The sequence below is a fragment of the Brevibacillus laterosporus genome (assembly GCF_030489605.1).
GTDB classification, from domain to species: Bacteria; Bacillota; Bacilli; order Brevibacillales; family Brevibacillaceae; genus Brevibacillus_B; species Brevibacillus_B laterosporus_E.
This window is the reverse complement of sequence record NZ_JAUKFY010000028.1, coordinates 1-49,243: the sequence shown is the minus strand read 5'-3', so window position 1 is coordinate 49,243 and position 49,243 is coordinate 1. Positions and strand designations below refer to the sequence as shown.

The window sequence follows — 49,243 nt, the reverse complement described above, 5'->3', positions numbered from 1 at the left end:
TTTGATATACTTGGTGTCGTATACAATTATACCATGTCTCAAGATCGAGCTTCATAGTATAAAAATTTAGACCCGCTAGGGTCTATTTGTCATGCACACTTTTATCATGTATGGGTTAGCCCGATAAAAAATAACTACTATCCATCTATAGTGGACCATAGTGGATTCTTAAGTTGATGGCGATGGGGTACCGCCAGCAAAACGCGGATTTACAACGCTAAGGATCTGTGACCATAAAAATAGCCGGTTTTCACCACGTTAAGCGGTGAACCGGCTTTTCTTATAGTTCAAAATCGTCGTCGTCCTTCTGATCGATCAAACCTTCTTCCTCGTACTGCTCAAGTCTTCCGGAAGCCAATGAATGTTTTATAAACGTCCCCACCTTCTCTATGTTGCGTTTCTCGCCATCATGAAATGGATAGTTCCAGCTCAATGACATTCCAATTCCATCCAAGATGGTCAGGTAATATTTCTCCGAAATATTCCAGTCCTCTTCAACCATCTGTTTAAAGTCTAACGTACTTAGCAAGTGCTTTATTGCTGCAAGCATCAAATCTACAATTTCCAGGAAATGTCGTTTCTGGATTATTTTGTGGAATTGTAAATAGAATTGCCGATTTAAGAAGATTTCTCTCATTAGCCCATTTTTTTACCTGCTCCATTATTTCAATATTGGCAGGACCATATTGACCAACTCGTCGCATATAGCAATACGATAGTTTGGGAGTGTTTCGACTTTAAATTTCATAGATTCTTTCTTCCTTTCTTCATTTGTATTTATTTGGTACATTTCGAATGCTATCATAATATAAAATTAGAATCATTCTAATTTTTAAAATTTATTGTTCAGAAAATCACAAGTAACAGGTTAAGTTTCGAAAATAATTTAGGAATTAGAACTGTAAGAGATTTGATGCTTTCTTTGAGCGACATTGTACTGAGTCCTTCAGGAGCCATTTGATCGTTTTTCTCATGGATATTTTAAGTAGCAAGGATTTTGTATTCTCTTTTTAGAGTGGGTCGTAAAGAAATAATTATTAAATCAAATGTTACTTGAAACATGGTTACAATGCGATAATGATCTTACAAAATAATGTATGCGGAACAGACAGAAGATGGATAGAAAAGCATAGTAATCTATAAATCTAATGAAATAATTCCTCTAGCGATGTCTATTTTAAAGGATTTATGAATTAATGGCATCACATTCCTATTTTCTATTTCCAAGAGACGTTCATTGGAACTCCTATTTGTGTGAAGAACGCTTGTCTGCACTTCATCCGTTCTTTGTTGGTCAGAATACATGGTATATACGGCTTTTGATGCGTTCTCCATACTCATTTTATTTCTCAAAAAATCCTGCATCGTTCGTAACGCTATCAGATCACGCTCACGGTAGGCACGCCTGTCATGTTCATCGCGAAGGATGCTGTAACCCTCCGCCTCTAAACGTAATGACCATTTTCGTAAAGCACTTACTGATATATCTAATAATTCAGCTACGTCATTTGCCCAATAAGTCCGTTCAAAGCCATTATCCATATCGTTCTCACCTTGCTGTACTAGCCTCTAGCGAGAATGAATAAATCCTTTTTATAATCTTACCAGCAGATTAATTAAACCTACTGGTAAGTGCCTATTGGCAGAAGTAAGAAGGCTCACGCTTTATATACTATGTCACATTTTTTTGTTCGTTTTTTTCTAAGAAAACAGTACCTTGCAGCTGACGGATTTCTGATTTTTTTCTTTAAAAAACCGAATAATTTTTTGACCTGGTTTATTAGCCAACATCTTAAAACCGAACATAGTAGAAAAACAGAGCTAGAGCGAGATCCGGACTCAACTTTTACAAGTTCTTTAGACTTAAAAACATTATCAAACAAAAATTAGGGATATTTGGTATTATTTTTAATATTCAATCTAAAAGGAGAGATAATTATATGTCTAATATTGCATTGATAACATTAAGAATTATACTTTACGGAACTATGATTTATTTAATATGTTCATTTCAAGTAATATGATAGCAAATGGACTCGGTTTATTAGTTGCTGGATTTATTTTAGAACCTATATTCAAAAAAATAATTTTTAAAAAAAATAAGTAGATGAATTTACGCTAGTAACCTCCTTACCTAACCTATAATTAGAAGTTAGAAGTAAATCTATTACGGATGTAAAAGTGCCACAGACAATACGGGAACCCAAAGTTTTCTGTAAATTGTTTAATTATTGATTTTGTTACATAATTAGGGGAAATAACACGATTATTGGAGGTTAGTATATATGGGAGGAATTGGTCCAACTTATTTCCTTTTAGGCCTTGTAGTTCTAGTATTAGTGTTTCTAATAACAAGACTGATCTTAAAAAACAGAAATAAAAAATAGGTATCCTAAGGAGTGATTCAATAAGAATTGCCTTATTATCGCTACTGGAGGTACCGCCAACAAAAAGCGCAAAACATACGCTATTACATATTTCGGAAATTAAAAACCGATTTTTCCTACGCTAAGGAAGAATCGGTTTTACTATTTATTCAATAAGAGGTCGTAATGAATGTAAACTAGTTACCTTTTTCAAATCAAAATTGTACTCCCCAAGAAAATTAATGTGTTCCCATCCCAGTGGTGAAATGTGATGTAATAACTCTTCTTTGAAATCCTTGCTAGTTCTTACACGTTTAACTGCTTCGGTAAGATAAACGGTATTCCATACGCTGATCGCATTAATGATGATGCTCAGTGCGCTTGCACGTTGAAGTTGGTCCTGTAAACCTCTTTCACGGAGCTCGCCTCTTTTTCCAAAGAATAAGGCTCGTGCAAGGCCGTTCATCGCTTCACCTTTATTTAATCCTCTTTGAATGCGACGACGTAAAGCTTCATTCGAAATATAATCCAAAATAAAGATAGTCTTTTCAATTTTCCCTATTTCACTTAGAGCTGCAGCAAGTTTATTTTGCCTTGCATAGGAACCTAATTTTCCCATAATCAAGGAACCCGACACTTTTCCTTCTCGGATGGAATGGGTCAATCGTAAAACATCATCAAAGTTCTCTGAAATTATTTTAGCGTTAATTCTACCACGTAGGAGACCTTCAATTCTTGGAAAATCACAAGATCTCTCAATGGTATATAATTTTGAATCTGCTAAATCTCGTAGTCTTGGCGCAAAACGGAACCCTAACAAATGACTAAGCCCAAATACTTGATCCGTATAGCCAGCAGTATCCGTATAATGTTCTTCTATATGGAGATCCGATTCATGATGAAGAAGCCCATCGATGACATGAACAGCATCTCTAGCATTTGTATTGATGACTTTTGTATAAAAGGAGGAAAATTGGTCACTAGTAAATCGATAAATAGTAGCTCCTTTACCTGTACCATAATGCGGATTTGAACACGCATGCCATCAGAGGAAGAGGTACTTCCATCTCCCCAGTGAGAAACTAAAGAAAGCTTATGATGAAAATTGACCAAAGTAGCCTGAGCTCGGTTCATAGCGTCTTCGTATAAACGCCATTGGGCTGCGTGCGCCATTTGGTGATACGTAATTCCAGGTGTTGCTTCTGACATTTTCGTTAGACCAATATTCGTTCCCATCGCCATAAGCGTAGCCATAAGAATGGCTTTTTCTTCTCCTTTAGGGCGGACGATTCGTGGAAGTGTGAAGTAGCATATCATCAAATCCATGTCCAGCTTGCTACTTCCATTAATAGCTCCGAAAGTTTAATTCTCGGTATCATATTGTATAGGGATAAACTAAAAGCACGTGCTTCTTCAGGAGTATCTTTTTCAAGGCGATCAACTCTGAGTTTTGCTTTATCGATATTTACACCTTCCAGATCCTCCAGGCTATCTTTAACCCATGCTAATCGTTTGGATAAGGCTTGACGTCTTTCCTCAACATATTCTTCCGCAGTTCCCTTCACAGCCAATCTAGTCCAAGATGATTGCGCTGCTATCCATTCTTCTTTAGAAAATAGGTACTCTTCAAAATCTTTATGGAGTCTACTACCGACTACTGATACATCTCCGGATCGAATTAGATTTTTTAATTCCGTTAGTGCTGCCATCTCATAATAACGCTTATTAATGGTACCTTCCTCATCATAAACATGTTTTTTCCATCGTTTAGGAACAAAATCTAGGGGAGCACCATCTGGGATTTTTCTTTTGCCCGTTTCATTCATCTCTTGTATCAATTTCAAGGCTTGTAACAGTGGCTCTGATGCTTGCGTAGAGCGAAATTCTAACGACTTTAGAAGGGCAGGAGTATATTTCCGTAAATACGTGTATCGGTTTTCTAATAAATCAAGATAATCATAATCCATAGGACGAGCTAATTTCTTTGCTTCTTCTACCGATGCCACGATTTGATCCCAAGGCATTACTTTTTCTATCATTGTAAAGGGATCGAGCCCTTCTTCCCGTGCTCGAATAAGTGCAGCTCCAATGTCTGCAAAATGAATCACTTTTTCATTGACCGACTTCCCATTTTCTTTCTGCATTTCTTCTTGCGTTTTACGTCCTTTTGACTGTAGGATCATCATTTGTCGGTCATGAATCTCAATGGTTTGGTCAATTAAATCTTGGCTTAGCGTAAGTAAATAAGCAACCAGAATGGCGTATTTCTTATTGTCTTTGAATCGACGGAACGAATGGGGTTCATAACGTGCTCCGATTCGTGATAATTGAAGTAGACGATTGGGATGGACATTTTGTGTCAGTGTAGGAAGATCAAGGGTGCGAATAAATTCCAAACGTTCGATCACTTTTAAAAAAGCTTCAGGTGATGATTGGCCAGGAAGTTCTCTTAACCAAGCTAAAGGTGTTTTTTATTCTCTACTAATGGATCAATGAGTTTATCTAATTTTTGCTTCTGCCATAACAAGAGCGTACCGGTCAAAGATTTAAAGATTTTTTCTTCAGCACGTTTACGGGTTTCCCAGACAATCGCTCAAGAGTAGTGACTCCTGGAAGAATGATTTTGCGACTGCGTAGTTCCTCTTGAACGGTTCGGAGTAGATACATGGCATTTCCATTTTGAAGAGCATGCATCATCAAAATTGAGATGCCTTACGGTACTCATTCGCTGAAAAATTGCGGTAACCATACACTTGCCGGATCTCTTCTAAATGTTCATGCTTGGTCGGATCTCGTTGAGCATACAAAGAAAATGAGCTTGGATTAATCTGTAACTGTTTTGAAATGTAGGTAATGACGAACCGTGGAATAGGTTCAACATCAGTAAGAGACCATCCTGGGTAACGTAACACGCATAGTTGAACCGCAAATCCTAATCGATTATGATCTCTACGATGTCGCTTAATAATTTTAAGATCATCATCCGAAAACGTATAATACATCTCCAATTCTAGTTCGCTTAAGTCCAATGGAATCCGAACAAACTCTTCTCGCTGATCAACAGTGAGAAGTTCCTTTCCTCGTGATGGCATATGCTATCTATCCCTTCGTAAATTGTTATGACGGGGCAGTGCATAGTGGGTCCATGATAGTATCCGTACCAAGTGTTGGTTTAGAATAAAGTTTGATTAAAAATCACTCTAAATCCTTGATTTCACTGCATATAAAAAGCCATTGTTTTGAACAAAGATTGATCAAAACAATGGCTCTTTTCTACTTTTCAGAACTGTTTTTTATAAAAAAGTTTGATTAATTTAATACTCCTTATTCCACTAACGCACCTGTTTGTTCAATAAGGATTACTCATTTGAATTTTTATTGTTAACTTTCCAATCATCGTATTCTCCCCAAGCTATATATGCTATACCTATTAATAAAGCTAAAAGACTAAACGTGCTTAAAGTATTCCCAACATTACTTAACATTGCATCATATATCGAGTTATAAATGATCAGACTTTGTTTTAAATTATCAAACTTTGTTTTAAATTATCAAACTTTATTTTAAAATCATACCAAGGCTATTTTTCTAGATAACGATAAATAGTAGTTCGAGAAAGTCCCCACATGTCAGCAATATTCTTAATTGCAGTTCCCCCTGCCACTAAGGTTTTAAGCATTTCAATCTCCTTCTTTTCAAGTTTCTCTGGCCTACCGCCTAAACGACCTCTTGCTCTGGCTGCCGCACGACCAGCTGCAGAACGCTCCTGGATAAGATTTCGTTCAAATTCTGCAAATGCAGCGAATAGATGGAACATGAGCTGCCCAGTTGCACTAGCCTTGTCCATCGTAATGTTTTCTTGAAGACTGTGAAAGCTTATACCTCGCTCATTTAGATCATTTACGATTGTGATAAGATGTTGCATGTTTCTTCCTAATCGATCTAATCGCCACACGACAAGGGTATCAGAAGGGCGTACAAATCGAAGTGCATCTTCTAAACCTTGTCTTTTATCTTTTGCTCCACTTGCTTTATCCGTAAATATCTCTTCGCAACCGTATTCCTTGAGGGAATCAAGTTGCAAATCCAAATTTTGGACAGCTGTTGAAACTCTTGCATATCCTACTCTCATTTATCTCATCCTCGTATTTCGAATTGTCATTGATATACTGTAACATAACTTGATTAAATACATAATAACTGAACATAGATTTTGTAACAGAGTTATTGGACATTTTTGTGATGAAAAATCGAGAATCGGGAAGTTTTATTTCTCCTGTTCATAAAGGAGTGATTTTCTGAACAATAAATTTTAATAATTAGAATGATTCTAATTTTATATTATGATAGCATTCGAAATGTACCAAATAAATACAAATGAAGAAAGGAAGAAAGAATCTATGAAATTTAAAGTCGAAACACTCCCAAACTATCGTATTGCTTATATGCGACGAGTCGGTCAATATGGTCCGGCCAATATTGAAGTAATGGAGCAGGTAAAGAAATGGGCTAATGAGAGAAATCTTCTTAAATCGGCAATTCTATTTGCAATTCCACAAGATAATCCAGAAACGACACTTCCTGAAAATTGTAGATTTGATGCTTGCATTGTAATTCCAGATGATTATCAAATTGATGATTCAGTTTACGAAGGTGAAATTTCCGGCGGAAAGTACCTTATTTACGAAGTTAAACACACAGCAGAAGATATTCAAAAAGCATTTGCTGATATTTTTCCATCTCTACAAAGTAATGGATATCAAATAGATAATAAACCTATTTTGGAAAAATACACTGGTGATATGATTAACAATCCTTATTGTGAAATCTGCGTGCCCATAAAATCATGACTTATCAGCTGTTGCTGTAGAATAACATTAAAAAATTATTAACAGCGAACAAACTTAAAGAGCATGTTTTAAAAAATCTTTTATTAAAAACATGCTCTTATTCTATTAATGGTTAATTTTTCTCCATTTCTTATTCAAAGCAATCGCTCCATTAAGAAGAAAACAAGCCATATCCATTAATTATCTCACCACTAGAAATTAACGTTGTTTCATATATCGTTTTATTTTGCTTTTTCATGAAAGATTGAACAACCTCATAACCAACTGCATATCCAGCACAAAAGGAAAGACCTACAGATTGATATCCTTATTGTTTGGCAATCTCATCACCAAACATATAACTACGTACCTCGGCAAATCCTTTTATGTCTAAAGCTTCTCCAATAACATGGATTGAATACTCTAAATCGTCCTTGTCCATAGTAGTCACCCACGGTCCCAGCTGGTCTGTTCCATACAGCTCTTTCGCAAATATCTAGTATTGTAAGTTTGAAGTAACTTTATATTTTTCATAAGATTTTCTTCGGAGTCAGTTAAGTCCAAACGAAATAATAAATTTTGCATCTCTGCAATCATTTGAGTCATGTCATTTTTAATAAAGGTTAATTTAAGTTTGTAACCTGTTATTTTTGCAGCGAGGATTTGCACAATTTTATTCAAGTCTGACTTGAATAAAACCAACTGACCGCTGTCATTCTTCTTTGTATTTAATAAATCTAAATTAGAATAGTATCGTATAGAACGTTCAGTAAGTCCGGTTATTTTGTAAACTTCCCCCGTTGTAAACAGTGTAATTCACCCCCATATTCCAAGGTTTAAGTATTACACTACGTTAATGTCAAATAAAAAATAGTCTTAGCCTTCAACATACAATTAAAAAAACCGAAATTCCCTTAAAGTAGGAAAAATCGGCTTTATTCATGTCGAAATTTGCTTAGCGTATGTTTTGCGCTTTTTTTTGGTAGGACCGTTTATCTCTATGATATGGGATACCTATCAGAAGCTGGCGAAGTAAACGACCGATTATTAGGTTACGCTTATACAGATGCTTCCCTAGGACATAGTAAATATAGTGAATTTACTCAACTAATGCTCGAAGGTGATTCTGTTATTCTATCTTTCGCTGAGCCATCTTTGCCCTTAGGGTATTTTGGAACCTTGATGAAAAAAATGGTAGCAAGATTATTAAGAATACTGGGGAATTAGTAAGTAAAACCGGTAAAATAAGCAATAAATTTCTTAAACATATAACTACACGACATGTCTTTAATAAAGCGAAAGATGAAATCCCTTTTCTACTAGAGAAATTGCCTCGTGAAAAAGTTGAAATAAATATTTCCGGGACAATCGATAACCCACGAAGTTATTTTAACAAAGAATGGTCAAACAAACAGATTGAAGATGCCGTTCAGTTTGCTTTTGAGATGCTGTTAAAAAAGGCAAAACGTACGAAGGTAAACATGTCGTCGAATATTTTGGTGAAAAAATTACTATTTCTTTCCGTGAAGGTGTTTCTAAAACTAGTTATGGTCCACATAGATACACTCTGGAAGATTTTGGTTATTAGAAAGGAGTCATTATGTTCATCATTAATTATCAACTTGCTTTATCTGAATCAGAATTAGCTGGCCTTACGTATGAAGAGTTTTTAGAAGATTACGGTGATGATTTCTTAGGGTTGATACTCTTTTCTTTTAATGAGCAGGAATATGGATATTATTGTGAAGATGCTACGGTCCATGAATTCAACTTATTCCGAGAATGGATTATCCTTTGGTTTCGACTGTTAAATGATGCTGTGTTATTATTAAAAAAGGAGGGTTATGCTGCTATTAAAACCATAGAGGAACCTGATAACTGGATCGTGTTCAAAAATAGGAATGAAAATGTATTGATTGATTTCGTACTGGCAACAGATAGGATTCCCAATGTAGTCGTGTCTGCTGTTCCTCTTTGTGGCATCTATGATGCTGGATGGGAAAATGAGATTATAAATAAAGCTCAATTTCTTTCTGAACTTAAAACGAAAACAGGCGATTTCATTCAAAAGATAGAAAGATTGAATAACAATCTTGCAGAATCAAGTGAAAACTTTCAAAGACTGAAAGAAACATACTTCTTGGCACACTTTTAGGTTTAAAAAACGAAATTTACTTTATAGTCGCTTCTGAATTTATTGTACATGATTATTTTTTTGTAAAAATCTATTAAAAAAAGATCGTTCTCTACCTTAACTAACTGCTCTTAGTAAGGAGAAGAGCGATCTTTTTTGCTGGTATGTACTCGTCAATTAGCTGTATAGCATATACAAAAGGTACAATATTTTTCTGGATTTGGACAAATAAATAATAGGTTCTTCTATTATGCAGGAATAAAAGCCGGTTACACCTTAGCGTAGTGAAAACCGGCTTTATTGCTGTTCTAAATTCCTTAACGTAGGAAAAAATCCGCTTTTTGCATATGAAAACGTCCTATCAGTACGATTTCTTTTTGCATAGCCTCCTGTATCGGTCATGCTTTTTCCATACTTTCTATAATCAAAATCACTGCATTTTTTTCTATTCCTTTTGAAAAAGACAAGGAATAGGAACAACCATCCTTTATCCACGTGGCGAGGTTGATAAGCGAGTTACTTCCTTTGAGTGTTACCTCAATATCGCTGATTTTTACAACATCGGTTTCTTCATAGGATGTATAGTCACCACTGATATCCTCTGCTCCCTTTGCTACTCTATATGTGATTTTTTTATTTCCGTCAGAATAAATAATTTTTGCTAGTTTTCCTGAAATAACTGCAGAGTTATCCATTTTATATCCGGTTGGAAGTTTTCCTGGTACAAACAGTTCAAAGGGAACAGCTTTTTTAACCGCGTCAATCCCTTTCATAATCTCAATCGGGCTAGTAACGAAAACCCGATTCGTTCCCGTATGGGCGTTCATTCCTTTCTCATTGTCTGCATGTGGAGATGTTTGAATCTGTTTATTGCCACCGTTGTTATTTATCAATGTTGGATAAATGACCATAACACCAAGTACAACGGCACAACAGGCGGCAATAGTGCTCGCTGGCCTGATCCATTTGAGGTACTGTTGTTTTTTTATCTCGGTACTCGCTTCTCTTTTCCTTGACACATTACTTAGAATTCTTTCCTCCATTTGAGGAGTAACTTCGATTTTTTCCATTGCGGAACGATATTTATTCTTCAAAATCATATGCTCCTTTCAGGTTTTTTTTGAGCATATCTCTTGCCCTATACAGAAGGGAACGTACCGTAGACTCTTTCTTTTGGATAAGAGAAGAAATTTCAAATGTAGAATAACCCTCATAATAATATAGGTGGACGACTTCGCGGTACTTTACCGGCAGGCAATGAACTGCTTCCAACACCTCTGATTCTTTATCCGTAATCCTTTCTATTTGAAGATTTTCGGGAATTGCAACGGTTTTAAACCATGAAGATTTTAGTTTATTTTTACATAAGTTGATAGCGACGCGCATCAGCCAAGCTTTTTCATGTTCAGGACTGGAAAAAGCAGGCTTATTCCTCATCAAACTGAGCAAAGTATCCTGCAGAACATCCTCTGCATCAGAAAGATTATGTAAATACGAATAAGACAATCTTAATATCGTATTGCCATAGAATTTCAATGCGTGTACCACTGTCTCATCCGTACACAATGAAACATCGGTCACCTTGCTTACACTCCTTTCGCCTGCAAGAATTAAATCTATGGAATCTAAGAAAGGAGCAAAGAGAAACTCCCTAAGCTCCTTTCCCATTAGATAAACCTATTAATTGATCCCCTCAATGATTGTTGATAGTGTGTTCTCATTAATAGGTACGTCAAAGGATAGAGAGAAGCTGGTTCCGTCCTTTGTCCATGTAGCAAGATTGATACTGTCACCTTTACCTTTTACAGTAATTTGGGTATTTCCAACAGTAATCGTTTTAACTTTATCATAAACATTATAATCACCGCTGATATCAGCATTTCCCTTGGCAGTGCGGTATGTAATTTGATTTTCACCTTTCAAGTAGGAAATTTTCGCCAGGTTGTTGCTTATCACGGTAATGTTTTTCATTTGATAACCATCCGGCAGGGTTGCAGGTACCGCAAACGTAAATCCTACTGCTTTTCGCGCTTCATCCAACGTGCTGTAGTTTACCAAAGGGTTGGGTAGTCCGATAGAAGCTGGTTTTTTCGGTTTCATCGAGTCGGTTGATATGTTGATAACATGATCTTTTATACTAACACAATTCGGATCGGTCAATAATACCTTGTAGAGATTAACAGGCACATAGATTGATCCTTCAATGATTGCCGGAGCCACACCCAAGTTTAAAGGTGCTGTCATTCCGATCGCTTTGCTGCTATATGCAAAATAGGTAGCTTCACCCACGGTTAAATCGGTTTGCATGCTACCGTTATCCATGTGGAAGGTTTGCTTCTGTTCATCCAACTTCAAGGTGAATCCAAGTGCTTCTGACGTAATTTTGAGCGGAACCATAATTTGGTCTTCCATAAGAACAATTTTTTCCGTTCCAAGCTCAACCGCCTTGTCATTGATTTTAAGAGTATATTGCACTTCAGGAGATTTCTGCGTCACAACAGCAGTTTGTTTGGGAGATAAAACATTGGTGGTCTCAGCGGCAAAAGCAGGAACTGACATCATTGTTGCTGCACATAAACCGACTAGTATTTTTTTCATTTTTAAAACAGTCCTTTCTTTGTATGAATTGTTTTGAATGTGAACTTCTATCCTAAATACAAATGAACAGTGAAAAATGTTGCAAGCTGTAAAAACAAAAATAATTTAGAATTTTAAGTATGGACTCAACTTTCTCACCATAAAATTTGATGCAATCCTTTGAAACTCATGAGATTAACGCAAAAATTCCGCAGATTGCCAAAGAAACACCTTTCTTGTTTGATATCATGGAAGTGACGAGCAGCCATGCAAACAAAAAAGGGTGTGTACTGCAATATAGCCGGTTACACCTCTTAACGTAGTAAAAACTGGCTGTATTTGTGTACATGGAATGCTTGGCGTTGTTAATCCGCGTTTTGCTAGCGATATCCCAATACAAAAAAATACCGGTATCCTGTCAGGTAAGGACTACCGGTTTATGTTTTTCTAATTTATTCAATTCTTTCATATAGAGCTTGAATTTTAGCTATGGATTCTTCATTTGTTTTTTGGAGTTTGTCCTGAAAGTCAGTTCGGAGGTGTAATAGTTCACGCTCCTTTTCAACATCTTTCTTTTCGATATTACGTTCGCATTCGGCTTGATGACACTCCTCAATCATTAGATTCTTTGATCCTTTCCATTCTTCAGCTTTACGATGCATCTCTTCTTTTTCAAAAAAGGATCGTTGTATCATATTGATTACCACTTCATCCATTCTATTGGTATATAGTTCTATCTCTGAAATATCTTTTTTGAAGTCCAGCATTCCTGCTTCTTGCATAACCCAGAGGTTGGTTACAGCTTCAATCCACTCTTTATCTGTCATTCCAGATGCTTCAATAGTGCTATTAATTATGCTTTTTCCCTAACAAAACCGGTATTGCTTTCATGGATGAAGATCTTCTTCTATGAGAAAGATCTTCATCCGGTTTAAGCTTGACGGATGAACAAAAATTTCAAATAGTCAAAATGAATGTAACGGACTACGCTAGAAACAACGGAATTGTTGAGCCTGTTTACATCTATTTTAAGAAAACTTGATTTTTCCAGAGTTCAATTTGAAAAGGATATTTCCGCTTTTAGCGGCGGCCAAAAGAAGATAATCACCTCTAAGCCTTTAAAGTAAAGTTTGATTTTTCTCGAACATTTTTTCCTTTATAAAAAAGAACCCCGACAGTTGTCGGGGTCCGCCTCAACCCTTTTGATCGACTACAACCAAGGCACTACAGTGAATATTGATTCTCCTGTTTTCGGGAACGGATTTTTTGCAAAATCTTAATAATATATACGATATTTTTTGAAATATACGGTTCGTCCATCATATCCATGTGTGATCCGTATCCCTCATATTCTGTAAGACTGCTAGTTGTAGCGCCCTTCCACAAGGCCTTTTCAAACAATAATTCGATCGTGTCGGGTTGTTGAGCCCACATGCAATGAATCTCTGCATGTATACATTCCGTATTCGTTAGTAGGTTCATATACTGCTTATAGGATTTATATCTGCTCGCAGCTTTGTCCTTTAACAACGTAACGTCTAACTTCTGTTTAACAGCAAATTCATTTACGATTTGTTCAACCTCTCGATCAATCTCATCCTCTTTTTGAATTACGATCTCTTTTTTGCGCATCGAATCTAGTAAAATGATATCCGAGACTTCATGATGTAAATTCTCCAAGGCCTTCGCCACTTCAAAGGCAACATTTCCTCCCGCAGAATACCCCACAAGAACAAATGGACCTTCCGGCTGAATCTCCAATATGTGATTGACATAATGCTCAATCAGATTTTCCTCATGAACAAAATTAAAGGCATACACCGTGGCTTGGTCCTGTAATAGCTCCGCTAGTCTCTTATAAATATAGCCTAATCCAATAATCGGAGGGAAACAGAAGAGATTGAGATGTCCTGTTTGATTCAGTAAGGTTACGGTTTTTTCAAAGTTGGTATTCGTCTCCCATACCAGCATTTGTTTAGCCATATCTTTAATGGTTTGGATTTCGAAAACATATGGAATTTCGATTGATAATTCTGCGTAAATTTTGCTAATAACTTGAATCATCCGCAGTGAATGTCCGCCAATTTCATAGAAATTATCATGAACCCCGATATTCTGAAGGCCCAGAACCTCTTGCCAAATACGGACAAGCTCCGCTTCCATTCTTGTCATCGGGGTAACCTGCTCCCCGCCTGTGTCTAAGAGGGGGGCCATCTCCTGTAGCTTTTTGTAATTGATTTTACCATTGGAGGTAAGCGGCATTTCATCCAAGCGAACAAAATAGGAAGGCATCATATACCCTGGCAAATGTTTCGCTAACGTACTTCTTACATCCGCCACAGTCAGCCCGTCTTCGAGGATCAAATAGGCGGAAAGCTCCTTTTGTCCCTTCTGAATTTCCTGAACTATCACCGCCGCTTGCTTTACTCCTGGATTTCTTAGTAACTGTGACACAATTTCTCCCGTTTCGATCCGGTGTCCCCTGATTTTCACCTGATTATCGATACGACCTAGATATTCAATCGTTCCATCAGGAAGCCATCTTGCAAAATCACCTGTTTTGTACATCCGTGTTCCTAGAATAAATGGGTTAGCTACAAATTTTTCTGCGGTCAATTCCGCTCGGTTCAAATATCCTCTAGCCAAACCCTCGCCCGAAATAAACAGCTCTCCGGCCACACCCACAGGCTGAAGCTGTCTATGTTTGTTCAGGATATAAACTGCGGTATTAGAGATCGGCTTTCCTAAAGCTACCGGGGTTTGCTTGTCGCATTCTCCGGCGATAACCTCGATGGTCGTTTCCGTAGGTCCGTAATGATTGTGAAGCTTGTATCCTTTGCTCATTAGTTTATCTTTTAACGCATCATCGAGCTGCTCTCCCCCACAAATCAGAGTGTGTAAGCAAGCAATTTTCTCCTCATCCGCCAGTAGCTCCTGCATAAATGCTGGAGAGATATTCAAAATGGTAATTTCATTTGCCGTAATATAGTCAACTAAGTATTTTTTATTCCATAGCATGTCTTTTCGGATGCAGTGTAAGGTAGCTCCGTTAAGCAGCGTGGCAAAAATTTGATCCACACTCGGATCGAATGTGTATTCTGCCGTAAAGAGCATTTTATGATTCATTTGCTCAAAATACCTATCGCTAAACCAGCAAATAGTGTTAACTACGCTTTGATGTTCGATCATAACCCCCTTAGGCTGACCCGTCGTGCCTGAGGTATAGATAATATAAATTAGATTATTCGCAAAAACGATTGGCTCCAGATTCGAACCATCCCCATCAGGGGCATCAGATTCGTCAAGGATAACAAGCTCACCGGTAAACGCGATTCGTTCCTGCAGATGGCTTTGCAGCAATAGTAACTTGACACCCGAGTCCTCTAGCATAAAGCGCATTCGTGCCTCTGGATACACTGGATTGATCGGTACATAAGCACCCCCAGCTTTTAAAATGGCTATAATTCCAACAATCATCTCTAGGGAACGTTCGACAAGGATTCCGACCGCCTGATCCGGTCCTACTCCTTGAGCTCGCAGTAATCTGGCCAAGCGGTTTGCTTTCTCGTTTAATTCCTTGTATGTCAGTTGTCTGTTTTCAAATACAACAGCCACCTGATGAGGCGTCCTCTCTACCTGCTCCTCGAACAACTGATGAATTGTCTTCTCTCTCGGATAGTTCGCTGCCGTATTCCCCCACACTTCTAAAATCTGCGTTTTCTCTTCCTCATTAAGCAGATCAAGTTCTTTAATGGGTATCTGCGGGTTTTGGATGATTTGTTCCATGATATGAACCAGATGTCCGCCGATTCGTTCCACACTCGCTTGATCATACACGCATGCATTGTATTCCAAACGAATCCCGATCTCTGTCCCAGGTACGACAATCAGGTTAAAATCATAGTTCGTTTGCTCGACTGTCTCTACATTTACGATCTCAAAGCCTGTCGAGCTGCTACTACCCAATTGCTCCATTTGCTGCTGTACAGGGTAGTTTTCAAATACCAAAATGTGAGTAATCAAGCTCTGCTTTTGCTCGGTTTGTGCTTGAATTTCATACAACGGGTACGTATCATATGCCCGGGATGCCAGAGCCTGTTCCTGAAGCATTTCCATCACTTCCAAAGCGGTGGCCTCGGCCTCACAGCGAACCCGTACTGGTATAGTATTAATAAACAAACCAATGATGTTCTCAATCCCAGGAACCTCCGTTGGTCTACCTGAGACGACGTTTCCGAATACCACATCCTGATTGTCGTTATATTTCTGCAGCAAGATCCCCCAAGCTGTTTGCATCAAGGTATTTACCGTCACGTTCTGCTGTTTCGCAATTTGATTTATCCGCTGGGTTAGCTGTTCACTAAGAGAGATAATATGTCTCTTTACAACAAACTCTGCTGGCTTTTCCTGACGTTTTGTTTTACCAAGAACTGTCTGATGTTCATAGCCTTCCAGATAGTCGTGCCAATACCTTGAAGCCGCTTCGCCATCTTGCTTCTCCAGCCACTCGATAAATGAGCTATAGGGTCTTACCGGTGCAAGTTGGGGTTGTCTTTGCTCCTGATAGGCGAAGTAGATTTCGAACACTTCCTTGGCAATGAGAGACAAGCACCAGCCATCCATCAGGATATGATGAAAGCTCCAGACAAATCGATACGTTTCGTCTTTCGTCCGCAGAATGGCGACCCGCATAAGCGTATTCTGAGCCAAATCAAATCCCTTGTTCTTATCCCTTTTCAAAAGCGTCGCAATATACGCCTCACACTGCTCCTCGTTTAGCTCGCGAAGATCTTCATAAAAAAATCCGGCAGGCTTTTCTCGAAATACCACTTGTACGGGGTGCTCTTTCCATCCGCTGTAAAAGTTCGTCCGCAATACTTCATTTCGTTGCACCAATACGTTCAAGCTCTTTTCAAATGCGATCACATCAAAGGCTCCCTGCAGGGTAAACGTTGTTTGCTCAAAGTAGGCTCCCAAATGAGGATTCACCAGACTGTGGAACAGCATCCCCTTCTGCATCGGCGTTAATGTGTAAACATTCTCTAGCTCTCCTACATGCCGGGTTTGTTCTATTAGCTGTTCTAGCTCCTCAATTGTCAATCCCTTCAACAAAACATCGCTTGGCGTCAGTTCCTTTTGCTCTTTCACCACACAATGTGCAATCACTTCCTGAAGGCTTTCTCGTAATAACCCAGCCAGCCGCTCGATCGTTTCACTTCGATATTCCTTACTGCTGTAGCTGATTGTCAGAGACAGTTCTTCCCCCGCGATCATGCCGTTTAGATCAAGTACATAGGGTCTTGCCGCATTTTTGTTAATGGTGTCTCCAACAGAATAGGGCGATATCTGCATTGCATTATTTTGCAAATCCTGATCAAATTGGCCCAAATAATTAAAACTAATCTGCGGCTCTATGTTGTATGAATTCCCCTGATGATCAGACAAATATCGGATGATCCCGTATCCAATTCCTTTTTGCGGGATATGGCGTAAGCCTTCTTTTACCCGTTTAATCAGGTAAGGTAAATCCTGCTCTGCCTTCATTTCCAACACGACAGGGTACTGGCTCGTAAACCAGCCCACAGTGCGTGTAATATCCATATTTTTGATGATGGATTCCCTTCCATGCCCTTCTAGGTTCACAATGACCTGATCCAGACCCGTCCAGGCATGGAGTGCCCTTCCTAGGGCAGCGAGTAAGAGATCGTTCATTTCTGTGTTATATGCCCAATGAGCTTGTTTTACAAGTTGTTTGGTTTCCTCCCGATTCCACTGCACCGTAACCGTCTGATTATCTCGAATCCGCACATCATCGTGCTTATAATCCCTGGGGAGCGGCTTATTTTCAATCTGGGCAACGGACTGCCAATAGGCCCGTTCGTTCTCGTTTGCTTGGTTAGTGGCATAGGAAGCGAGCTGCTCTGCCCACAAACGGAAGGAATCTGTTTTTTCTGGAAAACGAATGTCCGCTCCGTTCCTAGCTTGTTCATAGCCTGTGGCAATATCCTCAAATAAGATTCGCCATGATACCCCATCGACAACTAAATGATGAATGACAATCAGGAGATGATCCCCTTCTGCACATTGGAATAACCCTAACTTCATCAAGGGTCCTTCCTTCATATTGATGCTGCTCTGGATCTCATTTGCTTTGGCTTCAATCAGTTGAGCATACTCCGTCTCTTCTCGAAGATTAACAACCTCAAAGGAGGACAGCTCACCTTCATCAATCCCCCGATTCCAGGCCGTATATCCGCCGCTATCACTCTGATAAAATACCATACGCAGGGCATCGTGATGCTCGGTAATTTTCTGTATTACCCTACGAAGCGAACTTTCATCGAATCCTTCCTTCCGATACAGCATGACCGCTTGATTAAAATGATGAGGGTCTGCAAAATTTTGCTCAAAGAACCAGCTCTGGATTGGTGTAAGTCTTGCTTCTCCCTTCACTTCCCTCTGATCAGCCATTCTATTGACGAGTTGGACATACGGACTGAGTTTTGCAACGGTAGGATATTTAAACAAATCCTTTAATTCCAGCTTGTAGCCCTCTTGATACAGCCTTGAAGAAATCTGGAGGGCTTTAATCGAGTCGCCTCCTAGATCAAAGTAATTATCTAGCAGCCCGATCGCTTTAACTCCTAATACCGACTGCCAAATCGAGACTAAAGCCCTCTCCACTTCTGTGCGAGGTGCCACGTATGCCGTTCCGGTTTGCAGATTATCACCTGGGGCAGGCAGCGCTTTGCGGTCGAGCTTTCCATTCATGGCTAACGGCATCCGCTCTACCTGTACAAAGTACGATGGAATCATGTAGCCCGGCAGTTCTTGGGATAAGGCTCCCCTTAATTCACTCACGGTAAGCCTTCGATCTGCTACGAAATATGCACATAGCGCCTTCTGTCTACCCCCATCCTCCCGTGGAACAACTACTGCTTCCCGTACGTATCCCGTTTTCAGTAGGTGTGCTTCGACTTCTCCAAGCTCGATACGGTAACCGCGGATTTTTACCTGATGGTCAATTCGCCCCAGATATTCAATATTGCCATCCGACAGCCATCTCGCCAAGTCGCCCGTCCGATACATCCGTTCGCCGGGCAGAAAGGGGTTATGCACAAACTTCTCAGCTGTCAGCTCAGGGCGGTTCAAATAACCTCTTGCCAGCCCCACACCGGCGATGCATAGTTCCCCGGCCACACCTATCGGCTGCTGCTGGTTCTGTGAATTAACAATATAGAGCTGTGTATTGTCAATCGGTTTTCCGATCGGGATATTCGTGTAAGCTTCTCCTTCCTGACAATCAAAATACGTCACATCTACAGTCGCTTCTGTCGGCCCATACAGGTTAATTATCTGGGCTTTGCTCACTGGGGCAATGAAGCGATGGAATTGTGCAACCTGCGAAGCAAGTAACGCTTCACCACTCGTAAACACACGCCGCACCGAAGCAAGCTTGTTCTTTTTTTCCTCATACGTTCGTTGCTGGATATATTCCAGAAAAGCTTGCAGCATAGATGGAACAAAATGCAATGTGGTAATGCTTTGCTCCTCCAATGTATTTAATATGACTGCCGGATTCTTTTCCCCTCCAACAGGAAGCAGGCATACTCTGGCACCGACAAGTGCCCACCAGAATAGCTCCCACACAGACACATCAAACGTAATGGTCGTTTTTTGCAGGATCGTATCATTTTCAGTGATTGGATATTTCTTTTGCATCCACAGCAAGCGGTTGATCACTGAGCTGTGTTCTATCATGACTCCCTTGGGTTGACCTGTCGTTCCCGAAGTATAGATGACATACGCCATGTCTTTAGCCCCGTTGATCAGCTCTAGATTAGAGCCGTCATCACTATAGGAGCCGACATCATTTAAATCAATAAACTTCCCTGCAAATGACGCTCGCTCCCGTAGATGCTCCTGTCCCAAAAGCAGGTTCGCTCCTGAATCCTGAAGCATGAAACGAATCCTTTCCTTTGGATACTCCGGATCAATCGGTACATAGGCGCCGCCAGCCTTCAAAATTCCGAAGATACCGACGATCAGCTCTAGGGAACGCTCGACCATGATGCCGACAGGGTTGTCTGCATGCACACCCTCTGAACGCAGTGTTCTCGCTAGCTTATTGGCTTGCTCGTTTAGCTCGCGGTACGTTAACTGCCCTCCTTCCCCAACAACCGCCACTCGTTCTGGCGTACGCTCTACCTGTTCTTCAAACAGCTCGTTGATTGTCTTCTCGCGTGGATAGTCAGTTGCCGTAGCTCCCCATACCTCCAGAATCTGTGTTTTCTCCTCCGGTGTCATCACTTCCACAGACGAGAGCTTAGCTTCTGGATTCTTTACAATCAGACTGATAAACTGCTGAAAATGCTTGGCCATTCGTTCGACTGTCTGCCGCTTATACAACGCTGTGGCATATTCCATGCTGAACTCGATGGTTTCTCCAACCTCTACTCCGCTTAAAGCAAGGTCAAATTTAGCCGTAGAATAATCGTTCTGATATTGTTTAGACTGCACCCCTTGGATATTTAATTCCGCTTGGGTTACATTGTGTAGTACGAATAGGGTATCAAACACCGGATTGCGACTGAGATCACGTGCAACATTTAGTTTTTCCACTATTTCCTCAAATGGGTAATCCGCATTCTCATACGCCTTCAGCGCCGTTTGTTTCACCTCTTGCAGATACATTTTGAATGTTTTCTCCCCATCTGGGAAGCAACGCAAAGCCACAGTATTGACGAACATTCCTATTACTCGTTCCAAATCGGCATGCGGACGGCCCGCTACCGGGGAACCAATCACGATTTCGTTTTGCCCACTGTATTTGTTTAAAAAGGCACTGTAAGCAGCCAGTAGCACCATGTACAGCGTCGATTCTTGATCTCTAGCTATTTGATATAGCCCCTGAGCTATCTTTACATCCAATGTAAAGGTGACCTGATCTCCATGGAAGCTTTGAGTTGCAGGGCGAGGGTAATCCGTTGGTAGCTCCAGCACTGGTAGTTCCCCCGACAATTGCTCCAGCCAGTAGCGCTCCTGTGCCCTATATTGCGTACTCTGCAGCCAATCCTGCTGCCATACCGCATAATCCTTATATTGTATGCGAAGTGTCGGAAGCTCCTCTCCCTCATAAAGCTTCACGAATTCTTCTATCAATACTTTCATCGATACACCGTCAGAAATGATATGGTGCATATCGAATACGAGAATGTTCCGATCTGGTGCAATCTGTAACAATGCAGCGCGTAGCAATGGGGCTCGGGACAGATTGAATGAGCGAATAAAGGACCTTATATATGTCTTAGCCTCACTCTCTTCCAGTTCTAAAAGCTTTATCTCTGCCTCCGCATACTGATGAATCCGTTGCACCAACTCTCCATTCACAAGCTCAAAGGAGGTACGAAGTGCTTCATGACGGCTGACAAGCTGTGTTATCGTCCTTTTAAAGCGTTCATGATCCAATAATCCCTCGACTAGTAAAGCAATCGGCATGTTGTAGCCTTGTTCAGCTCCTTCCAGCTGCTGAAGGATGTACAGCCGCTTTTGTGCGGAAGATACCGGATAATAATCTCTCTTCCTCACAGGCTGGATAGATGCATATGCGTTCTTTTCCATTCCCGAAATCAGCTTGGCTATGCCTTCGATCGTCGGATTTTGAAATATCTCCCTAAGCGGTACCTCGCTCTGAAGCTGCTGGTGCATACGGGCGACAAGCGCGGTCGCTTTCAACGAATGTCCTCCCAGCTCAAAGAAGTTATCGTGCATGCCAATACGCTCAATGCCAAGAACATCTTGCCAAATGTGGGTAAGTTGCTCTTCTAGCTGGTTACGCGGCGCAACATATTCCCGCCCCGTCTCCAAGCTTCCCTTCGGCTCTGGCAACGCCTTGCGATTCACTTTCCCGTTTGATGTTAACGGCATGCTCTCCAGCCTTATAAAATACGAAGGAACCATGTACTCTGGCAAACCCTCTGACACATGTTTTCGCAAACTGGCTGCTTCTGGCGCTTGCCCCGTCGTCACATAATAAGCACACAACAACCTAGTTCCATGACTATCCTCCCGATCGACAACGACAGCCTCCTTTATTCCTTCATAAGCTAAGAGCCTGTCTTCAATTTCCCACAGTTCAATGCGAAAGCCACGTATTTTAACCTGATAGTCGATCCGGCCTAAATATTCAATCTCTCCGGTAGGAAGCCATCTAGCTTGATCTCCTGTTTTATACATTTTTTCGGTTGGATTAAAGGGATTTACAACAAATTTTTGTGCTGTCAGTTCTTCATCATGTAAGTATCCTCGTGCCAACCCCCGGCCCGAAATATAGATTTCTCCCGCAATTCCCGTTGGCTGTAGCTCCTGATGTTTCCCCAGAATATACACGCGGGTATTGGCTATGGGTCTGCCAATCGTAATCAACTCAGGCGTGCCCTTTATAAGAAGTGCGCTTGTAATAACACTATTTTCCGTAGGGCCATATTCGTTAACAATTTCAATATCAGGATGAAGCGAGCGGATTGTTTCCACCAATCCTTTACTGACCTTTTCACCAGCGACCACGATATTACGCACCGATTGCAAATCTTTTGCCGACATACCCTCGAGCAAGGCTGAATAAAAGCTTGGGGGACTTTGCAAATGCGTAATGCTTTGCTCCCGAATGACTCGCTTGATCCAGATTGGGTCTTTTGCTTCTTGCTCGTTTAAAAAATACACTGTGGCTCCCGAAACTATAGGAGCAAAAAAATGTGTGACAAAGGAATCGAACACAAACGGATTCAGCATCAAAACTCGAGCATCCCGGTAATGATACGCCGTTACCTTCCACTGGATTGTATTGAGGATACTTTGATGCTCGATCATTACCCCCTTGGGTTGTCCAGTCGTACCCGATGTGTAAATGATATAGGCCAAATGATGAGAAGCAAGCTGAACATCCACATTCTCAGTGCTTTGCCGCCCAATGATTGAATCTTCAAAATACAAACCAGGCACATTGATGCTACTTTCAAACTGCTTACGGGTAACCACTAATTCTGCACCGCTGTTGGACAGCATATAGCGGATCCGTTCCTGCGGATATGCTGGGTCGATTGGCAGATATGCACCGCCCGCTTTCAGAATGCCAAGAATTCCGACAATCATCTCCAAAGAACGCTCGACCATCAGTCCAACGACGCTTTCAGACTGTACGCCTTGCGCACGAAGAGTTCTTGCTAATTGATTGGCCCGTTCGTTTAGTTCCCGATACGTAAGCCTTTGATCATCAAACACAACAGCAATATGATCTGGTGTTTTTTCAGCCTGCTCCTCAAATAACTGAAAAATGGTTGTATCTCTTGGGTACTCTGCTGCGGTATCGTTGAACTGCACCAACAGCTCCCTTTTCTCTGTCTCGCTCAGCATTTCCAGCCTGCTTATTTCTACTTCCGGGTCCTTAGCAATCTCTTTGAGCATTCGGATGAAATGCTGTGTCCAGCGTCGCATGGTTTCCTTCCTAAACAGTGCTGTACTGTATTCTAGGCTACACTCGATTACGTCTTTGGCTTCCGCCGCCTGCAAGGTAAGATCGAATTTAGCCGCAGTTTGGGAAAACGAATGCGGAACAACCCATAAATCCTTTGCTTGCAACGGTTTTCGATCCATATTTTGCAATACAAACATGGCGTCAAATACAGGATTGCGACTCAGATCGCGTGGCACATCTAGTTTTTCCACCAGCTCTTCAAATGGGAAGTCCGCATGCTCATATGCTTGTAATGCGGTTTGTTTCACCTCTTGCAAGTACGTCTTGAACGTTTTCTTTCCATCTGGGAAACAGCGCAAGGCCACAGTATTTACGAACATCCCCATTACTCGTTCCAAATCGGCGTGCGGCCGGCCGGCTACCGGTGTCCCAACAATAATCTCATTTTGTCCGCTATACCTGCTTAACAGGGCGCTGTAAGCGGCTAGTAGAACCATGTACAGTGTTGATCCATGCTCTCTAGTAATCCGATGCAAGCCTTGAGTCGTCTCTGCATCCAATGTAAAGGCAACCTGATCTCCGCTGAAGCTCTTCACCGCAGGACGCGGGTAATCCGTTGGCAGCTCCAGCACGGGCAACTCTTTAGATAGCTGTTCCAGCCAGAAACGCTCCTGTGCTTTGTATTGTTCGCTTTGCAGCCAAGTCTGTTGCCATACTGCGTAATCCTTGTACTGGATGCGCAACGAAGGTAGCTGCTCTCCCTCATAAAGCTTCGCAAATTCCTCCACTAGTATGTTCATTGATACCCCATCGGAAATGATGTGGTGCATATCAAACAGGAGAATATGCCGATCAGCCTTAATTCGCAGCAAGGCCACTCGCAGAAGTGGAGCACAAGATAAATCGAACAGGCGGACAAACTCACGTACATGCGCCTCTACCTCACTCTCCTCCACCTCCCAAAAGCTTACCTTTGTCTTTGCATGCTGTTGAATTCGCTGCACAGGTGTGCCATTCACAAGCTCAAAGGAAGTCCGTAATGCTTCGTGGCGACTGACAAGTTGCATGACTGTCCCTTCAAAGCGTTCTCGATTCAGCGGTCCTTCGATCAGCAGAGCTGCTGGCATGTTATAACCTTGCTCGGCTCCTTCCAGTTGTTGAAGGATGTACAGCCTCTTTTGCGCGGAAGAAACTGGATACATATCCTGTTCTCCCGCAGGTTCGATGGAGGCATGCACGTTCGTATCCAGTCTGGACATGACGCGGGCCAAGCCTTCGATTGTCGGGGACTGAAAAACCTCTCGGAGCGGTACCTCAACCTGAAGCTGTTGGTGGATGCGGGTAACAAGCGCAGTAGCTTTCAGCGAGTGACCTCCTAAGTCAAAAAAGTTATCTCGTACGCCAATGCTCTCTATGCCCAGAACAGTTTGCCATATGAGAGTAAGCTGTTCTTCTAACTGATTGCGGGGTGCAAGATATTCCCGTCCTTTCTCTGCGTTTCCTTCCGGCTCTGGCAATGCCTTGCGGTCAACCTTCCCGTTTGACGTCAATGGCATGCTTTCTACTTGTATGAAATATGAGGGGATCATATAGCCGGGAAGTGCTTGGGACAGTTGCTTTCGCACATCAGATATCGACAGCTTCTCCTCTGCTACATAATAAGCGGTTAGATAATTATTCCCTTCTCGATCCGGTCGGGCCATCACGACCGTTTCTTTTACGGGAGGAAGCTGAAGCAGTCTAGACTCAATTTCTCCCAGCTCGATGCGATTTCCCCGGATTTTTACCTGATGATCAATCCGCCCCATGTACTCTATGTTTCCATCTGGAAGCCATCTAGCTAAGTCCCCCGTCCGGTACATACGCTCGCTTGGATTAAAAGGATTGGTGACAAACTTCTCCCTTGTTAGGTCTGGACGATGGTAGTACCCTCTGGCCACACCGACCCCAGTTATGCACAGTTCTCCAGGCATACCAATTCCCTGCATCCTGCCCTGCCGATTCACTATATACAATCGAGTGTTATCAATTGGCTTACCGATAGGAATCTGTGTAATCGGCCCGTCCATTGGACAATCGTAGAAGCTTACATCCACAGTTGCCTCAGTCGGACCGTACAAATTATGAAGCTTCGTGCCATTCGCTTGATACAATAGCGTTCGGAAACGCTCTCCATGCTTGACGTGCAAAGCCTCGCCGCTTGTAAATACACGGCGTAGGCAGCGCAAGCGGTGAGCTTCTTGGCGTAGAGCTACCGATTCGAGAAACATATGCAGCATCGATGGAACAAAATGCATCGTTGTTACTTGGTGCCGCTCGATTGCTTGGACAATGGTTCTAGGGTCCTTTTCTCCGCCTGGTGCCAGCAGGCAAACTTTCGCCCCTGTCCAAGACCACCAAAATAACTCCCATACCGAAACATCAAAAGAAATCGGTGTTTTCTGCAAAATGACATCGCGATTCTCCAAGGGATAATGTTTTTGCATCCAAAGAAGTCGGTTCACAACACTGTGATGCTCCACCATGACCCCCTTTGGCTTGCCTGTAGAACCAGATGTATAGATAATGTAAGCTAAATGTTCAGAAAGAGATACTGGCTCCAGATTACTGCCATCACCTTCGTCCAGCTTTAGCTCATCCAAGCTCATCGTAACGCCTGAAAATTTGACATGCTCCTTTAAAGACTGCGAAAGCAATAAGATAGAAGTGCCGCTATCTTCCAGCAAGTACTCAATGCGTTCCTGCGGATAACCAGGATCAATAGGCAGATAAGCTCCACCAGCCTTTAAGATGCCAAAAATGCCAATGATCATATCCAAAGAACGTTCGATCATCAATCCAACGATGCTGTCCGCTTTCACTCCTTTGCCGCGAAGCACTCTAGCCAATCGATTGGCTCGTTCGTTAAGCTCCTGATATGTCAACATCCCCTCTTGTGCCACAACCGCAATATGATCCGGATTTTTCTTCGCCTGTTCTTCAAAAAGCTGATGAATAGTCGCATTCCTCGGATAATCCGCCATCGTATCATTAAACTCCAATAATTGGCGTTCTTCGGATTTCGTCAGCAATTCAATATCTCTCACCTTTATATCCGGCTGCTTAAGCACAGCCTGGGCGGCTTGCATCAGATGCCCCGCTACTCTTTGAATATTTTCCTTATCGTATCGGTTGGCGTTATAGCAAAACTTAATCAGAACTTCCTCTGACGGCTCCACGATAATCGTCAGATCATAGTTGGTTCTTTCGGTGGTAGAAACTTGTTCGATCGAAAATCCAACATGTTTTGCTTGCTCAAGCCCTTGCTGGAGAGGAAAATTTTCAAAAACCATAATATGATGAATCAGCTCTTGCTTAATAATGGATTCTGCCTGAATTTCATATAGCGGAGAATAACTGTAAGCCTCGGCTGCAACGCTATTCTTTTGAAGCTGTTGTATCCATGTAGAGAAGGAAAGCTGATCGGATTGAATTCGCACTGGAATTGTGTTGATAAACAACCCCACCATGCTTTCGATTCCTTTGATTTCAGCAGGTCTGCCTGAAACAACCGAGCCGAACACAACATCGTCTGTGTCATTATAGCGTTGGAGCAAAAGACCCCAAAGAGCCTGAAACACAGTGTTCAAGGTGACATGATTTTTCTTCGCCAATTGAACAAGCCCTTTTGTAACCTCTCGATCCAGCAATAATCGGACTTCCTCGGGCAGGTAGCCCTCTTGAACGGCTTGTCCCCCGGAAAATGGAAGTGATGCTTGCTGTTCATATCCAAGCAAATACGTTTTCCAATATGCTAGTGCTTCTTTTTTGTCACGTTTGCCCAACCACTTAATATACGTACTATAAGGCTGTGTTTTCTCAAGTAGGATTGTTTGATTGTGTAGCAAAGCCCGGTAGCAGTTGAATAAAGCAGTAATGATAATACCCCGGCACCAGCCGTCCATAATGATGTGATGATAGCTCCAGACAAATCTGTAACTTTGCTCAGCGACCCGAAAGATTGACATTCTAAGCAAAACATCCTTGGAGATATCGAACCCTTTTTCCCGGTCATCGGCCTTGAATTGCTCGATAAAAGGCTCTATATCTGACGCTGGCAAATGAGAAATATCCTGGTAATGAATGTGAGAATCTCGTTTCTTCAACACAACCTGACGGGGCTTGGAAACATTCTGATAAATAAAAACCGTTCTGAGAATATCGTAGTGAGCGATTACTTTATTCATACTCTCTTGCAAGCATTCCACAGCAACATGGCCTTCTACCGTAAAATCAAATTGTTCAAAATAAGCGTTAGAATGGTTGTTCATGATGGAGTGAAACAAAATCCCTTCCTGCATAGGAGACAACGGGAAAATATCTTGAATGTCTGCTTTATTCATTATGGAGGAACGCTCCCCTCTATTATAGGTTCTATAAAGTTGATAAAAATCCAGAAATATCCTTTAATTCATCCAGTGTTAAATCCTCGTCGCTAAAATCTGTTAAGGTTTGCTCTTTTTCCCGTGAGACGCAATGGGCAATAATGAACCGCAATTGTTGCTGGAAGCTTGCCATAAACTGCTCTATTGTATCTTTGTTAAACAGTTGCCTATGGTAGTCAACCTCTAACGTCATAGCTCCTTTTACAACGAACGCTGTAATGACGAGCGCAGACTCCATGTACCCTTTCGTATTCACAGAGCTAATCTCGAATATCTCACTGGCTGATTCCAAGTCAAATTGGCCTAAAAAGTGAAGTGTGATTTCAGGGTTCAAGCAAGCTGCTGTCTCCTTTTTGTCCTCTGATTTCAAATATCGTAAAGCTCCATAGCTAATGCCTTTGTCAGGAATTCGTCTGAGACTGTCCTTGATCGATTTAATTTGAAAACTAAGCTCATCCTCATTTGCCAATCCGTTCGGCACAGCCATATCCAGTACCACCGGATACACGGAAGTAAAAGCTCCTACGGTACGCGACAGGTCGATTTCTCCCAATATCTCCTCCTCGCGTCCGTTTCCTGCCAGATTCACCCGCGTTTGCTTTTCCCCCGTCCATTGCTGTACGGATAATCCTAATGCTGTTAGTAACAGGTCCTTCGTATCCGTACTGTACGCCTCATGTGCCTCATGAAGCAGTTGATTCGTTTCCAGCTCCGTTAACCTGACACTCATCGTAAGCTTGTCTCGATTCTTATGATTTGGCGCCTCAATGTCCTTTGGCAGCTCCGCGATTTGAATGTCTTCGATACCACGCCAAAATTGCTGTTCCATTAGCAACCGTGGTTTGTTTGCATATTCAGAAAGCCGCGTTGAGTAGTCAAGGTATGACGTCGTTTTCAATGGAAAGCCGATAGCCTCTCCAGCTACCCACTGGCTGTACCCAGTTGCAAAGTCCTCCAGTACAATTTTCCATGAATCAATATCAATAACCAAAGGATGGATCGCTATCCGCAAGTAATCGCCACTAGCAGACCGGTACAATGTGAGCTTGACCAACGGCCCTCTCTCTACATCCATAGCTTGCTGAATGTTCATCAAGCTTTCTTCGACTTTAGCCGCAATGTCTGCTTCGTGACTAACATCAACAATCTCCAAGCTAAACCTTTGCTCTTCTGCTCCCCGATTATGCTGTATCCAGTCACCCGCTTGTTGGCTATATACCATACGAAGAGCATCATGATGGGCTAGCATACGCTCAAACACTTCTTGCACAGCTTTTTCCTCAAATCCATTCCTGCGGTACAGTACGACAGATTGACTAGGGAGACCGCGCTTCTCTTGTTGTTCTAAAAATGTCCGTTGAATCGGCGTCAGTGCCACTTCACCCTCTACCAATCCTTGATCAATAGACGGCCTGATGCTGCCAACATAAGGAGACAACTCACCGATTGTTGGATACTGGAACAGGTCTTTGACAGTAATACTGAATCCTTGCTGATACAATCTTGATGATATTTGTAACGCTTTGATCGAATCTCCGCCCAGCTCGAAGAAATGATCATGGATGCCAATTTGCGGTACCTCCAAGACATCCTGCCAAATGCCCACCAGTAGCTTCTCCGTTTCGCTGCTAGCTGCAACATACTCACCTCTTGCAGTTTGACAGCTTTTTGGCTCTGGCAATGCGTTTCGATCCAGTTTTCCACTTGAGGTTACTGGCATGCGATCAAGCTGTATAATATGCGAAGGAATCATATAGCTTGGCATAAATGCAGACAGCGCTTTTCGCACCTTCGATACAGACAGCTCCTCTTCGGTTACCACATAAGCGCAGAGTTCCTGTTGCCCATACGCATTTTCACGCGCGATCACTGCTGCTTCTCGCGCGGCGGCCGCTTGCAGAAGTCCAGCTTCAATCTCGCCTAGTTCAATTCGATAACCGCGAATCTTTACCTGATGGTCAAGGCGACCCAAATACTCGATATTTCCGTCCGGGAGCCAACGCGCCAAATCGCCTGTTTTGTACAAAGTTCCTTTTCCAGTAATTCTGTTACCAACAAACTTTTCTGCCGTTACATCTGGCCGGTTCAAATACCCTCTCGCAACACCCGATCCAGCAATGCACAACTCTCCAACAACACCCAAGGGCTGAAGCTGATTCATTCTGCTTAAAATGAATATCTGCACATCAGGTAACGGCTTTCCAATAGGTACAAATTTATCCATGTAGTCTTGAACAGAATAACTAGTCGCATATACGCTAGCTTCCGTTGGTCCATAGAGATTTTCCAATCGAACATCTGGCAGTGCCTCGCGAATCTTGTTGGCAAGCTCGGAAGCTAGAGCCTCTCCGGCAGCAAATATATATTTTAGCTGTCGAATGGCATTAATTTGTCCCCCGTTATAAACAAACCAGTTCAACATGGATGGAACAAAATTGATATGCGTAACGTGATGTCGCTCGATTGCCTGCATAATGAGAACCGGTTCCTTCTCCGCTCCCGGTTCCAAAATGACCAAACGACCACGCCCTACGATCCAGCCGAAAATTTCTATGATCGACACATCAAACGTGTAGTTCGTTTTTAATAGGAACGCATCGTTGGCTTCTAATGGATACAAATATTCATGGGCCTGTAAGATGTGAATTAAATTGGCATGTTCAATCGTCACACCTTTAGGAAGACCTGTAGAGCCGGACGTATATATAACATAGGCAAGATCGTTCATCTCAGGGATTATTCCCAGGTTATCCTTACTAGCCTCATAACTCTCCTCCTGATCAATAAATACAACTTCTCCGGTAAATGACACTTCAGTCACTAGACCTGAATGTGCAAGTAAAACATTCGCCTGACTATCTCTGAGGATGTATTCGATCCGATCCACAGGAAAATCAGGATCAATCGGAACATAAGCCCCCCCTGCTTTTAAGACTGCTAAAATTCCAACTATCATATCAAAGGATCGCTCAGTTATGATCCCAACGAGTTGATTAGCTGTGACTCCTCTTTTGCATAGGTGATGAGCCAGCTGATTGGCACGTTGATTCACATCCTGGAATGTCATCTGGCGATCCTGATACTCTAAGGCAATTCGGTCAGGTGTTTGTTCTGCCGCTTGTTCCAGCAGTCTATGGATAGGCTCCTCTGTCGGCAAGCACACCGGGGCTTGATTGAATGTGGACAATAAAGTCTCCTTTTCCTCAGGCAGAATGATGTCCATTTTATCCACGCTACCGTTCACATCGGCGACCATCAATTCCAAAATGCGAAGGAACGTTTGCATCATCTGCTGGACAATCCCCTGCGGCAGAACAGAGCCGATCTTGATCAGATTATGCCCCAAGGTGGTCGATACAGAGAAATCAAGCAGCATGTTCGTTCTCTCATAACTGTTTTCCATTTCGAATAAAATATTGTTAACTTCTATCGCATTTTCAGCAATATTGTTAAATACATGAAAATCAACATAGTTAAACATGACATCGAAGAACGGATTTTTCCCGTATGCATTCTCTCCAGTCGCCCTACAAATATCCAGCAATGGAAGTCTTCCGTACTCTTTCAGCTCGACATGCTTACGATGAACGTTACGGATCAACTCCGCCCAAGTGATGTTTTGCTCAAACTTGATGCGGAAAGGAACTGTAGTAAGAAAACATCCCAGGATTTTTTCTCCGTCCTCACACACCGGCCGAGCATTTTCGACTAGACCAGCCACAACCTCCTCCTCGAAGGCATACGTACGAAGCATGGAGAGAAAAGCTGTAAAACATACGGTTTTAAGTGTCGTGTCAAGCTGTTGAGCTGTCCGTTTTAAATAGGTAACGAGACTTGAATCCAGTGATTGGGTGATCACATTGTGTGTTGCGTTTTCAGTCTCCTCACCTGAACCTTTTATGCCAGGAAGCTCCCACCGCTTATAATAAGCTAACTCCTCCTGCCAAAAACGCTTACTAGCAGGATTATTTTTTATAGCAAGCTGCTCGATTACAAAATCTTTATAGCTGCTTTTCAGCGGTTCTATTTCCAATGGCTTGCGTTCTTTTAGACTGTGGTATACAGAAGTTATTTCCGTCATCAGCGATGCTACACTCCAGCCGTCCATAATCGCATGATGAAATATCCAAACCAATAAAACGCATTGTTCATCCAGTGTATAAACATGCAGTCTCCAAAGCGGCTTATGGACATCTGTTGCAAATGGGTTCTGACGATCCTTAGCCAGATGATCAGCAATGAATCGCTCTCTTTCCTCCGCAGTTTTATCGGTGAGCTCGAAGAAATTCACTTCCATCGCAACCTGTTGATGGATCAGCTGAACGGGCTCTGGAAAGTTATGAATATGGAAGCTTGATCTGAGAATACTGTGCTTCTCAACCAATAACTTCACAGTCTTCAGCATTACATCGTGTTCGTAGGAGCCGTCCTTAAAACGATAGACAATCTGATCATGGTAAAGGGCAGCTTCTGGTGTTTGTAAACCGTGATAAATCATACCTTTCGATATCTCGCTCATCGGGTGTAAATCTTCCACATTAGTCAAGTGCTCTACGAATCGAACATCTTCCTGCAAACGAGCTTTACCCGCCTCAATTGCATCAATGGCAGCTCTATACAGTTTTTCGTACTGATCGTCTGCTGTCTGGCTTTGAATGTGCTCCACAAGCATCCTGATAGTAGGATACAAATACATCTGTTTGATTTGTACATGAATGCGGCAGTGACGATTCATTTTATTAACAAGTCCAATAGCCCTAATAGAATCCCCGCCTAAATCGAAAAAGTTATCGTGGATACCAATCTGCTCAACACCAAGCATATCTTGCCAAATCTCTGCGAGCTGCCGTTCCAGTTCATTGCGTGGCGCCTGATAGCTTTGCTTGTCACGTAAGCTGTCAGTCTGCTGCGGTAATGCTTTGCGATCTACTTTTCCGTTAGAGGTCAACGGCATATTTTCCAAAAGGATAAAATAGGCTGGCAACATAAAGCTCGGCAATTGTTTCGCAAGGTAGACTTTCACTTCTGAAACGACTAATTTAGGATCTGCAGTAAAATAGGCGCACAGCGATTTATGTCCACCGTCTCCCTCTCTGGCTAAAACGGCTGCTTCTTTGATAGCGGGATGCTCTAAAAGCTTTCGTTCAATTTCACCTAACTCAATCCGATGCCCCCTGATCTTAACCTGATGGTCTATCCGCCCCAAATACTCAAGGTTTCCGTTCGGCAATCGACGGACAAGGTCTCCGCTTTTATACAGCCTTTGTTTTGGAACGTACGGATTTTGAATAAATTTCTCGGAGGTCAATTCCACTCGATTGAGATATCCTCGTGCCAGCCCGTCTCCGCCTACATGCAGTTCCCCTGGAACACCTACAGGCACTAGCTTATTACGAGGATCCAGCACATAGGCCGTCAAAGTTGGAATAGGCTTCCCGATATCGCTGCTATTTTGTTTTATTTCCTCGTCCGAGATGTCTTTGTACGTAACATGAACAGTGGTTTCCGTAATACCGTACATATTTATTAGTTTGATATGCCTGTATTTTTCTTTAAAAGACTTCAGCTTGGCCGGTGCCAAAGCCTCTCCGCCAAAAATAACCATGCGCAAGCTTAGCCCCGTATTTTCTGTCTGCATTTCCTCATGCATCACTTGATAGAACGCAGTTGGTGTCTGATTAAGAATTGTAACGCCTTGCTCTTCTAATAAACGGACGAACAGGTGCGGGTCTTGGGTCACTTCCTTTGGAACGATGACGAGCTTGCCACCGTAAAGCAAAGCCCCGTACATTTCCCACACCGAAAAATCGAAGCAATACGAATGAAATAATGTCCATATGTCATTTGAGTCGAAATCAAAAGGTGATTTGTCGTTATATAACAGCCTTACTACATTGCGATGCTCGATCAGTACTCCTTTAGGCGTCCCTGTAGTTCCAGAAGTATAGATGACGTAAGCTAAATCGTTCGGAGTATTAATTGGCGCCAGATCAGTAGGTTCTGCTTGTGCATAATCGGGACAATCAAGTAAAATTTGTTCTCCAAAAAACTCCGTCTCAGCCACTAGGTGGCTTTGGGTCAGCAAAATGTGACAAGCACTATCGGACAAAATGAAACGGATGCGCTCCTGCGGATAGTCGGGATCAATCGGTACATAAGCACCTCCAGCTTTTAACACTCCCAAAATCCCTACGATCATCTCGATTGACCGTTCACAAAGGATTCCAATCAACTGATCTGCCTCTACACCCTTTGCTCTTAGGACTCTTGCCAACTGATTAGCCTTTTCATTTAATTCGCGATATGTCAGAGACGAATCGCCATTAGCCACTGCAATCTTATCTGGATGGCTTCTAGCTTGTTCTTCAAAAATCTGATGAATCGTTTTCTCCCGCGGATAATCTGTCTTTGTATCGTTACATTCTTCAAGCAGATGCATTTTTTCTTGTTCAGTTAAAATCTCGGCCTCTTCCAGCAGGCAATCAGGATTCATCGTTACTCCTGCCAGCACTTGCTTCAAATGCCCTGCTATACTCTCAACCCGCTTTCTTTCAAGAACATGGGCGTTATAGCTATAGATGATTTTTATTTCTTTGCCCGGAATAACCGTAACTGTAAAATCATAGTTATTGTGCTCGGAAAAATCGATCCCCTCGATCTGCAGCCCTTGCTTTTCCGACCCGCTCAGTGCTTTCATTCCTTGCTCAATCGGATAATTTTCAAATACTAGCAGGTGATCGAATAAATGTTGTCGTAACTCCGACTGTGCTTGAACCTCATATAAAGGGCAATAGGTGAAAGGCTCAGTCTCTAGCGCACGTTGCTGTATTTGCTGAAGCAGCTCTCGAAATGACATCTGTCCAAATCGTACCCGTACAGGAATTGTGTTAATAAATAAGCCTACCATTTTCTCTATTCCAGGAATTTCAGCAGAGCGTCCTGAGACGACAGTGCCAAACACAACATCATCCGTACGATTATACTGACGAAGTAATACGGCCCAAATCGCTTGAAATACGGTATTTACGGTCACTTGATTGGCTTGAGCTAGCTGTTGCAGACGCTCTGTCAATGTCTCATCCAAAGTTAGGCTTAATTCCTCATGATGATAGGCTCCATGATCTCTGCGTTCTCCTGTTCTCGGAATCGTTGTCTGTTGAGTATAATTGTCCAAATAGTTGCGCCAATAAGACAATGCTTCTTCTCTGTCATTTTCGTAAAGCCACTCAATGTACTTCCTGTAGGACATAGCTTTGTCCAAACGAATCGTCTTTCCTTGCTGCAGAGCATGATAACTGTGAAAAACATCGGTAAAAATAATGCCGAGACACCAGCCGTCCATAATTAAATGGTGAAAGCTCCAGATCAATGTGTAGCGATTCTCTTTGACTTTGAAGATAGAAATGCGAAGGAGCAGGTCGCATTGAATATCAAATCCGCGCTTGCGATCATTTTCTTTAAACGCGTCTATATAGGCTGTTTGCTGATTTTCTTCCATGTCTGACAGGTCTTTAGCATGTACAGTCAATCTTCGTTGCTTCCATACCACCTGCTGTGGTTGGGCCAGCTCCTCGTAGATAAACACCGTTCTGAGCACATCATATCGATCCAATAATTCATTCACGCTTTGCTCAAAAGCAGGAATATGAAGATCACCGGCTAGCTCAAATGTAGCCTGCTCAAAATAAGCCGTTGTCCCTTCCTCCTTCAAATAGTGAAACAGCATACCCTCCTGCATGTATGACAATGGATAGATATCCTCGATTTCCTCTATGCTTCCCTCCGCCTTCAATCTCTCTGAGAGAACATCCCACTCGTCTGTGGTCAAGGTATGGCTACTAAAGTCGCTGGCTGTTTTTTCTGTTTCCGTGAGACCGGTGCAATGCAAGATGATGTCGCGGATATACTGCAAAAAGCCCTCAAGGAATTGAACAACTGTCGCTTCTTTGTATTCCTCGCGGTGATAGCCTACAGTCAATGTCAATGAGCCGCCCACAACCATCGCATTAATATCCAAAGCAACCGCACGAAGAGCTTCTCCACTTACCATGTACTGAGACTGGTACATGGATCGTTGAAAGACGTCTCGTTGTATGTCATTGTCAAACTGCCCTAAATAATTAAACCGAATATCGGGTTGAGCTTGAAAAGCAATAGCTTGCTTATGCTCTTTTGGCATCATATATTTGGCAATCCCGTAACCTTTGCCTTTATTAGGTATCCGCCGCAATCCATCTTTGATGCGCTTGATCTGGTAGCCGAGCAAGTTGGAGCTCAGATGAGTCTGGTCAGGAGTACGTAAATCGAGCAGGACCGGATAGATTGATGTGAACCAGCCAACCGTTCTGCTGATGTCCACTCCCGGCAATATCTCTTCTCTGCCATGGCCTTCAAGGCTAATCAATACTTGTTCTTGTCCCGTCCATTTCTGTACAGCTAGGCCAAGAGCAGTTAACAAAATATCATTGATTTCCGTATGATACGCCCGATGAGTTTCTTTCAGCAGTAGCTCTGTCTCTTCTTCAGATAGGGCCAATGAAAGCAAACGCTCATCTGCTTGCTTGCGACGAAGAGCTTCACCATCTTTTGGCAGGGGAACAATTGAGAGCGACTCGATTTCTTTCCAATAAGCAAGCTCCTTGATCAGCTTCTTGCTGCCTGCAAAGCTTTGGAGCTGACTGGCATACTCTCGATAAGACGTCGTCTTCGCTGGAAGCTTCATTTCTTCGTTCGCTTCCAGTTGACGATATAGGTCTGAGAAATCCTCCAGCAGAATCCGCCATGACACGCCATCTACCACTAGGTGGTGAATAGCAATCAGCAGATGATCCCCCATAGCTGTGCAAAATATTCCAAGCTTTACAAGTATCGGACATGTCGTGAGATTCATGCTCCGCTGAATATGTAGCTCCTCTTCAGCAATGCGCGCAGCGATGTCGGTTTCCCGCGTCATATCCACCACGTGCACATGCACCTTCTGCCCTTCAAGGCCCCTGTTATACTGAACCCAGCTCCCTTCATTTGACCGGGACACTTGTATGCGCAATGCATCGTGGTGCTCCGTCAAACGCTCGAAAGCACGGCATACCAATGAAGGATCAAAGCCGTTTCGGCGATACAACAAAACAGATTGATTGTAATGGTGTAATCCATCACCCTCCTGCTCCTGGAATAGCTCCATTTGAATAGGTGTAAAATTCACTTCGCCCTCAACTGGACCCTGATCAATCATTTGACGGAATTTCCGCACAAACGAAGAGACTTCGGCGATAGAAGGATGCTGAAGTAAGCTTTTAACCGACAGCTCATAGCCAAGCTTCCTCATATGGGAGCATACCTGGAGAGCTTTAATGGAATCTCCTCCCAATTGAAAGAAATTATCCGCAATTCCGATCCGATTCACGCCTAATATTTCTTGCCAAACAGATGACAAGGCTTCTTCAATCGGATTACGCGGAGCTGTATACTCAACACCGCTATGATTATCTCCATCCGGTTCAGGAAGCGCTTGGCGATTCACTTTACCATTCGAGGTTAGCGGAATGCACTCCAGTGATACGAAATAAGCCGGTATCATAAAGCTTGGCAAAGCCTGTATCAATGCCTCTCTTGTTTGTTTAATTGTAAAGCCGTCCTTCAACACAACATAAGCGTAAAGCGTGAATTGACCACAGCGATCCGGCCGAGAAATAACTGCCGCGTCCTGAATCTTTTCCATTTCCAGAAGCTTCGATTCAATCTCTCCCAGCTCGATCCGATGACCTCTGATTTTAACCTGTTGATCCTTCCGTCCTCCGTACTCCATGTCCCCGTTTGGGAGCCACTTCGCCAAATCACCCGTCTTATACATCCGCTTTCCTGGAAGAAACGGATTTTCAATAAATCGTTCTGCTGTCAATTCAGGCCGATTTAAATACCCCCTAGCCACTCCTTCACCTGACACGTACAGTTCCCCAACAACCCCAATGGGAACGGGTCGGCACTGCTCGTCAAGAATATAGCAGGACAATGTGGGAATAGGCTTTCCTATATTGCTGGTCGTATAATCCATGTCAGCTTGATGAATTTCCTTATATGTAACATGTACAGTCGTTTCCGTAATGCCATACATGTTGATAAACATGACTTGGGGATATTTTTCTTTCCATTGCTTCAACCGCGTTGGAAGTAAAGCTTCACCGCCGAAAATTACTTTCCGCAGTCTGATATCTGATTTGACTCTGCTTAATTCCTCCTGAACCAGCGAATAGAATGCCGATGGGGTCTGATTCAGCACCGTCACCCGTTCACGTCGAATCACTTCCCAAAATACAGCGGGATCTTGAGCAGCCGCCTTTGGAATAATAACTAATTTACCGCCGTATAAAAGAGCCCCATACATTTCCCAGACAGAAAAATCAAAGCAAAACGAGTGAAAGAGTGTCCAGACATCCGCCTCGTTGAAATCAAACAATGACTTGCTGTTAAACAAGAGCCTAACCACATTTTTATGCTCAATCAAAACACCTTTTGGTTTCCCTGTCGTACCGGAAGTGTAAATGACATAGGCTACATCCCGAGGTTGTGCAATACTGATCGGATTGGATGCATCCCCCGTATATAACTCTTCGTCATCTAGATACAGCATTCTCCCCTGAAAAGGCGGCTCGAATAGAAACTGACGCTGAAGCAGCAGGACATCCACTTGGCTGTCTTCCAACAAAAACTGAATACGTTCATTCGGATAATCCGGATCAATTGGTACATAAGCGCCTCCAGCTTTCAAAATGCCAAGTATACCTACAATCATATCTAATGAACGGTCCGCCATGATGCCGATTAGCTGTTCTCGCCTTACTCCTTTAGCAAGAAGCGTTCTGGCCAATTGATTTGCCCGTTCATTAAGTTCCCTGTACGTGAACTGACGATCTTCCCACACGACAGCAATATGGTTCGGTGTTTTTTCCGCTTGCTCTTCAAAAAGCATGGAAATCGTTTTATCCATGGGATATTCTGCATTCGTATCATTGAATGTAAATAGCACCTGATGTTTTTCTTCTTCTGAAAGCAGTTCGATCTCGGAGAGCGGTTGCGAGGGGTTCATCATTACTTGCTGTAAAATGTTCAATAATCCATTAATCATGCTGTCAATCTCTTGTTCTGTAAACAATTCAGTACGGTAATCAAGATAGAGCTTAAGCTTATCTGTATTCATTTCTTCTACAATGTGAATGTTTACATCGTTAATTTCGTGACCGTGCGAAAGGCTTTCCGTTTGATACGTGACACCACCGATCTCGTCCCATTTAAGCGGTCGATATTCTATACAAATGCCAAATAATCTGTCAGTCTGTGGGTTATTTTTTCTCAAATGCTGAATGAGTAAATCATACGGGTATTTTTGATGTCGAAGAATCGAAGCTTTTTCTTTATTCACATGCTGGAGAAAAGTGACAAAATCTATATGTGGGTCTAGGTAGGTACGAAGTGGAAACGTGCTGACAAACATGCCAAGCATCTCTTTTTCTTCTTTTGTGGTGCGATTGGCATATACAGTCCCGATCGCAATATCGCGTTGGCCAGTCATTTTATACACATAGACATACAGTGTGGCAAGAAATATGGAGAAGATATTCGCGGTGTAATTATCACAAAATTCATTTATCTTACAAGTTAATTCTTTAGGGACCTGAATCGTTTTTCGTTGAGCTTTCGTACCTGTTTGGTATGAATTATAATCCTTGAGGCTTATAAATTCAGGTAAGGTGGAAAATTTTTGATGCCAAAAGGTGCAGTCTTTCTCGAATCGAGGGGAAGATAAATATTCTTGTTCATTTCCAATGAAGCTTACATATGATGGAGCTTTTTTTTGAGGCTGATGCTCATGGTCCATCAGGTTTGCGTAGGCTTCAAAGATTTGTCTTGCCAGAAAATCAAGGGACACGCCATCAATCATGATATGGTGAAACCTGCCAAAAATAAGTGTTTCCTTATTATTTACACGAATGATTGAAAATGCATATAATCTAGACTGAATTTGTTCGAAGGAGATTTGAGACTCGTGGTTTGCCCATCTGTCGAAGTCTTCAAAATCGTGAATATCAAAAAGCGGAATCTCGATAGGTTCCGGCTCGGCAAAATACTGCTTCGGTTCCTCGTCATCATTCTGAATTAGCCGAATTTGAAAATCACTATTATTTTCTGTCACGAAATGAATAGCCTTGATTAATAAGGAATAATCGATGTTTCCCTTCACTCTAATAAAACCTGCAAGATTGGAAATGCTTGAATTGGAATATAGCTGTTCGGTATACCAGATTCTTTTCTGCGGATGTGTTAGTGAATACGTCTCAGAAATTACCCTTTCAGTCTCTTTGTTCATATTCTGTTCCTCCCCATATCACGTTGGTACCTCATTTCTCCTTTGTAAAAAATTAACACAATTAAAAAAGCAGCAAATGAATTTAATCACCAAATATATTATAATCATATTTTTCTATTTTTTTCTATTATTTTCTATTTAATTCTAAAAATATCCATAAAACTCTTGTTAAAATATGTCGAAACCACGAAAACCTCATAAACCCGCAAAAACTATTTGCTTTCCTTTCCCTGACAAAAAATCGGTTCCCTAGCTTAGAAAACGGTCCCTATCTGACGCTATTTATTACTAAGCTTGGCGATCCATTTCTACAAAATCTTTTCGAAAAGCCTACCCTCGCAGTACCTGCTTCTCTGTGTAAAAATAGATGGCATTAACCTCACAGGCTATACGATAAGGGGTGATCACGCTCTCGTACTAAAACGCACACAACTGTCTGAACTGGCAAAGCATGTGTTTTTGCCGTTGCATCAGCGTGGTCTAAATAAAGACGAGGTAACGAATGCTATTGCAGTAACCAGAGACGTTAGATGAATCAAAAAAATGCAAGCAAGACTGTATTTCCAGTTTTGGACTGCTATTTTTGATGTTCCCACAAGAATACATTGAATACATGTAACAATGAACAGAGCTTTCTATTTCTAGGGATATTATCACGCTCATTTAAATAACTAAGCTTTGTACGCTAAACCCTAATTGACGAAAAAAAAAAACGCCGAAATCCTGTAATGCTAAGGATTGCCGGCTTCGATTTCCCCTTGAATAAGTGGTAACAATGCGTTTGGCTGGCAGTTTGGTAGCATTTTCTACCCCGACAACTGCTGGCAAGCCATATTCACGTGCGATTACTGCTTTATTGGTCATCAGTCCACCAACTTTGGTGACGAGGCCTTTTCTGGATACAAACAATGGTGTCCAGCTAGGGTCAGCAAATGAGGTAACTCATATATCTCCATCTTCTAGATCAGCATCTTCCATGTTTAAGATGACACGTGCTCACCCATCTATCACTCAGGAAGAAACAGGTAGACCTACAATAGCTTGGAGCTGGGAGATTTTCACGTTTATACTCTCCGCAATGATTTCACCATCAGACGTGATAACACGTGGGGGAGTTAGTTTTTCATATAATTTGTACTCGTCTTTTCGTTTACCGCCAGGTAATTGCTTCAATCGATCTCATAACTCTTGTTCTTATTTCAAAGCTTTTGTCTCGTTAATGATATAGATTAATATATTTTAAGGGTAAACAGAAAAATACAGTAATAAACTTTTTAAAGAAGTCCATAAATGAATAAATAGAAGTAATTCAAAAGGAACCAGTATAATGCATACAGGGCGACACTTCTCAGATTATCGCCCTTGTCCCAAAAAACAGACGAGAGGATTAAACCATCTCGTCTGTTTTTTTATACTCTGTTTTATAGCTAATCAGATACAAATAAATACTTGTTCGTCATAATTAATTCCGAGAGAATCCTTAATGTTCAGATTTGCAATCTAAATAGGACAATACGGGAAGAACGCTATCAGGTATCTTGTAATGCACCCCGAATAGAAATGAATAGTGATAATTGCACCGGGAGAATTAGTTGAACTTCTCCCCCAACGCTAAATTTATATGCAAGATACTCCCACTTAAAAAATAATTTCGACACACCCGATATCTATTAGTTTGAACTAATTATTGTATTGTAATATCCAAAGGCTTGTTGTTAACATGGATTTATTCGTAAAACCGTTATCTATTGATTCGTGGTTATCAAAAGGACTCTATACGCCTTCCTACATGTTTAGCCAAAATTTTTCAATTGCTGCGTATAACTTCATCTTATTTTCAACTTTTGAAATTACATGACCTTCGCCAGGAAAAAATTAAGTATTCTTAATCAAGCCCTTTCTCCTCTAATTCTGCTACAATTGTTCAGACTCCTCTTTTTTCACTCGTGGATCATTAGCTCCTTGTGCAATACCACAAGTAACGGCATTCGGCAAAATGACCTTAAAGCAAATTTGTGAAATTACGAATGTTTTAAGGTCGGCTTTATATCGAAAGCTTTCAGAAGGGAAAAAATGGTTCGTTTTTATTGCTTTAAAGGGCCATTTTGCTGAATAACACGGTTTATTACTTATTAGCTAACCCTACATAATTGTGCACGAAAAGTCGGATGGATACATTTAAATCCTGTTATTCTTTTGATAACGGAGGTCATATAAATGGATTTGCTTAAAAACATGAATGGAGCATTAAAGTATATTGAAGAAAATCTTACTAATGATATTGACTTTAAAGAAGTAGCAAGGGTGGCTTTCTGCTCCGAATATCATTTTAAAAGGATGTTTTCCTTCCTTGCAGGCATTTCACTATCGGAATACATCCGTCGCAGACGGCTTACTCTTGCAGCATTTGATCTTAAAGATAGCAGCGTAAAGGTCATTGATATTGCAATAAAATACAGGTACAACTCACCAGATTCTTTTTCACGAGCTTTTCAAAACTTGCATGGCATAACACCGTCAGAAGCCAGAAATAATTGCCATTCACTTAAAGCTTACCCACGAATGACCTTCCAGTTATCAATAAAAGGAGGAAGTGAAATGAACTATCGAATCGAAGAAAAAGAGGCATTTCGCATCGTTGGTATTAAGAAAAGAGTTCCTATTATTTTCAACGGTGTTAATCCGGAAATTGCCTCTATGTGGGGAAATTTAGATGGTGAAACGATAAATAAACTTAAAAAACTTTCTAATGTCGAGCCTATGGGACTTCTTAGCGCATCCACAAACTTTTCTGAAGGCAGGATGGAGGAAAAAGGCGAGCTTGATCACTATATTGGTGTAGCAACAACTAAAGCGTGTCCTGATAACCTAACACAACTTGAAGTTCCTGCTTTATCATGGGCTGTATTTGAAGCAATCGGGCCATTTCCAAATACGCTGCAAGATGTATGGGGACGCATTTATTCCGAATGGTTTCCATCCTCAAATTATGAACAAATAGAAGGCCCAGAAATCCTGTGGAATGAGAATAAAGATGTAACCTCACCAACTTTCAAAAGCGAAATATGGATTCCGATTTTAAAAAAGTAATTATCATCAATTAGAAAGTCAGCGCAGTATTCCAGAATCGGCGCTTTATGGAGTAATGAAAAAGAACCCAATTTCTCTATTTTAATACAGAGAAATTGGGCTTTTTAGTATTGAAATTTCCTTCGCCTGCAGTTGTTTAAAATAAAGTCTGTTCGAAAACACCTCATAAACCAGTATTTTACGATAAATAAAAGAATCCATTTTGAAAAAAGATTGATCAAAATGGACTCTTCTATAACAGATTTATGTTTCGTTTTATAAAAAAGTTTGTTCATTTTAGCTACGTGCTTCAACTAAAGCACCATATAGTTTAATAACCTGATTTACTGATTATATCTTCAATTCTTCATATTTAACTACATAGATATAGTTTTTGTGGCAACTGTTTGTTGAAATGCCTGATCATGCTCAACAATAACCATTGTCGGATTAAATCTTTGAATAAGCTCTTCAATCTGAATGCGTGAATAAATATCAATAAAATTTAACGGTTCATCCCAAATATATAAATGAGCTTTTTCACATAAACTTTTGGCTATAAGCAGCTTTTTCTTTTGTCCACCAGAATAATGAGATATATCTTTCTCAAATTGAATTCGGTCAAAATCCATCTTATGTAGGATGGATTTAAATAACGTTTCATCAATACCATGCTCTTCAATAAAGTCCGATAACAGTCCCTTCAAATGAGAAGTACCTTGTTGGACATAGGAAATAATGAGGCCTGAACCTAAATTTATTGAGCCTGTATGCTGTATTGGATTTCCTAGAATTAGTTTTAGGATACTACTTTTTCCGCTTCCATTCTTTCCATCAAGTACAATTCGGTCACCTTGTTCAACTTTAAAGCTAATTGGCTTATTCACTATTTGGTCATCGTACTTAACAGACACATCAGCCAAAACAATCAATTCATTTGACTGAAATTCCAATGGTTCTAATTTTAATGACTCAGTTTTTTCCACATTTTTTAGCAGTTTTGACTTTTCCTCAATAGCTTTTTGTTGCCTTGATTCAAGGTTCTTTGCTCTCTTCATCATCTTTGCCGCTTTATGTCCTACAAAACCCTTGTCCAACTTAGAACCCGAATTGGTTGTCCCATTTTTGGAAGCTTCCACTTGATTAGACCAACCTGCTGAACGCTTTGAAGACTGTTTTAATCTACCTATGTCTTTTTGTAGACGCTGATTTGTTGCCTCTTCATGTTTCTGCTGTCTATCAAAGTTTAACTTCCAAGAAGAATAGTTACCACTTTGAACTTCAATATTTGCCTTATTTATAGATAAGATATGATCAACGCATCCATCTAAAAAGATTCTGTCATGTGAAATTAAAATAAATCCTTTTTTCTTCCTTAGATAATCAGAGACCATCTTTCGTGCATCAGTGTCTAGATGATTCGTTGGCTCATCAATTAATAGAAATTGACCCTCAGTCAAAAAAAGTGCAGCAAGCAACACCTTTGTTTGTTCTCCATTTGATAACGTTTTAAATGGTCGGTACATGACCTCAGCATCAACATTTAGATAGGATATTTCACGAAGAAATTCCCAATCTTCTGCTTGAGGGCAAATTTCTTCAAAGATTTCATGAGTATACTTGTTTTTATCCGAAACTGGATAAGGAAAATAATTAAATTCTACCGAAGAAATAATTTTCCCACTATACTCATAATTCCCTAATAATAAATTAAAGAATGTTGTTTTACCTCGTCCATTTCTACCGATAAATCCAAGTTTCCAATCCGTATCTATTTGAAAGTTTACACCTTCAAAAATATTGTCAAAGCTACCTGGATAAGAAAAAGTTAAGTCTTGAACTTGTATCATTGACATGATAATTCCTCCTTTGTATATCAACACTTTTTACTTTTTATACAAAGTCGGCACATCCATCTATTCTAAATTTCTCCGTATAAGTTTGATGGATATTAACGACTTATACGGAGTATTACATGCGTAACAATAGTGTCTGAATTGCTCATTTCTCTCTCTCCTTTATTTATTAGATCAAAGTTACAGATTAAAAAATATCAATTTTAACTATGAGAGAATAAAAAATCCTCCCAATTTGTAATTGGAAGGATTAGTCTTTCACTTATATTACATAAGTTCTTTTTGCCTTTGGAATCATGGCAATTAAAGTGTAAACTGATCTATAAAAATGGACAGACTAACCCTATATTTTGTAGTTTGAAGTTATTCATTTCAAATAAAAATATAGATTAGTTAATCATTGTCCATCCATCAGTCCTCTCATAATTGTATTTTTATATTAACAAATTTTTTTGCGGAATACAATTCAACATCATATTCCCTCAAATTACTGCTTGTTGCTCATTTGATAATTTCCATATAATTGACCACAAGCAGCATCTATATCAATTCCAAATTGACTTCTAATGGTCACATTAATAGCTGATGATTTTAATTTTTTGTAAAAATTAACAACATGACCTTCATCAACTTCTCCGAATCTTAAAGCAGAACTGACGGTTGGGTTATATCTGATTAAATTTACATGATATAAACGTCCTTCTTTATATCGACCTTTTAATAGACTTACTACTTCTTTAGCATGGTCAATAGAATCATTCACACCAGGTAACATAATATAAGCAATATATACTTTTCTTGATGTTATTCGTATATGCTCATCTAATGTATCCATTACATCTAATAATGGATACCTATCATTAATCGGCATCAGCTTACTTCGTTGTTCATTAAAAGGAGAATGCAACGAAAAAGTCAAATTGACTTGCGGATAATTCAGAGTCATTTTTTTTATACTTGGTATAATGCCAATAGTTGAAATAGATATCCTACGAGGGCTTAAAGCAAATAGCGTAGGATCAGTGAGTACATCTAAGGCATCAAAAACTTGTACATTGGCTAACGCTTCTCCCATCCCCATAAAAGAAATACTATCAATTGAGTGACCTTGTAAGTAAAAATGGAGGATTTGGTCAGTTATTTCATCTGAGGTCAAATTTCTTTTTAATCCAATGTCACCTGTTGCACAAAATTTACATCCAAAATTACATCCGCACTGAGAAGATATACAAAATGATTCCCACCCAGCTTTATATTTCATATTTACCGTTTCTATTTTTTCATTTCCTGAAATTTCAAATAAGACTTTAGTGACTTGCTCAGAATGTTGTTCCTTTAAAGGAACAACATCTAAAATAGACTCTCCAAATTCCTTAACTAAAATTTTTCTTAACGATTTTGGAAGTACATTAATTTCGTTGAATTTATTTATTCTTTCTTTAAAAATGGCATTCAATATTTGCTTCATTCTAAAACTAGGGTAATTATGTTCCCTTAAGAATTCTTTTATTCTTCTATACTTATTGTTTAGTTTTAATTGCATCTTTCTCATCCTTTCATAAGACCCTCTAGTTTTATAGGAGTAAATAGAAAGGAGTTGTCTATCCCTTAAGTTAAAAATAAACGCAAAAAAAGCACCAATAGAATTATCGGTGCTGAACTTTAAATAAAATATGCACAAATAAATAACAAGGACTCTAAGTCATTGCTTTGTAATTTATTTGCCATAGAGGCAAAGCTCCGATAACTGTTTTTGTATGGTTGTATAGCATAAAAAAGGACAGACTACTCCCTTTGTCTGCTAAATTATTACCAATTTTTACATTTTTACCAAACAGAATTCTAAAAACAGTTAACATTGCTTGCACCTCCCATTGTCAAATTTATTATCGAGTAATCTAACATAAAAGTGAGTATATGTAAAGTGTAATTTAGGAATTATTGTAAAACCGATCTGCCTATATAGTTAAAGAAAAAAACTCTGCAAAAATAGAGTTTAATCAAACTTTATTTTAAATAGTAAAATATACTATTACTGAAACAAAAGCTATCAAGCCAATAATTGAATCTGAAAAATTGTTAATCCTCAATTATACTCTTTCCTCCTTTAGCGCATTTTTGACTGCATTCATCATATGATTTTTTATCCTATCAATAGTGCTTGTTTGCCAAAACATAGACCAATGTCCTCCATACTGTTGAGGCAAATATACCACTTTGTCTATAGGTTTACGGAACCGCGTATCTCGTCTAACTCTTTTTATAAGGCCAGTAAGAACCCCCAGGCAAGCGTTGTTACTATATTTTTGCTTCCGAAGCAAAAAAAACCGAGGTTTAAGCCTCGGCTATACTTCTTTCATGCTTTTTCCTAGAAGGATTTCTGCCATTTTATGTGCATACTTATAAGTTTCAAAATCTTCATAATTGCTTAATACTACAATTGTGAGTTTTTCTTTTGGAAAGCGTAAGAATTGCGACTGATAGCCTGCCCACAGTCCGCCGTGTTCTAAATAGTGAAAGTCGAATGATTGACCATAAAATACGCCAAAAGCATAGTCTCTATTGTCGATAATTTTGTCACCAGTTGGCGTTATTTTTGGGCCGACTTCCTCGATTCTTTTAACAAGCTCTTTACCTCCAACTTTACCTGAATTGAAGTTTTCTCCCCACTTAATCATGTCTTCAACATTTGAATGTACGGCCCCATCACCTGTATGTTCCCAAGGGCTCTCAAAGATTTCATACGTTCCTTGCTCGTTTTTCGTGTAACCACGAGCAATTGATAAATTTGTAGGATAAGCATCTACAATTGATGTATCTTTCATATTTAAAGGTTCAAAAATGCGTTCCTTTGCAAACTCACGCAGACTCTGTCCACTTGCTTTTTCTACTATAAGAGATAATAAAAAATATCCTGTGTTACTGTATTCAAACTTTGTTCCTGCAGCGAAATTAGCTATTTGGTGATTTTCAAGATGTTCTAATGATTCCTTAACAGTTAGTTTATCAGTTTCTAAAATTTCTTTCTCTTCCGCTAGATCCATATAATCAACAAGCCCGCCTGTATGATGGATTAAGTGTCTAATTGTCACAGGTCTAGCATACTCACCTATAGAAGGAACATATTTCAAAATTGAGTCATCTAAATTCAATTTCCCTTCCTGCTCCAGTAATAAAATTGCAAATGCTGTGAATTGTTTAGAGACAGATCCAAGGTTAAAAATTGTTTTTGTTGTTATTGGTAGATTTTTCTCTATTGAATCTAATCCAATTGCGCCTTTATACGTTACTCCACTATCAAATCTTGCGATATAAGCACAACCAGGCTCATTTGCAGATATTTTTTCGAATAATTGAATAATTTTTGAATGTTTCGCTTGATCGAATGTATTAATCATATTAAAACACCTCTTCTCAACTTTTAAAATCTTGTACTAAATAAATACAATTAAGTACTATTTTTAAAACATAACATGCCAAAGGAACTATTACAAATCACTGGAGTTAGTTTGGTTTTATGGACACATCTTGGTTAAGTTCTTACAATTAACTTATAGGAGATCAATACAGATGAAACAGTGCCGTTTTATTTTTAACGGTTAATAAAAGTAAAGAACTCTAATTAATTATCCAAAATTAATAATAATAGGACAATTATTACTATATTTCCGCCGTTAACAGTTCTAAGAGCTTGTTTCAATAAGATTTCCAAAGCCGTTAAATTGATTTTGCTCTGTCCATGCTTTGGTGTTGGCTTGGAAATGCTGCACGTCTGTTGTCTGACCAAATGAGTTGAAGCCTTTCTCGATTTTGGTACCGTTTGGATACTGGACATGCACGGTATCCCCTGTTGTGGATGTATTGTACTCATAGGTGATTTTGCCCATTCCTGGATGTTTAACGGATAAGATGCGTCCCAGCTCATCATAGGGGTATGTGTTGCAGTTCCATCTGGATACACAATCGAGTCCGGGGTGTCATCTTCATCCTCGTATCTTTGTTCGTACGTACGTCCAAATGTGGTCATGGAAGTCGGACGTAAAAAGCCGTCATACGTATAGGAAATCTTTGTATCGTTGTTTTGCTGTGTAAGGAGCTGGCGTGTCGTTGGATCGTAGGTATTCTTCTCCGTCTCTACTACTTTTTTACCTGAC

Annotated in this window: 18 protein-coding genes and 5 pseudogenes; 4 read left to right on the top strand and 19 right to left on the bottom strand. The window is 40.7% G+C overall.

Going from position 1 to position 49,243, the window contains the following annotated elements:
* Nucleotides 1–280 precede the first annotated feature (280 nt).
* The 5 genes and pseudogenes from QZ995_RS21190 to QZ995_RS21170 form a co-directional block, all read right to left on the bottom strand.
* A complete protein-coding gene (locus QZ995_RS21190) occupies nt 281–550 on the bottom strand; it encodes a hypothetical protein (RefSeq protein WP_301811454.1) in 270 nt (89 codons plus the stop codon).
* A pseudogene (locus tag QZ995_RS21185) lies at nt 543–748 on the bottom strand (GyrI-like domain-containing protein); the annotation flags it as partial. The gene QZ995_RS21190 and the pseudogene QZ995_RS21185, both read right to left, overlap by 8 nt.
* A gap of 389 nt (nt 749–1,137) precedes the next feature.
* Nucleotides 1,138–1,542 (bottom strand): MerR family transcriptional regulator, encoded by a 405-nt coding sequence (locus QZ995_RS21180; RefSeq protein ID WP_301811452.1) that lies wholly within the window; start codon nt 1,540–1,542, stop codon nt 1,138–1,140.
* A gap of 990 nt (nt 1,543–2,532) precedes the next feature.
* A pseudogene (locus QZ995_RS21175) lies at nt 2,533–5,458 on the bottom strand (Tn3 family transposase).
* A 488-nt stretch (nt 5,459–5,946) separates the two neighbouring features.
* Nucleotides 5,947–6,498, bottom strand: coding sequence for a recombinase family protein (locus QZ995_RS21170; RefSeq protein ID WP_301811449.1), 552 nt, complete (start codon nt 6,496–6,498; stop codon nt 5,947–5,949).
* A gap of 268 nt (nt 6,499–6,766) precedes the next feature.
* On the opposite strand from QZ995_RS21170, the gene QZ995_RS21165 reads away from it, so the two are divergent.
* A complete protein-coding gene (locus QZ995_RS21165; protein WP_301811447.1) occupies nt 6,767–7,216 on the top strand; it encodes an AraC family transcriptional regulator in 450 nt (149 codons plus the stop codon).
* Between the two features lie 151 nt (nt 7,217–7,367).
* On the opposite strand, the pseudogene QZ995_RS21160 reads toward QZ995_RS21165, so the two are convergent.
* Nucleotides 7,368–7,688: pseudogene (locus QZ995_RS21160) on the bottom strand (DUF2268 domain-containing putative Zn-dependent protease); the annotation flags it as partial.
* Nucleotides 7,643–8,005, bottom strand: coding sequence for a MerR family transcriptional regulator (locus tag QZ995_RS23905; RefSeq protein ID WP_366919717.1), 363 nt, complete (start codon nt 8,003–8,005; stop codon nt 7,643–7,645). The pseudogene QZ995_RS21160 and the gene QZ995_RS23905, both read right to left, overlap by 46 nt.
* A gap of 790 nt (nt 8,006–8,795) precedes the next feature.
* On the opposite strand from QZ995_RS23905, the gene QZ995_RS21155 reads away from it, so the two are divergent.
* A complete protein-coding gene (locus tag QZ995_RS21155; RefSeq protein ID WP_301811444.1) occupies nt 8,796–9,350 on the top strand; it encodes a hypothetical protein in 555 nt (184 codons plus the stop codon).
* Nucleotides 9,351–9,727: 377 nt separating this feature from the next.
* Here QZ995_RS21155 and QZ995_RS21150 read toward each other — a convergent pair whose 3' ends face one another.
* The 4 genes from QZ995_RS21150 to QZ995_RS21135 all read right to left on the bottom strand — a co-directional run bounded on the left by QZ995_RS21150 (nt 9,728) and on the right by QZ995_RS21135 (nt 12,733).
* Nucleotides 9,728–10,429 carry a DUF4367 domain-containing protein gene (locus tag QZ995_RS21150; protein ID WP_301811440.1) on the bottom strand — a complete coding sequence of 234 codons (702 nt, stop codon included), beginning with the start codon at nt 10,427–10,429 and terminating at the stop codon, nt 9,728–9,730.
* A complete protein-coding gene (locus QZ995_RS21145) occupies nt 10,413–10,997 on the bottom strand; it encodes a sigma-70 family RNA polymerase sigma factor (protein ID WP_301811438.1) in 585 nt (194 codons plus the stop codon). Before QZ995_RS21145 ends, QZ995_RS21150 begins: the two co-directional genes overlap by 17 nt.
* 12 nt (nt 10,998–11,009) lie before the next feature.
* On the bottom strand, nt 11,010–11,927 hold the full coding sequence (locus tag QZ995_RS21140) for a stalk domain-containing protein (protein WP_301811435.1): 918 nt from the start codon (nt 11,925–11,927) through the stop codon (nt 11,010–11,012).
* Nucleotides 11,928–12,358: 431 nt separating this feature from the next.
* A complete protein-coding gene (locus QZ995_RS21135; RefSeq protein WP_301811432.1) occupies nt 12,359–12,733 on the bottom strand; it encodes a hypothetical protein in 375 nt (124 codons plus the stop codon).
* A gap of 146 nt (nt 12,734–12,879) precedes the next feature.
* On the opposite strand from QZ995_RS21135, the pseudogene QZ995_RS21130 reads away from it, so the two are divergent.
* Nucleotides 12,880–13,027 (top strand): annotated as a pseudogene (locus tag QZ995_RS21130) (Lsa family ABC-F type ribosomal protection protein); the annotation flags it as partial.
* Between the two features lie 103 nt (nt 13,028–13,130).
* On the opposite strand, the gene QZ995_RS21125 reads toward QZ995_RS21130, so the two are convergent.
* The 3 genes and pseudogenes from QZ995_RS21125 to QZ995_RS21115 form a co-directional block, all read right to left on the bottom strand.
* Nucleotides 13,131–27,761: a non-ribosomal peptide synthase/polyketide synthase gene (locus QZ995_RS21125; protein WP_301811428.1), complete on the bottom strand. Its 14,631-nt coding sequence runs from the start codon at nt 27,759–27,761 to the stop codon at nt 13,131–13,133.
* 31 nt (nt 27,762–27,792) lie between these two features.
* Nucleotides 27,793–40,164 carry a non-ribosomal peptide synthetase gene (locus QZ995_RS21120; protein ID WP_301811425.1) on the bottom strand — a complete coding sequence of 4,124 codons (12,372 nt, stop codon included), beginning with the start codon at nt 40,162–40,164 and terminating at the stop codon, nt 27,793–27,795.
* Nucleotides 40,165–40,917: 753 nt separating this feature from the next.
* Nucleotides 40,918–41,313, bottom strand: a pseudogene (locus tag QZ995_RS21115) (PEP-utilizing enzyme); the annotation flags it as partial.
* Between the two features lie 1,068 nt (nt 41,314–42,381).
* Between QZ995_RS21115 and QZ995_RS21110 the strand changes: the two are divergent.
* Complete coding sequence (locus QZ995_RS21110) at nt 42,382–43,254, top strand: AraC family transcriptional regulator (RefSeq protein ID WP_301811421.1); 873 nt, start codon at nt 42,382–42,384, stop codon at nt 43,252–43,254.
* Between the two features lie 356 nt (nt 43,255–43,610).
* Here the strand turns inward: QZ995_RS21110 and QZ995_RS21105 are convergent, their stop codons facing one another.
* From QZ995_RS21105 to QZ995_RS21085, 5 genes are all read right to left on the bottom strand, one after another.
* Nucleotides 43,611–45,089: an Lsa family ABC-F type ribosomal protection protein gene (locus tag QZ995_RS21105; protein ID WP_301811418.1), complete on the bottom strand. Its 1,479-nt coding sequence runs from the start codon at nt 45,087–45,089 to the stop codon at nt 43,611–43,613.
* Nucleotides 45,090–45,576: 487 nt separating this feature from the next.
* Complete coding sequence (locus tag QZ995_RS21100) at nt 45,577–46,632, bottom strand: Cfr family 23S rRNA (adenine(2503)-C(8))-methyltransferase (protein ID WP_301811415.1); 1,056 nt, start codon at nt 46,630–46,632, stop codon at nt 45,577–45,579.
* A gap of 154 nt (nt 46,633–46,786) precedes the next feature.
* Nucleotides 46,787–46,948 (bottom strand): hypothetical protein, encoded by a 162-nt coding sequence (locus QZ995_RS21095; RefSeq protein ID WP_301811388.1) that lies wholly within the window; start codon nt 46,946–46,948, stop codon nt 46,787–46,789.
* Nucleotides 46,949–47,434: 486 nt separating this feature from the next.
* Nucleotides 47,435–48,487, bottom strand: a complete 1,053-nt coding sequence (locus QZ995_RS21090; RefSeq protein ID WP_301811385.1) for a serine hydrolase domain-containing protein — start codon at nt 48,485–48,487, stop codon at nt 47,435–47,437.
* A gap of 224 nt (nt 48,488–48,711) precedes the next feature.
* Nucleotides 48,712–49,243 (bottom strand): hypothetical protein (locus tag QZ995_RS21085; RefSeq protein ID WP_301811382.1); only part of this gene is annotated, 532 nt, incomplete at its 5' end.

Coding starts and splice junctions, on each gene's coding strand:
- QZ995_RS21190 (WP_301811454.1), bottom strand. CDS start 550: ATGCTTGCAGCAATAAAGCACTTGCTAAGTACGTTAGACTTTAAACAG.
- QZ995_RS21180 (WP_301811452.1), bottom strand. CDS start 1,542: ATGGATAATGGCTTTGAACGGACTTATTGGGCAAATGACGTAGCTGAA.
- QZ995_RS21170 (WP_301811449.1), bottom strand. CDS start 6,498: ATGAGAGTAGGATATGCAAGAGTTTCAACAGCTGTCCAAAATTTGGAT.
- QZ995_RS21165 (WP_301811447.1), top strand. CDS start 6,767: ATGAAATTTAAAGTCGAAACACTCCCAAACTATCGTATTGCTTATATG.
- QZ995_RS21155 (WP_301811444.1), top strand. CDS start 8,796: ATGTTCATCATTAATTATCAACTTGCTTTATCTGAATCAGAATTAGCT.
- QZ995_RS21150 (WP_301811440.1), bottom strand. CDS start 10,429: ATGATTTTGAAGAATAAATATCGTTCCGCAATGGAAAAAATCGAAGTT.
- QZ995_RS21145 (WP_301811438.1), bottom strand. CDS start 10,997: ATGGGAAAGGAGCTTAGGGAGTTTCTCTTTGCTCCTTTCTTAGATTCC.
- QZ995_RS21140 (WP_301811435.1), bottom strand. CDS start 11,927: ATGAAAAAAATACTAGTCGGTTTATGTGCAGCAACAATGATGTCAGTT.
- QZ995_RS21135 (WP_301811432.1), bottom strand. CDS start 12,733: ATGACAGATAAAGAGTGGATTGAAGCTGTAACCAACCTCTGGGTTATG.
- QZ995_RS21125 (WP_301811428.1), bottom strand. CDS start 27,761: ATGAATAAAGCAGACATTCAAGATATTTTCCCGTTGTCTCCTATGCAG.
- QZ995_RS21120 (WP_301811425.1), bottom strand. CDS start 40,164: ATGAACAAAGAGACTGAAAGGGTAATTTCTGAGACGTATTCACTAACA.
- QZ995_RS21110 (WP_301811421.1), top strand. CDS start 42,382: ATGGATTTGCTTAAAAACATGAATGGAGCATTAAAGTATATTGAAGAA.
- QZ995_RS21105 (WP_301811418.1), bottom strand. CDS start 45,089: ATGTCAATGATACAAGTTCAAGACTTAACTTTTTCTTATCCAGGTAGC.
- QZ995_RS21100 (WP_301811415.1), bottom strand. CDS start 46,632: ATGCAATTAAAACTAAACAATAAGTATAGAAGAATAAAAGAATTCTTA.
- QZ995_RS21095 (WP_301811388.1), bottom strand. CDS start 46,948: ATGTTAACTGTTTTTAGAATTCTGTTTGGTAAAAATGTAAAAATTGGT.
- QZ995_RS21090 (WP_301811385.1), bottom strand. CDS start 48,487: ATGATTAATACATTCGATCAAGCGAAACATTCAAAAATTATTCAATTA.